General features: G+C 62.0%; 41 protein-coding genes and 2 pseudogenes (1 of these 43 cut by a window edge). 17 read left to right on the top strand and 26 right to left on the bottom strand.

Annotated elements, in window-relative coordinates:
• Nucleotides 1-259 (top strand): ATP-binding protein (locus BMX43_RS16530; protein ID WP_175482059.1); only part of this gene is annotated, 259 nt, incomplete at its 5' end.
• A gap of 219 nt (nucleotides 260-478) precedes the next feature.
• Here BMX43_RS16530 and BMX43_RS16525 read toward each other — a convergent pair.
• The gene (locus BMX43_RS16525) at nucleotides 479-1,510 is read right to left on the bottom strand and encodes an IS110 family RNA-guided transposase (RefSeq protein WP_091303260.1); all 1,032 of its coding nucleotides are present in this window, start codon (nucleotides 1,508-1,510) and stop codon (nucleotides 479-481) included.
• A gap of 1,671 nt (nucleotides 1,511-3,181) precedes the next feature.
• Between BMX43_RS16525 and BMX43_RS20415 the strand changes: the two genes are divergently transcribed.
• Nucleotides 3,182-6,598, top strand: coding sequence for a calcium-binding protein (locus BMX43_RS20415; RefSeq protein WP_091303258.1), 3,417 nt, complete (start codon nucleotides 3,182-3,184; stop codon nucleotides 6,596-6,598).
• A 544-nt stretch (nucleotides 6,599-7,142) separates the two neighbouring features.
• On the opposite strand, the gene BMX43_RS16510 is transcribed toward BMX43_RS20415, so the two are convergent.
• Together BMX43_RS16510 and BMX43_RS16505 are read right to left on the bottom strand one after the other, a co-directional pair.
• A complete protein-coding gene (locus BMX43_RS16510) occupies nucleotides 7,143-8,183 on the bottom strand; it encodes an IS110 family RNA-guided transposase (protein ID WP_091303257.1) in 1,041 nt (346 codons plus the stop codon).
• A gap of 238 nt (nucleotides 8,184-8,421) precedes the next feature.
• Complete coding sequence (locus BMX43_RS16505; RefSeq protein ID WP_091303272.1) at nucleotides 8,422-9,444, bottom strand: IS110 family RNA-guided transposase; 1,023 nt, start codon at nucleotides 9,442-9,444, stop codon at nucleotides 8,422-8,424.
• A 114-nt stretch (nucleotides 9,445-9,558) separates the two neighbouring features.
• Between BMX43_RS16505 and BMX43_RS16500 the strand changes: the two genes are divergently transcribed.
• Both BMX43_RS16500 and BMX43_RS20240 read left to right on the top strand, forming a co-directional pair.
• Nucleotides 9,559-9,876: a transposase gene (locus BMX43_RS16500; protein WP_091303256.1), complete on the top strand. Its 318-nt coding sequence runs from the start codon at nucleotides 9,559-9,561 to the stop codon at nucleotides 9,874-9,876.
• Nucleotides 9,873-10,514: a DDE-type integrase/transposase/recombinase gene (locus tag BMX43_RS20240; RefSeq protein ID WP_245749511.1), complete on the top strand. Its 642-nt coding sequence runs from the start codon at nucleotides 9,873-9,875 to the stop codon at nucleotides 10,512-10,514. The genes BMX43_RS16500 and BMX43_RS20240 overlap by 4 nt, the downstream gene beginning before the upstream one ends.
• Before the next feature lie 78 nt (nucleotides 10,515-10,592).
• Here BMX43_RS20240 and BMX43_RS16490 read toward each other — a convergent pair.
• Nucleotides 10,593-11,819: pseudogene (locus BMX43_RS16490) on the bottom strand (IS110 family RNA-guided transposase).
• 184 nt (nucleotides 11,820-12,003) lie between these two features.
• Here BMX43_RS16490 and BMX43_RS16485 point away from each other — a divergent pair.
• Nucleotides 12,004-12,234, top strand: a complete 231-nt coding sequence (locus tag BMX43_RS16485) for an integrase core domain-containing protein (RefSeq protein WP_217643974.1) — start codon at nucleotides 12,004-12,006, stop codon at nucleotides 12,232-12,234.
• 180 nt (nucleotides 12,235-12,414) lie between these two features.
• Here the strand turns inward: BMX43_RS16485 and BMX43_RS16480 are convergent, their stop codons facing one another.
• On the bottom strand, nucleotides 12,415-14,508 hold the full coding sequence (locus BMX43_RS16480; protein ID WP_091303255.1) for a UPF0149 family protein: 2,094 nt from the start codon (nucleotides 14,506-14,508) through the stop codon (nucleotides 12,415-12,417).
• 322 nt (nucleotides 14,509-14,830) lie between these two features.
• On the opposite strand from BMX43_RS16480, the gene BMX43_RS16475 reads away from it, so the two are divergent.
• Nucleotides 14,831-15,214 carry a thermonuclease family protein gene (locus tag BMX43_RS16475; protein WP_091303254.1) on the top strand — a complete coding sequence of 128 codons (384 nt, stop codon included), beginning with the start codon at nucleotides 14,831-14,833 and terminating at the stop codon, nucleotides 15,212-15,214.
• Between the two features lie 36 nt (nucleotides 15,215-15,250).
• Here BMX43_RS16475 and BMX43_RS16470 read toward each other — a convergent pair whose 3' ends face one another.
• Nucleotides 15,251-16,894, bottom strand: a complete 1,644-nt coding sequence (locus BMX43_RS16470) for a relaxase/mobilization nuclease domain-containing protein (protein WP_175482149.1) — start codon at nucleotides 16,892-16,894, stop codon at nucleotides 15,251-15,253.
• 169 nt (nucleotides 16,895-17,063) lie between these two features.
• On the bottom strand, nucleotides 17,064-17,348 hold the full coding sequence (mobC, locus tag BMX43_RS19880; protein WP_091303252.1) for a plasmid mobilization relaxosome protein MobC: 285 nt from the start codon (nucleotides 17,346-17,348) through the stop codon (nucleotides 17,064-17,066).
• Nucleotides 17,349-18,158: 810 nt separating this feature from the next.
• Here mobC and BMX43_RS16460 point away from each other — a divergent pair.
• Genes BMX43_RS16460 through BMX43_RS16450 form a run of 3 tightly spaced genes read left to right on the top strand, consistent with a single transcriptional unit; the run spans nucleotide 18,159 to nucleotide 19,812 of the window.
• On the top strand, nucleotides 18,159-18,884 hold the full coding sequence (locus tag BMX43_RS16460; protein ID WP_091303251.1) for a nucleotide-binding protein: 726 nt from the start codon (nucleotides 18,159-18,161) through the stop codon (nucleotides 18,882-18,884).
• Complete coding sequence (locus BMX43_RS16455; protein ID WP_139201601.1) at nucleotides 18,884-19,594, top strand: hypothetical protein; 711 nt, start codon at nucleotides 18,884-18,886, stop codon at nucleotides 19,592-19,594. Before BMX43_RS16460 ends, BMX43_RS16455 begins: the two co-directional genes overlap by 1 nt.
• Nucleotides 19,591-19,812 (top strand): hypothetical protein, encoded by a 222-nt coding sequence (locus tag BMX43_RS16450; protein ID WP_091303249.1) that lies wholly within the window; start codon nucleotides 19,591-19,593, stop codon nucleotides 19,810-19,812. The genes BMX43_RS16455 and BMX43_RS16450 overlap by 4 nt, the downstream gene beginning before the upstream one ends.
• A gap of 119 nt (nucleotides 19,813-19,931) precedes the next feature.
• On the opposite strand, the pseudogene BMX43_RS20020 reads toward BMX43_RS16450, so the two are convergent.
• From BMX43_RS20020 to BMX43_RS16395, 11 genes and pseudogenes are all read right to left on the bottom strand, one after another.
• Nucleotides 19,932-20,096: pseudogene (locus tag BMX43_RS20020) on the bottom strand (single-stranded DNA-binding protein); the annotation flags it as partial.
• 292 nt (nucleotides 20,097-20,388) lie between these two features.
• Nucleotides 20,389-20,910: a DUF2478 domain-containing protein gene (locus tag BMX43_RS16440; protein WP_091303248.1), complete on the bottom strand. Its 522-nt coding sequence runs from the start codon at nucleotides 20,908-20,910 to the stop codon at nucleotides 20,389-20,391.
• Between the two features lie 11 nt (nucleotides 20,911-20,921).
• A complete protein-coding gene (locus BMX43_RS16435) occupies nucleotides 20,922-22,199 on the bottom strand; it encodes a molybdopterin molybdotransferase MoeA (RefSeq protein WP_091303247.1) in 1,278 nt (425 codons plus the stop codon).
• Nucleotides 22,196-22,813: a carbonic anhydrase gene (locus BMX43_RS16430; protein WP_091303271.1), complete on the bottom strand. Its 618-nt coding sequence runs from the start codon at nucleotides 22,811-22,813 to the stop codon at nucleotides 22,196-22,198. The genes BMX43_RS16435 and BMX43_RS16430 overlap by 4 nt, the downstream gene beginning before the upstream one ends.
• The gene (locus tag BMX43_RS16425) at nucleotides 22,803-23,372 is read right to left on the bottom strand and encodes a hemerythrin domain-containing protein (protein WP_091303246.1); all 570 of its coding nucleotides are present in this window, start codon (nucleotides 23,370-23,372) and stop codon (nucleotides 22,803-22,805) included. Before BMX43_RS16425 ends, BMX43_RS16430 begins: the two co-directional genes overlap by 11 nt.
• A 20-nt stretch (nucleotides 23,373-23,392) precedes the next feature.
• Entirely contained in the window at nucleotides 23,393-24,187 is a 795-nt protein-coding gene (locus BMX43_RS16420) for a peptidylprolyl isomerase (protein WP_091303245.1), read from the bottom strand.
• Nucleotides 24,188-24,192: 5 nt separating this feature from the next.
• Nucleotides 24,193-24,978 (bottom strand): respiratory nitrate reductase subunit gamma, encoded by a 786-nt coding sequence (narI, locus tag BMX43_RS16415; protein ID WP_091303244.1) that lies wholly within the window; start codon nucleotides 24,976-24,978, stop codon nucleotides 24,193-24,195.
• Between the two features lies 1 nt (nucleotide 24,979).
• Nucleotides 24,980-25,699 carry a nitrate reductase molybdenum cofactor assembly chaperone gene (gene narJ / locus BMX43_RS16410; RefSeq protein WP_091303243.1) on the bottom strand — a complete coding sequence of 240 codons (720 nt, stop codon included), beginning with the start codon at nucleotides 25,697-25,699 and terminating at the stop codon, nucleotides 24,980-24,982.
• Nucleotides 25,700-25,701: 2 nt separating this feature from the next.
• On the bottom strand, nucleotides 25,702-27,228 hold the full coding sequence (gene narH / locus BMX43_RS16405) for a nitrate reductase subunit beta (RefSeq protein ID WP_091303242.1): 1,527 nt from the start codon (nucleotides 27,226-27,228) through the stop codon (nucleotides 25,702-25,704).
• Entirely contained in the window at nucleotides 27,225-30,971 is a 3,747-nt protein-coding gene (locus tag BMX43_RS16400) for a nitrate reductase subunit alpha (RefSeq protein ID WP_091303241.1), read from the bottom strand. The genes narH and BMX43_RS16400 overlap by 4 nt, the downstream gene beginning before the upstream one ends.
• Before the next feature lie 15 nt (nucleotides 30,972-30,986).
• Nucleotides 30,987-33,710 carry a nitrate/nitrite transporter gene (locus BMX43_RS16395; RefSeq protein WP_091303240.1) on the bottom strand — a complete coding sequence of 908 codons (2,724 nt, stop codon included), beginning with the start codon at nucleotides 33,708-33,710 and terminating at the stop codon, nucleotides 30,987-30,989.
• Nucleotides 33,711-33,963: 253 nt separating this feature from the next.
• Here BMX43_RS16395 and BMX43_RS16390 point away from each other — a divergent pair, with 253 nt between their 5' ends.
• Complete coding sequence (locus BMX43_RS16390; RefSeq protein ID WP_091303239.1) at nucleotides 33,964-34,662, top strand: cyclic nucleotide-binding domain-containing protein; 699 nt, start codon at nucleotides 33,964-33,966, stop codon at nucleotides 34,660-34,662.
• Nucleotides 34,663-34,665: 3 nt separating this feature from the next.
• On the opposite strand, the gene BMX43_RS16385 is transcribed toward BMX43_RS16390, so the two are convergent.
• The 4 genes from BMX43_RS16385 to BMX43_RS16370 are packed head-to-tail and all read right to left on the bottom strand — an operon-like array spanning nucleotide 34,666 to nucleotide 37,658.
• Nucleotides 34,666-35,331: an NnrU family protein gene (locus BMX43_RS16385; protein WP_217643973.1), complete on the bottom strand. Its 666-nt coding sequence runs from the start codon at nucleotides 35,329-35,331 to the stop codon at nucleotides 34,666-34,668.
• A 5-nt stretch (nucleotides 35,332-35,336) separates the two neighbouring features.
• Nucleotides 35,337-36,542, bottom strand: a complete 1,206-nt coding sequence (locus BMX43_RS16380; RefSeq protein WP_091303238.1) for an NnrS family protein — start codon at nucleotides 36,540-36,542, stop codon at nucleotides 35,337-35,339.
• Nucleotides 36,539-37,225, bottom strand: coding sequence for a 5-formyltetrahydrofolate cyclo-ligase (locus tag BMX43_RS16375; protein WP_091303237.1), 687 nt, complete (start codon nucleotides 37,223-37,225; stop codon nucleotides 36,539-36,541). The genes BMX43_RS16380 and BMX43_RS16375 overlap by 4 nt, the downstream gene beginning before the upstream one ends.
• Entirely contained in the window at nucleotides 37,218-37,658 is a 441-nt protein-coding gene (locus BMX43_RS16370; RefSeq protein WP_281243151.1) for a hemerythrin domain-containing protein, read from the bottom strand. The genes BMX43_RS16375 and BMX43_RS16370 overlap by 8 nt, the downstream gene beginning before the upstream one ends.
• A gap of 120 nt (nucleotides 37,659-37,778) precedes the next feature.
• On the opposite strand from BMX43_RS16370, the gene BMX43_RS16365 reads away from it, so the two are divergent.
• From BMX43_RS16365 to BMX43_RS16335, 7 genes are read left to right on the top strand one after another with little or no spacing between them, the layout of a single operon-like run.
• Nucleotides 37,779-38,219 carry an RrF2 family transcriptional regulator gene (locus tag BMX43_RS16365; protein WP_091303235.1) on the top strand — a complete coding sequence of 147 codons (441 nt, stop codon included), beginning with the start codon at nucleotides 37,779-37,781 and terminating at the stop codon, nucleotides 38,217-38,219.
• Nucleotides 38,216-38,491 (top strand): DUF6522 family protein, encoded by a 276-nt coding sequence (locus tag BMX43_RS16360; protein ID WP_091303234.1) that lies wholly within the window; start codon nucleotides 38,216-38,218, stop codon nucleotides 38,489-38,491. Before BMX43_RS16365 ends, BMX43_RS16360 begins: the two co-directional genes overlap by 4 nt.
• Nucleotides 38,492-38,545: 54 nt before the next feature.
• Nucleotides 38,546-39,142, top strand: a complete 597-nt coding sequence (locus tag BMX43_RS16355) for a TetR/AcrR family transcriptional regulator (RefSeq protein ID WP_091303233.1) — start codon at nucleotides 38,546-38,548, stop codon at nucleotides 39,140-39,142.
• A gap of 3 nt (nucleotides 39,143-39,145) precedes the next feature.
• The gene (locus tag BMX43_RS16350; RefSeq protein WP_091303232.1) at nucleotides 39,146-40,291 is read left to right on the top strand and encodes an efflux RND transporter periplasmic adaptor subunit; all 1,146 of its coding nucleotides are present in this window, start codon (nucleotides 39,146-39,148) and stop codon (nucleotides 40,289-40,291) included.
• Nucleotides 40,288-41,421 (top strand): ABC transporter permease, encoded by a 1,134-nt coding sequence (locus tag BMX43_RS16345; RefSeq protein WP_091303231.1) that lies wholly within the window; start codon nucleotides 40,288-40,290, stop codon nucleotides 41,419-41,421. The genes BMX43_RS16350 and BMX43_RS16345 overlap by 4 nt, the downstream gene beginning before the upstream one ends.
• A 3-nt stretch (nucleotides 41,422-41,424) precedes the next feature.
• Complete coding sequence (locus BMX43_RS16340) at nucleotides 41,425-42,117, top strand: ABC transporter ATP-binding protein (RefSeq protein ID WP_091303230.1); 693 nt, start codon at nucleotides 41,425-41,427, stop codon at nucleotides 42,115-42,117.
• 15 nt (nucleotides 42,118-42,132) lie between these two features.
• Nucleotides 42,133-42,516: a hypothetical protein gene (locus BMX43_RS16335; protein ID WP_091303229.1), complete on the top strand. Its 384-nt coding sequence runs from the start codon at nucleotides 42,133-42,135 to the stop codon at nucleotides 42,514-42,516.
• Between the two features lie 123 nt (nucleotides 42,517-42,639).
• Here the strand turns inward: BMX43_RS16335 and BMX43_RS16330 are convergent, their stop codons facing one another.
• The 4 genes from BMX43_RS16330 to BMX43_RS16315 all read right to left on the bottom strand — a co-directional run.
• Nucleotides 42,640-42,918, bottom strand: a complete 279-nt coding sequence (locus tag BMX43_RS16330; protein WP_091303228.1) for an SH3 domain-containing protein — start codon at nucleotides 42,916-42,918, stop codon at nucleotides 42,640-42,642.
• Nucleotides 42,919-43,154: 236 nt separating this feature from the next.
• Nucleotides 43,155-43,430: a type II toxin-antitoxin system RelE/ParE family toxin gene (locus BMX43_RS16325; RefSeq protein WP_091303227.1), complete on the bottom strand. Its 276-nt coding sequence runs from the start codon at nucleotides 43,428-43,430 to the stop codon at nucleotides 43,155-43,157.
• Nucleotides 43,423-43,716 (bottom strand): type II toxin-antitoxin system RelB family antitoxin, encoded by a 294-nt coding sequence (gene relB, locus BMX43_RS16320; protein WP_091303226.1) that lies wholly within the window; start codon nucleotides 43,714-43,716, stop codon nucleotides 43,423-43,425. Before relB ends, BMX43_RS16325 begins: the two co-directional genes overlap by 8 nt.
• A 407-nt stretch (nucleotides 43,717-44,123) precedes the next feature.
• Nucleotides 44,124-44,582 carry the 3' portion of an AbrB family transcriptional regulator gene (locus tag BMX43_RS16315; protein WP_091303225.1) on the bottom strand. 555 nt of this gene lie beyond the right edge of the window, so the window shows 459 of its 1,014 coding nt (coding positions 556-1,014); its start codon lies off the right edge, out of view — the gene reads right to left on this strand; it ends in the stop codon at nucleotides 44,124-44,126.

Raw genomic sequence — 44,582 nt, 5'->3', positions numbered from 1 at the left:
CAGCGCCTCGGGCGGGGCGTTGCTGTTCCACCTCTTGAGCAAGCTCTACGAACGCACAAGCGTCATCATCACTACAAACCTCAGCTTCAGCGAATGGGCAACCGTATTCGGCGACGCCAAGATGACCACCGCCCTGCTTGATCGTCTTACCCACCGCTGCCACATCCTTGAGACCGGAAACGACAGCTTCCGCTTCAAGGCAAGCTCAGCAGTAGCCAAAACGAAAAGGGAGGCCACGCATGCCTTGACCCCAGCATAACCCGCAGAACATAACCTTCAGGCGGGTCAATTCTCGATGAAAACCCCGGGTCACTTCTGGGTGGAAATCAACAGGTTCAATGCAATTCCGATGTGCCCATCTCATTGGCGTGCTTCGCGGAGCGGGCAACAGTCCGGACCACGGCATCATCGGAACCGCGTCCCTGGGAGGACCTCGAAGGCCTGCCGTCAGGCGGGCGTCAGCTTGGGGCCCTGCGTCTCAGGCCACCTTCGGTGCGGGACCATCGGAACGGAAGTCCGTGCCCTCGACCCACATGCGATGTAGGATGACACCCATGCGGCGCGCAAGCGCGACCATCGCACGCTTCGATCCTCGGCGGCGGGCAACCTGAGCGGCCCATGTCCTGAGCCAGGTCGAACGGCCACGGTGCATCATAACTGTGGCGGCTTGGCACAGAGCGCGTCGAAGGTTGACGTCGCCGGCCTTGGTGATGCCACCCGAGACATCACGCTCGCCCGACTGGTTTCGCGAGGGCGTCAGTCCAACCCAAGGCCCGACCTTCTTCGACGACGTGAAGCGGCCAGGGTCATCCACCGCGGATCGATAGGTCAGTGCGACCACCGCACCGACCCCGGGCATGGACATCATGCGGCGGCAGGCCGGATCCTCCTGGGCAAGCTGGCGGACACGGCGCTCCAGCCCGGCCAGCTCCTGTCGGAGCGATAGTCGCGCCCGTAGCATCGGTTCGGTTGCCGCTTCCAGCATCGGATTGCCCGCGGCCAATTCGCGAATGCGCTGTTCAAACCTGCCGCGCGATATGGAGCCGACCTTCAGGCCAAAGTTCCGCAAGAGCCCGCGAAGAGACATTTCCAGTGCGATGAAGCCCTGTTGCACTGCCTTGCGCGCGTTCAGAACAGCGCGAACCTCTTGTGCTGACACAGATTTACAGTGAACCGGTCGGAACCATCCCAGATGAAGCAGGCGCGCGATCCCTTCGGCATCCCTGCGATCGGTCTTGATCGGCATGGCCTTCAGCGCCCCCTTCACCTGCCGGGTTTCCATCAGCACGACGTCAAGTCCAGCCTGGGTCAGCCCGCGGTGCAGCCATTGCGACAGGGGACCGGCTTCCAGGCCGATGGCGGCGATGGTGCCGTCGAGGTCCCCCATCCAGCGCGTCAGCGCTTCCGGCTCGCTGGCCGCCTGCGCCTCCCTCTCGATCTTCCCATGCTCGCTGACCACGCAGATCGCGGTCTTCTCCAACGACACGTCCAGTCCGACAAACAGTCTCATCCTGCAGTCCTCCTTTTGGATCCAACACGGGACCCGCTACGACAGATGCCCCGCAACCTTCCTCTCCACATCGCTCTCGCTACAACCGTCATGTTCTGGCTATGAGCCGAGAACAAAGCCCTGACCCGGGAAACAGGAGAAACTACGGCAGAAGAAAGTGTCGGTCTTACACAGTGGTGGACTCGCGTTGACGCGTTTATACAATTAATGTTATCACCCTGTGGGTGAGCCTAAATTTTGGGAGGGGGTGGGAGGGTGGTAGGCGCCATTAAAATTACATAGTCGAGTGTTTCGGTCAGTGTGATATTTTTCCATTTTCTGCAAGAAAAGCCCGGCGGAGTCATGTATGAAAAAGAGAACGTCTTATGTCAGCTTTGTGATTCTTATGATTTTAATCTCCATCATTTATGCCTGTATTTATCTTTATGGGGCAGGCGCAATAGCTGAAACTTCGGCGAAAACTATATTCACGATATCTGCAATATCTGTCGTCATAATTTCTATACCGTCTTGGGTGGCTATTATTCATAATTCTGTTGTGTCAAGGATGGCGGGAAATGATTACTATCGGAATATTTTTTTAGCTCGGATTGAGCGGCGTGATATCGACACAATGATCTTGTGGCCGGAAACTGTAGATAAGATATTGAATGGAGGTGGGAGAATATGATTCGGAGCAGTTGGGAGAATGGGAATACGGTATCTGTTTACAGTATTTCAGAAATTGGTGTTTATGGTCAGTGGGCAACTGTGGGGGGGTCGACCGGGATAACAACGGAGGGAGCACTTACTGTTGCTGGGATGGTGTCGGTGTCGTCTGGTGTGGCGGCATATGCTGCATATGGCGCAAAAGTGACAATCTCAGGCGTTGAATCAACGTATAATTCTGGTGGCGGAGTCGCCACTCCCACTGGTATTCCAACCCCAATAACAGGTGCCGTATATGCGAACATAGATGGAACGATAACCGCTCAGGCTGGTTTAGGTATTACCGATGTGGCCGAGGCCGGGTTGTATGTGGGTTTTTCCAAGCAGGATATAAATGTTACGGTGCATTTCCCTATTGGAACAGTGTCATCTGCTAGAATGATTGGACAAAATGGTTTGGTCCCGGCCGGGATGGAGATGAATGCATTGGATGTCATCTCTGAAGTGAGTATGTTGACTAAATCAACGATTGGATTGTCACCATATTATCAGACGGATAATTCAGCCTCTGAAAGCGAAGGAGATGGTGCGACTTCTCTGGGGTATAGTATTGAGGATCCTGAAGATCTGTCTGGGTGGTCCAGAGATCCAAGCGACTATCCTACAGGATCGACTGTCGGTGGCTCCGACGGAACCGGACCTGTCGATCTCGATGGCGATGGCACTATTGACGGGTTCGATTGGGGAGGTGGAACTATACAGCCAATAATAATGGATCTCGGAGGGGATGGCATAGAGGTCTCATCTGGCCTCAAGGCATCATTTAACTTTGACGATGATGAGTACCGAGAAGCTGGGGCATGGGTTGGGGACAAGGACGGCTTTCTTGTCATTGATCGTCAGGATAATGGTGATGCCACCGCGAATACGGATGGCACTTTCGGTAACAATCAGATTACCCGTGCAGACGAACTGGTTCTCTCGCTTCTGACCGATAATGCGAGTGATACTGACCTTCAGGCGGTGCGCGATTCCTGGCTGAATAACAACGATACCACGGTTGCCTTCACGGGCAGCGATGGCATCACGCGGCAGATTCAGGTTCTCGACAGCAGGGACGCGGGCTGGGCACATCTGCGGATCTGGCGCGATCTCGATCAGGATGGCGAGGTCGATGGCGGGCTGGTTTCTTCCAAGAATGATACGACCGGCCAAGCGAGCGGCGAGCTGTTCACCCTCGATGCCCTCGGGATTACCCAGATCAATCTGGGCTATGACAATGGGGCCGCCTTCTCTGACAAGGAAGATGACATCACCGTCGGGCTTGCAACGCTGCATGGCCTGGGCAGCTATGTGCGCGAAACAGATGGTGGCGGCTTCGAGACGATTTCAGGCGGCGTGGGCGACATGTCGCTGGGTCATGCGGAATTTGGCTGGAAGCTCGTGGAGCTCCCGGATGGCAGCGGTCACGAATACCAGTTCGAGACTGGCGAGCGCTGGCGCTATGCGAAGCTCGCGGAACCTGGCTCTGCGGCCTTCAACTTGACGGCGGGGGCCTATGACGCCGCGCAGGGCGATGCACGGAACAATGACCTGAATGCGACGGGCAGCGCGCGCGCCGTGCAGATCGCGGGCGGTGCCGGGGCGGATACGCTGCGGGGCGGCGGCTCCGATGATCTCCTGTCGGGGGAGGCCGACGCGGACAGCCTGATGGGCAATGAGGGTAATGACCTTCTGGTGATCGACAGTAACGATCTGGTCTCCGGCTTCGTGGATGGCGGACAGGGCATGGATACGCTGATGGTCGGGGATGATCTGGCGGTCAGCCTGATCCTGGCCGATCATGCGGCGGAGGCGGGCATTGGCGGCGCCGGGGCGGATATGATCTCCGGCGCGGGCCAATATGGCGATGTGCGGATCTCCGGCAAGGGCGGCACGGACACGCTGACGGACGGGTTTGGCGATGATCTGCTCTCCGGCGATGACGGCAATGACACTCTTACGGCGGCGGCGGGCGATGATGCGCTGTTCGGTGGTGCGGGGCTGGATTCGCTGGCTTCCGGCGTGGGTGATGACCAACTCTATGGCGGTGACGCAGCGGACAAGCTGGTGGGCAGCACCGGCGATGACTATCTCTCCGGCGGCGCGGACAAAGACACACTCTTGGGCGGGGAGGACGATGACCGGCTGTTTGGCGGCGGCGGCGCTGACATCCTCGCTGGCGAGGCGGGGGACGACACGCTGGATGGTGGCGCGGGCAATGACACGCTGACTTTCTGGCGCGGCGATGCCGAACTCTGGGGGCAGGCCGGGGAGGATACGTTCAAACTGGCTTACAGTGCGACGCCGCGCTGGGGCTGGGCGGTGCTGTTTGGCGGCAAGGGCACGGATACGCTGGAGCTGGATGGCAGTTCGACCGACTGGAATTACCAGCTGGCCAAGACCCATGTCGGCGGCAATCAGTGGCAGCTGTATCGCCAGATCTCGTCTTCGGAGAAACTGGTCATCGACCTCATCGATATCGAGAAGATCACCTTCCTCGGTGCGGACGGCATCACCTCCGGGGATGACACCACGATTGTTCTGGGGGCTTTTGAGGATGACGATACGTCCGAGGATTACCAGAGACGGGAATGGGGGAATTACATCGGCGATGATGTCGCGGCGGGGCAAAAGGTCGATCCCGGCTATACTGGCGGCTTTTACAGCAATGGCATCCTGAACGGCTGGATGGGCAATGACAGCCTCACCGGCTGGTCGAATGTGGAGACCCTGGATGCGATCTCTGGCGGCTCCGGCACGGATACCCTGTCCGGGGCGAGTGGCGCCGACAGCCTGATGGGGGACACGGGCGCAGACCTGCTGCTGGGCGGCGAGGGCAGCGATACGGTCACTGGCGGATCGGGCGCAGACCAGGTTTCGGGCGGGGATGCCAATGACAGCCTCGTTTCTGGCTCCGGCAGTGACATGCTCTGGGGCGACGATGGCAATGATTCTGCCTATGGCGGCTCCGGCAATGATGTGCTGCTAGGGGGCATCGGTACCGACAGGCTTTATGGCGGCAGCGGTTCCGACCAGGTGTCCGGCGGGGCGCAATCCGACACGCTCTATGGAGATACCGGCTATGACCGGCTCTATGGCGACGAGGGCGCCGATCAGCTCTATGGCGGGGCGGGTTCGGATTATCTCTATGGCGGCGCGGACAATGACACGCTGGTCGGGGATAATCTTCTGACGGGCGAGGACACGCTGGGCTCGGGCTTCAATTACCTGTCCGGGGGCGAGGGCAATGACAGCCTGCTAGGCGGGGTGATGGATGACCAGCTGTCCGGCGATGCCGGGAATGACACGCTGATCGGCGGCACCGGGCGCGATGTCCTGATGGGCGGCGCCAGTGCCGACAGTCTGGATGGCGGCACCGGGATCACCGATGCCGTCAGCTACGAGTCCTCCCTGGGCGATGTGACGGTCGATCTCGCCACGCAGACGGCCTCGGGCGGGGATGCCTCCGGGGCGACGAACAATGACACGCTGGCGGGGTTCGAGCAAGCGATCGGCGGGGCGGGCGATGACAGCCTGTCCGGGTCGGGCGGCGACAACATGCTGGGCGGCGGCCTGGGCGCGGACCGGCTGGATGGCCGGTCCGGGGATGACGATCTCTTCGGCGGCGACGGGGCCGATTCCGTATCGGGGGGCGCGGGCGTGGACCGGCTCTATGGCGGGGCGGGCAACGACCTGCTCTATGGCGGCGACGGGGCCGATACGCTGGATGGCGGGGAGGGGATCGATGCGATCACCTTCGCCAGTGCCACTGCCGGCCTGGTCATCGATCTGCGTGCCAGTGCCAATCAGGGGGCCGAGCTGATCGATGACCTCTATCTCAACATCGAGACGGTCACCGGGACCGGCTATAACGATACGATCCTGGGCGGCTTTGAAGCCAATGCGCTGACCGGCGGCAGCGGCAATGACTCGCTGCAAGGCGGTCTTGGGAATGACAGCCTCTATGGCGGTGATGGCAGCGACAGCTTGCAGGGCGGTGAAGACGCTGACCTGCTCTATGGCGGCGGCGGCGCCGATGTTCTGACCGGCAGCAGCGGGCGCGATCTGCTCTATGGCGGCAGTGATACGGCAGCGGACCGTTTCGTCTTCGCCGCGACCAGCGAGAGCGCAGACGGTTCCGCGACGCGGGACGTGCTCTATGACTTCCTGTCCGGGGTGGACGAGCTCGACCTGAGCGGCATCGATGCCAACAGCGCGGTGATTGGCAACCAGGCCTTCCTGTGGAATGGCAGCACGGCCCGGGCCAATGCGCTCTGGTATGTGGTCTCGGGTGCAGATGTCATCCTGAAGGCAGATGTGGACGGCAATACGCTGGCGGATGTCGAGATCGAGCTGAAGGGCATGGCGGCGCTGGTCGCGGGGGATGTCCTGCTCTGACCGCCAGACAGCGGCCGCTGCGGAAGGGGCGCCTGCGGGCGCCCCTTTTTCCCTTTGCGGCACGCCCCGGCGGAATTCAGCCAGATTCAGGCTGTTTGAGGCGTTTTGAGGCAGATCAGGGTAAAATCCGGGGAGCGTCCGCCCCGCAGTTTGCGGCGGAGAATTTGCATGAAATGCTACAAATTCATGCGTAGTCCTGTATCGACCCATGTGTGGATGCCCATGTGAGGTCAAGGTGGCTTTGGCGGTCAGGAATGAGTGATCGGTGCGGTCATGTGTCAGGCCTGTCGTGCGGCGCTTTGACATGGCCGCTGGCCGGTTCTCTGATTGCGGCTCTGTCAAGCGGAAAGCAACTGGTCCGTCGGGGGTCATGGTTCTCTTCGAGGTCACATGGTTTGCGCCTCAGCATGGCATCCGGTGGTGGTCGTCTCCAATGTATGGATCGGGTTGTGCAGAATGCTCCGCATCCCATCGGCCCGCGCGAGATCGACCAGCCTCCGCCCCTTCGGGACTTCGCTTCCCGCCGCCGGGGCGGGAATTCAGGTCAGGCTATGGCCTCCTTTTTCCACTTGAACTCGGTTTCGGTCCTCCACAATGTCAGCATAAGCACCGCGAGTTTACGAGCTGTAGCAACTGCCGCCTTGGCAAAGCCTCGTCGCCCGGCAAGTCGGACCGCCCAGCTTTTCAAGGCTGAGAACTTCTTCACCCGACCGATCAAGGTCGTTGCCGCCTCGAACAGCAGGCTCCGCATGGTTCCATCGCCGCATCTCGAGATCCGGCCGGACCAATCCATTTCACCGGATTGATACCTTCGAGGCGTGAGGCCCAGAAAGGCCCCGACGTTCTCAGCTCGCCGAAACCGCGCAGGATCATCGACCAGCGCAACAAAATTCAGCGCCACGACGGGGCCAACGCCAGGAACGGTCATCAACCGACGGGCGACAGGATGCGTCTTTGCTTTCTCCTTCACGGCACGCTCGAGATCTGCAGCTGCCTGACACAGCGTGGAATGGGCGGCAATGAACCCATCCGCAATGCTGCGCAGCACTGCGTTGCGCTCCCCTGCAGCGGCGAGTTGGTCTCGGAAGCCCTGACGCTGCCCACCTTTCCCGATACCTGTCAAACGGACGCCGAAGGTCTTGAGAATTCCCCGTACATGGCCCTCGAGATCCTTGCGCAGGCTGATCAAATGCGCCCGCGCGCTGATCAGGCAGCGTAGCCGGTCTGAATCCTCGCTTCGAACGTGAACAGGTGTGAACCAGCCTGTGCGAGCCAATTGAGCGAGGCCTTCCGCGTCAGCGGCATCGGATTTGTTGGGGCGAGCCGACAGGCTTTTGTGCGCCTTGCGAGCATCGATGCAGATGGTGGGGAGCCCCAGCCGGTCCAAGCCTCGCTGCAGCCAGATCGACAACTGCCCGCTTTCATGCACGATCAGCCTCGGTGATAGCGATTTTGCTCGAAACCAGCCCGCCACGCCCTCGGGGTCGGCGGGGGATACGCCCCGGGCAACGGTCTTGCCGTCTGCATCAACGACGCAGATCGAAATCTCTTTCAGTGAAACGTCCAACCCTGCGTAGTAGATCATGGTCGTTCTCCTCACGGCTGTTTCTGAGTGAGGCCATCTTACAGGACCTCGTCCGCCACCGGAGAGCAACCGCCGCAATCACACCATGTATGGTGATACGCGGATTGGCTGCTCATCAGTGAACCGGGCTCAGCGCCCTTGGGTCGATACGGCTTGGTCCAATCCCGATCTATCGATCGCCTTCCCTTACGCTTTCGGCACTCCTCTCACTCCCGGCGTTTCCCTACGACCTGGCCTGTCAGGCCGTCGCAGGAACCCTGTAATCTTCCTCCTTCTTCAGCATGGCCCAAAGACCGCGAGCCCTCTTGTTGGCCAAAGCTATCGCAACGAGCATCTTAGGCTTCTTGGCCAACATGCTTGCCAGCCATGATCCAGGTCGGGGCGTCTTTCGAACAGCCCAACGGACGACGGCCATCGCGCCGATGATGAGCAATCGCCGGATATCCTGCTGTCCCATCTTGGAAACCCTTCCGAGGCGTGTTTTTCCGCCCGTCGAATGCTGGCGCGGGACGAGACCGACCCACGCTGCGAAGTCTCGACCGCTCCGGAAGGTTTCCGGCGGCGGGGCGAAGACGTCGATGGCAACGGCTGTCATGGGGCCGATGCCTGGCATCGTCTGGAGACGCCGGGTCACGACACTGCATCTGGCTCGTGACTTCAGTTGGCGCTCAAGCTCGGCGATGGCGTCGGACAATGCCCTGATCTGGGTCAGGAATACGCTTGCCAAATGTCGGATGGCAGGGGGCAGGTGGTGACCTGCGCTGCTCAAACCGTCTGCCAAGGGCTCGACTCTGGTAGCACCTGTTGGCGCCACCAGACCGTATTCGGCGAGATGACCTCGCAGGGCATTCAGCAATTGCGTCCTCTGGCCGACCATCAACGCGCGGCTGCGGAAGAGGGAGCCCTGTGCCTGATCTTCTACCGTGTTAACCGCTACGAACCGCATGGTGGGTCTCGATGCAGCCTCAGAGATCGCTTCCGCGTCATTGGCGTCGTACTTCTGACGTTTCACGAAAGGCTTCACGTAAATTGGCGGAATCAATCTCACCTCATGCCCCAAAGCCTGGATCTCGCGCCCCCAATGATGGCCGGTCGCACAGGCCTCCATCGCCACCAGGCATGGCGGCAACCCGGATAAAAACGTGAGCAACTGGCCGCGTGACAGTTTCTTTCGAAACACTACGGAACCATCCGCCGCCGCGCCATGCAGCTGGAAGGCCTGCTTGGCGATATCGATCCCGACAATTGCGACGTCTTTCATGGCGCTCCCCCTCGGTGACTGGTGATCATTCCCCAGCATGACACATCAGATGCCGCCGGAGGGCATCCACACCATCAGTGAAAATCTGCTCATGCTACAAAGGAGCAGGTAGCGATGAGTGTGACGATGGACGACAGCATCAAACGGTGGACGGCGAAGCGTAAGGCGGCGCTGGTGGTCGAGATCATCCAGGGCAAGACGACGGTGGCGGAGGCCTCTCGAGCCTTTGACATGTCGCCGTCCAAGATCGAGGGCTGGGTCGATGATGCCAAGCGGGGCATGGAGAATGCGTTGCGGGCGAACCCGCTGGAGATCCGCGAGCAATACGAGAAGCAGCTGAAGGACCTGCAGGAGGCTTACGGCGAGGCCATGCTGGAACTGCGTGCCCGAAAAAAGCTGGCGGCCCTCATGGAGCGGGAGGATGGCAATTGATCAGGACGCTCCATGAGGGCCTGTCGGCGGATGGGGTCACGGTGCCGCTGACCAAGCTCTGCGCCTGGTTCGGCGTGCCGCGGCGGACCGTCTACTACAAGCCGACCAAGGCCGCGCCAAAGGTCGATCCCCGGTTTGCCGAGCCGATCAAAGCCATGATCGAGAAGGAACCTTCCTTCGGCTATCGCACGGTGGCCTGGCTGCTGGGCTTCAACAAGAACACGGTCCAGAGGATCTTCCAGATCAAGGGCTGGCAGGTTCGCAAGCGCCCGATCGGCATGCGCCCCCGGATCGAGGCGGTGCCATCTGTGGCCGCCGCACCTAACGAGCGCTGGTCGACGGACCTCTGCAGGATCTGGGCTGGCCGTGACGGCTGGACCACGCTGGCCTTAGTGATCGACTGCCATACTCGCGAGCTGCTGGGCTGGCATCTGTCGCGATCCGGCAAGGCCACCACCGCCGCCAGCGCCCTGGAGCATGCGCTGATCAACCGGTTCGGCACCTTGGGCAAAGTGACGCGCGAGTTCCTGCTGAGGTCCGACAATGGCGTTCGCCATCGGGCTCGGACCGATGGCGCCTCGATGGCTCACACTTCACCAGTCGGAAATACACCGCGCTGGTGCGCAGCTACGGCCTGAAGCAGGAGTTCATCACGCCGCACTGCCCGCAGCAGACGGATGTAATTGAACAGCCCCGTTCTGCGGCATTTGCCAATTTTATGTTTCAGTACCTGGTGACGCCGGAGGCTGAGCTCGCCTCCGCGTTCGTTGCCAGTGTTGCATGAGCCGCCGATAGACCTGTTCCGCCTGCTTGGCCATGCCGCGATCCGCTTGCCTCAGTTCGGGACGGTTGTAGCCATAGGCGCTACCGCGTTGGCCACGCTGGGCTTGCTCTCCGGCCACAAGCTCCATCTTGCGCATTTTGCGTGCAAGAAGTGTCGGGCGACCCCAAGCATAGTCCACCCCCTTCGACAGCATGTGCCAGATCAACACAGCCAGCTTGCGGGCAACCGCGACGGCGCCGACATGTGCCCCGCGGCGTGCCTTGATGCGCTCGTAGAAGGCGCGCAGTGGCCCAGGGCTTCTCACCGTCTGCCAGGCCGCCTCGACCAGCAGGTGGCGTGCGTCGCTCCGGCCGCGCTTGGTGATCCGTCCATGATAGGCCGGGCCATCGCCGGATTGCCGCACGCTGGCATGCAGTCCGAGATAAGCGGATAGCTGATCCGCAGATGGAAACCGGTCGATCCTGCCGATCGCAGCCATGACCCCGACTGCCACCACCATATCGACGCCAGGGATTGTCATAAGCCGCCTGACAGCCGTATCCGGCATGGCTGCACGTGCAATGTCCTCTTCAACCACCCGCTGCGCTGCCGTCTGCCGGTCATATTCTTCGATGTGTCGGATGATCGCCGCCCGCTCATCCGGCGGCACGTCTTGGGCCAGAACCCAAGCACGTCCCCTGCCGCCGAAGATATCCTGATGCGGACAGCGGGGGATGAGATGTGCGTGAAGGATCGACTGCACGATGGCCTTCAAGCGCACCCGACTCTTCACCAGCTGGTTGCGCCGTGTAACCTGACGGCGCCGTGCCTAGGTCGCAGCATCGGGGATCCAGACTTCAGGTAGGAACCCCGCAGCATAGAGCTGAGCAAGCACACGAGCATCAATCTTGTCAGTCTTGGTCTTTGCCCGTGCGATGAGGTGAACCTGCAAGGGATTGGCCACAACAACCCGCGCCACCTGTGGCGTAAGTATCTCGACGACGGCTGCCGCATTGCCTGTGGCTTCGACAACCACATGATCGGTCGGCAGGAGGGTCACGGCGAAAGCCGACAGCTTCTCCCTTGTCATATCGACGCGGCCAAGTCGTCGCGCGGTCCCGTCTTCCAAAACCACCGCCTCAGCAAAGACGCGATGGATATCCAGTCCAATGATGCGCATAGAGGCCTCCTTCCGTTGGCAAGAAGGGAGCAGGCGGGCACGCGGCATTTACAGATCCGTGCTCTCGGCACATCCGGGCGAGCCGCAGGGGCGACCATATAACGGAACGGGCTCTCGGCCCACTGCTGTAGCTCGGTCTGCCCGCACTCACGTGCTCCCGATGCCCCAGGTCCCGGATGCCATCATGATAGCAGTTCCCGCCGCCGAAGGCATCGCTGTGATCATGCCGGATAACGGAATGGTCGAGCGGGTGATCCGGACGCTGAAAGAGCAGTGCATCCATCGCCAACGCTTCGACAGTATCCAGCACGCGACCCGCGCCATCGGTGACTGGATCAGCTTCTACAACAACCACCGCCCGCATCAGGCGCTGGACATGAAAACCCCCGCTGAGGCATTCGCATTAGCGGCTTAACCTGTGCAGATTCCGCTGGCTCGATACAGTGCATCGTTCACCATGGGGCCAGCGAACAGCGGCAATCGTAGGTTTCTGCGGCTGCAATGCCGCGACCTCGCAGTCGGCAAACCGTCCATCGCGATGGTACTGCACGTCGTCGACACATACCGCCCTTTTCGACGCCCACTAATACCCACCTCAGCCGACATTGCGCTCTTGGCGGTAGCCAACCAGAGCTGCAAACTCTGCCAGTTCCGCAGTTGTCAATTCACCAGTCACAATCTCCAGAAGCCGCCGGTCCTCCTTGGTCATGCCTTTCTTCGGCCACGCCGCCCGGAATTTGCTTACTGCCTCCGAAAACCCGCCCGCCCAATGTGCCTGCCCCTTCTTCGAGCGGGAGGATATCGCGGCAACGAGTCCGTCAGGGACAGAGGCGACATCCGAGACGGTCTGGGCGCGCATCGTGAGAAGGTCCACGAAGCGCTGGAACCGGGACGGGTCGATCCGCGGCAGGACGGCATCGAGGATTGGGGGCAGCCACTGGTTTGGCATGAGCACCTGCGGCGCGATGACGATGCCGGTCAGATAGCCGTCAAGCCAGTCGACCGTGAGATCGGTGCCGCGCAGCAGTGCTGCAACTTCACCTTTCTTTTCGGGCGTGGGGGCCTCCTGGGCCAGTTCTTCAAACGCCAGGCCCGGGTCGAAGTCGGGATCGTCGCGGACCCAAGCTTCGATGGTTTGTTCATGCACATCAAGCATGACCGGAATCTTCTTCAGGTCACGACCATCTAGCAAAGCCATGGCGCAGGCGGCAAAGCCAGCTGCATCCGGATGAAGGGCTGTCTCCAGCACATCGGCTGAGCGGGCCAGAACGCGTGCCCACCAATCGCGTCGGGTCTCCAGCCATTTCCAAAGTGCCGTCTCGGCAGATTTCGCGCTGCGGGCCTTGTCGAGAACGGCATGGGCAGCATCGCTGTCTTCGAACCAGCTTTCGATAGTCTCGTGGCGATCCCACCATTCCTCGCTGGCGGCAATCAGCGCACCGTGTTGCTGAGGCGGAAGCTCCTTCACGGCCGGCGTCGAAACGAGATCAGCGATGAGGTCCGATGTCGCTTTCACCTCAGGCCGCAACCCGGCAATGCCGCAAAGCCGGACGACCTCAATCAGCCCCGGAACCGGCGGCTGCCCTTGAGCCAGACCATCCGCCAGCGCGATGGAAAGGGCACGGCGCACATAATCTGCTGTTACCGTCAGAGCGCCGACTTCGTCGGACATGCGCTCGACGAGCGATTTCTGGTCACGCGCAGTTCGACAAGTGATGGTGTAAGCGTCCTTCACGCCTTGCCCCTGTTTCAGGAGCAGCATCGCCATTTTGCGCTGCGATCCGGATTGCAACGCAATGCCGATGCTCTGAGCCCCACCCCCATCCGGCAAAGAAGCGCTTATGTTGTGGAGCTTCCAAGGCGTCTGATCTGCTGAGGGCGCGAGGCTCTTTCGCATCGCCTCTTTGAAAATGGTGTCCACCTGCGCCCGCGCCGCATCTTCGGGCATCCAACTGCGCAGGAAGACCAGTGACGCCAGAATGCGTCCCGGCAGTTCGCCACTTGCAAGGCGATCGGCAAGGCCCTTTGCTGCTGCGTGACGAATGCGCGGCGCCGGATCGAGCAACCAGTAACAGGCCATATCAGCATGGATGGAATCGCTTCGGCCCACCGAATAGGCCACGACATGATCGCGCATTTCAGGGGGCATGGCCGGGAAGCTCTCGGTCAGCGCGTGATGCACGGCAAGCGGCTCGCCATCTGCCTGCCGGATGAGTTCGGCAAAGAGTCCTTCCAGCAGAGCGTCACCCTCGGCAGGATTGGACGCACTCCGACCGGTTGCAGGTACAACCTGTTCGAGCTGCTGAGCGAGAGCAGCCGAGGCTGGCAAGCCATTTCGGGTCCAAAGCTGTGCAAAGAGCAAACTGTGGGCCGATGTCATGCGGCCCTGTCCGCGCGCCAGCCCAAGCGCGGCTTCGATCGCATCGATAAGGGTCTGGCCACGGGCTTTGCCGTTTTCCCGGGCGATGCGAGCGGCATCGAGCCCAGCTCCAAGAAGATCGAGCAAACCCTCGTCGCCTGGCGTTGGCTCTCTGATCGCGCAAATTCGTGCAACGATCTGACCACCCAACGCCGGGCGATGCAGCAGATCTGAACCCAGATGTTCGAGAACCGCGCGGCGTGCCCCGAAACCGTCATTGCCTGCAGCTTTCAGAGCGGCCAAGGCCTCATCGATCCGACTCTTCGCCATTGGTCACCGTCCCAGGCTGCGCGATTTCTACAGCCAACCTAGCAATGCCTTTCTGACTTGTCAGGAAGGCACGGCGTGATTGCAGTCTGAAAGAGGTGAAGCAACTTGGCCAGATACAGCCCGCCGCCTTATTCCCCCTCATGCAACCAGAATGGTGCCATGAGCGGCCGCTCTCGTCATGGCGTCGATGGCCAAGTTCTTGTCAGCGTGATTTTAATTTGGAACCCAACGTGCGGTCGTTGGACGAACAGGGCGATAATGGCCAGATGGTCAAGTATTTCTACAACTTCAGACTTCGTCGCCAGTATCTCATTGATATTTCGTGGCAGTGGCCATCGGGATTGGTTTGCTTCTCCTTGAGGGCGGGATGGCTCGAGCCGAGGAAGCACCCATCTTGGAAGCACGGGTCAGCAAGGTCCTGGACGGCGACACCTTCACTCTGAGTGGCGAGTCGCGTCGGATACGTGTCTGGGGCCTCGATGCGCCGGAATGGAACCACCAAGGCGGCCCAACCGCCACGTCTGCCTTGCGCAGCTTGATATCCGGCAAACACCTGCGTTGCGCTGTCGTCGACATTGATCGATATGGACGCCTCGTTGCCCAGTGTTTGCTGCCGAGCGGCCGTGACATCGCGGCAGAGATGATCCGTTCCGGCGCTGCTGCCGAATACTGCCGATATTCCGGCGGCGACTACGGCACTTGCTGAAATCCTGAGCGCAGCCCGCGCGCGCATTTCACGCCATTACCGCTCCCAATCATGATCGTTTCGAACAGGAGACGGAGCAAGCAGCCACTCAGCGTGCTGCGCCTCCTGAAGCGTCAATCCGAACGCCACATGTGACTTGGCTGCAGAAACAACTGCCCGCGCGATCCACGTCCGCTGGTCAGCATCCGCGACATCTCCTGCCAGCGCCTCAGTCCGCCCAGCGGCAAGCTCAGCCACAACCCCTTCGCCATACCGCTGGCGCAGTTCGTCGGCGAACCTCTCCGCATGGGCATCACCTCGAAACTCGACCTTACCATCCGCCTGCATGATGCGCCCCATTGACCCAAGCGCCTGCAGCAACCGGCCATTTTTCGGCACCAGTTCATGATCGCGGGCATGCTCGATCAGTTTGGCCGCCGCGTCGTAGAAGCCATCAAGATCATCGACAGCCTTCCGGCTTTGAGCCGGGTTCCGAAGGTCGAGACGCCGTCGCCCGGACAGGGCCAGCAAGTCACTGCGCACCCAGTCGCGTTCTTCCCAGGCATTGGCGGCCCCCATTTCCAGACGCTCGGCCATGCGATCACCGCTGAGACCCAAGGCCACTGCTTTGCTGATGATGTCCGTTTTCAGCCGGTCGGCGGCACCTGGCTGCAGAACAACGGCCCCCCTGCCCTGCGTCAGCCGGTCCCCCTCAACACCCGTCGCGTAAAGCTTGGTCTGCGGCAGCATCTGCAACAGCTGCGCACCGCGCGCATCGCCCAAGCCTCTGGCGATGTCGATGGCATAGCCATAAAGCTCATCCCGCATTTCCTTGCGCTCGGCGACCGGCATCTTCCGGATCTTGCCCTCCGCCTCAACCATCCAGCCGCTGAAATGCCGGTCCAGATCGGCCCGCTCCGCCGTCGCCACATCGCCCGGAAAGGACTGCAACACCCCGCCCCGCCGCAGGGCTTGTTCCGCCTTGGCGATCTTCTCACCGATCTCCGGCAGGCCCGTCAGCGCAGCAACATGGCTCAGACTGCGCATCGCATCCGCCGTGCGCGCCATCGTCGCCAAGGCATCCTCCAGAGCCTTGCCCTCGCGCGGCCGTTCCTCGGGTGACCGACCCTCGACCCGCGCCCGCTCGATCTCTGCCCGCGACGGCCCATAGGTCAGCAGGCCACGCTCAGCCCGCGAGGTGGCATCCAGAAACACGCCCTCTTCGGCCGCGATCGCCACCATGCGCGCCTTCATGACCTCCAGATTGTAGACATGCTCCTTGGCCATGAAGAACCAGCTGTCGTTCACCGTGCCCCGGTTGTTGATGACCATGTGAACATGCGGGTGCGCCTTGTCGGTGTGCAGGGCCGCGACATAAGACCAGACATCATCCAGATGCGCGCCCGACTGGAACATCTCGAAGGCCCAAGCCTCGGCGATCAGCTTTGCCTTCTCAGGCCGCACGTGGGACGGGAAGCTCATCAGCAGATGGGTGGTGTGCCCGTTCTGCGGCGACCCACGCCAATCCTCGACCCAATCGCCAACGATGTCGGTACGCTCGTCCTTGGTCAGGCCCTTGGCATGGGCATCCAGCACGACCCCGTTGCCGAAGATCGAGGCTGACTTCGAGAACAGGTAGTCCATCTGCGCCGCGAGCTCCTTGGCATTGGCCGTGCCGCCCCTGCCGATCTTCTTCAGCACCGCCGCATTCGACCCCATTGAGAACCGCCACAGCTGGCTGGCCCGGGTCGAGAAACTGAACCCGCGTCTGGGCGATGAACTGCCCGCCTTCACCCGGCCCCGCTGCGGCCGCAGGACGTTGATCTCCCCGAGGACAGCCTCTGCCAGCCCGATGGGACGCGACCCAAGCTTAACCATGGCGCGCACCCTCCTGCGCTTCAGCAAACTTGCGGAACAGCGCGACACCCTGACGCCGACGTTCGGCGATGATCTGGCTCAGCGCTTTCGCCACCATCGGCAATGAGCGGCGCAACTCATCAACGGATGCCCACTGCGCCTTGACCATCGGCGCCCTGCCCCGGTTCGCAGCCAGGGCGATCTGGTTCACATTGGTGCCGATCTTGCCCAACTCGTAGCGGATTTCCTCCAGCTTGGCGCTGTCCTCCCGGCTGAACTCGAGGAAGCCAGAGGCCATCCGCACCACCGATCGCACCCCATCGGAACGGGATTTCGCACCAAGCTGGGTGCAAAGCGCATCGAAGGCATGAAGTTCCTCAGCAGGCAGACGGCAACTCACGACCTGGCCTTTGCCCGCCGACCGAGGCCGGCCGCGCCCAGCCCCTTGCTGCACTGCAGAATCAGCAACTTCATTGCCAACACCCGCCAAAACCTTGGACCGCGATTTAAGTCTTGTTTCGCGAGGATCTGATTTTACCTCCAACTTCTGCCACCGATTATTTGTAGACACATCGCATTTCCTGCCACCCTTCCTATCCCTTCCGTCACCCCTTCTTCAAGCACAATCTAAGAGAGATTTATGCCCTTGCAGATTGTGATGGCCTTGGGTAACTCACCCGCCACTGAATGCGTTTCGCTGATCGCGCAACACACAAGGTGAGACAAGGACCGCACACCCCCAGCCACCTGGCCGGAGGCGTATTCTCCTTGTGAATACGGGCCTAAAGTCTTGTTTTGTTTACCGTGCGGAGCCTGCCACTCTGTGTTCAGGGTCCGGAGAAAGGAAGTGTGGGATGCGTCTTGTGGCATCAGGGATGTGTGTTCGGGGTTCCGCCTTGTGATACACGCATTGCGCGATCAGATAAAAGACATCCGCATCCATTAATCAGACAAAAGATTAAAGAGATACGCCTTGCGCAATAAAATTTGCGCGAGCCGGTTTCAGATATCCGCAGCGTGCAATCAGATCAAAGTGATGCGAGTTAAGATAAAAGATTTAAGCGATCCGCATTGTGAGAAATGTAATCGGTGAAGTGAGGAAGGTGATATGGGCTACGGAATACGCGTTGTATTGGTGTTGAACCGCAAGGGGGGATCGGGCAAGAGCACCCTCTGCCGCGCCCTGGCCTCTGCTGCTGCGGCCCGGGGAGAGACGGTCACGATCTTTGACACCGATGCCTCAAAATCCTGCCTCACGTGGATGCAGGCGGGAAAGGACGCAGGCAACTGGTCACCTTTGGTTGAAGTGATCCACACGCTGGATGCCCACCGGGTGGCAGAAGCCATCGGGCAGATCTATGAGCAACAAGATCAAGAGCATCTGATCCTGATCGACACCTTCGGCGGCGGATCAGAAGCGCAGGACGTTTTGGCAATCGCAGCGCACCGGATCATTTGCCCGATGATGCTGTCGCGGGGCGATCTGAGCGAGACGCTGGAAACTGCCAACTGGTACCTGAAGCTGCGCGGTCGGGTGGAAAAGCCAGACGAGCTTGCAGGGTTTTCTGTGTCGCTCAACCGGGTATCGGTGCGGGTATCAGAGACCGAGCGCGCGGTGGCCGAAGAGTTGTTCAGCTCCCTGCCCGCCCTTGAAGCCTACCTCGGAAACCGCGCCGCTTATGTTCGGATGGATCAGGAAGGGCTTCTCGGGGTGATTGCGGACAAGACGCCAAACCGGGCGCTTGCTGCGCATGTCCAGAGTGCCGTGAAGGAGGCAGGAGACCTTTTGGAAGAAATCGACCAGCTGATCCTCATCCCGGCGGAGATCGCATGATGGCGCAGCGCAAGGACATGATGCGGATCATTCGGCAGGACGCGGGGTTTTCGGCAAAGCTGGGGTTTGGCGGGAAAGCTGGCACGAGTGATGTGGCCGATTGGGCAAGCTCAGCGCCGCCGACTTCGGTTGAAGCCGTGGCAGAGCCGAAACCTTTGTCACCGGCGATTGAGGTAGCGGCTCCGCAAGGCGGCAACGCAGGCGAAGTTGGCGAACAGCGCATTGGCTTCAAAGAAAAGTCCCGGGACGAGGAAAAGGTCTTGGTCGCTGAAAACGGTTGGCATGCGAAGCCGACTGGTGTTGCCACGGGGTCAGCTGCGCGAGGGCATGTCGTCCATGTCGCGTTGTCGCTGACCACCCGGCAAGCTTTGCTGGCTGAAGAGTGGGCGACGGCTGCACGGTGCACCGTTCAGTTTCTGATCCGTCGCGTCGCTCAGGGTCTGCGCGATCAAGTCTTCGACGATTGGGAACGTGATGGGATGCCGGATGTCGAAGAATCCCGCGGCGCACGAGGCAAGCATCCCACAAGCGTGACCTTGACCTTGCGCCCGCAGTTCGCGGCGGACCTGGCAAAAATCCATGACCCGCTTGGCGTCCTTGGATTGGCGCGTGCCATTGGTCCAGCCTACCGCGCGCGGTTCCAGGATGCGTTCGACGCCGCTCTGGCCAAGGCGAAAATTCAGACAACAAACGAGGGAGACGAACAATGACCAGCACAGAAGCCCCTGCCCTCGAGCGCACCATCCCACCGTCTGAATTCGACGTCGGCACGCCCGTCGAATGGATGGTCGATCCGGATCGGCGCGAGACAATCCTCGGGGTGACCTATGAGTTCAGCCGAACCGGCGAGCGCAAGACCGTCTGGTACACGCCCAACAAGCGACGGGCGAAGGGGGCTCTGGTCGTGACCGATTTCGCGCCCGCGTAGCATCCGGGTGGAACGGATTGGCCGTTCCATGCTGATCTTCTTGCCTGAGGCAAAAGTCAGCTTCGAAGCGAAGCAATGAGGCCCGGCGGCTTGCGCCACCGGGCCTTGTCTGGCGAAGCTCAGCTTACGAACTGGTGCTCGCGGTTAACCAGTTCGGGGTCTTCGCCTTCACCAGCCTTCGGGCGGGAGAGGAAATCGGCCTTCTCGGCGATGATCTCGCAACCATAGCGGTCGACCCCGGCGGCATCGGTCCACTTGGCAACCGCATCACGATCGTGTTCAAGGCCGAAGCACAGCAAAACGCACTTTATGTCGCGTTGGTTGTGCGTGGGGGGCAGGACTCGATCACTGAAGGGGCGTCACGCAAAGGTTTCCGAGAAGCGCCATAATCAACCGCTTCTGATTTTGAGGTATCATGTGCAACGTTCCGAAGGGCCGACCACCTGCTACCGCCGACCTCGCGCAAAAGGCGGAAAGCAGACTGACGGCAATGCGGCATTGCAGGTGCCGAAATGCCGCGAAAGCGGTCACTCATGCAGCGCGAAGCGAGGCCAGTGCTTGGAAGAACGCAGCCATTCACGCCGCATGAACGCTGCCAGAGTCGAGACCTGCCACCCAATCTGCCAACGCATTGGTTTCACACGGCAGGCCTACGGCGAGACTTTGTGAGAACTGATGAAACGCAGGTAAGTTCAGTGCGTTGACACCAACAATCACAGGAATTCCGTAAGCGAGTGCGTCTGCAATCACCGTCCGGAAACCGCGACCTTCGGCTTCATGCTTGCCGAACTTGTTAACGATCAGTACGTCCGCGCCCTTTTCAAGACTGGCCGTTACCAGACCCACAGCTGTCTCGATCGCCGCCGGGTCAAGCCTGCAGCCGCGCGAGGCGCGGCCGAGGTCCTGGCTGATCCGCAGGACCGGTCCATCGGGCAAAACCCGAATATCCATGTCGCAGGGCCCCGTATCGCCACGCTCGGAGTTTATCTGGACCGTGCCACAGCAGCGAAGGCCGCGTGCTGCCAATACGTTCGCCAGCTTGAACAGGATCAGGTCGGTATCGCCCCGGCCCGCTGCCATTGTGTAAGCGAGGTTCATTCTGGGCCTCCTCAGGTCCGGCAGAAGGGTTGAAATTCGACGAGCGCGCCTGCGGGGAGGAAATCGCAGCCAGCAGGCAGAAAGATCAGACCGTCACTGTCAGGTAACGCGCAGACATGGGCGGAATGGGTTTCAGCATCAAACGTCACGACCTCGCGCCCGTGGCCATCAAAGCCCGTGCAGATCGCCGGGCGCAACTCGCAGCGTCCGGCCTTTCGTGAAATGTTCGCGCCCGTGACGACGTGGCGCCGGGCAGCCTGTCCGGCCTCGCCGGTCAATCTGGCAACCAACGCCGTTCCGAAAAGCTGCCAGGTCACGAAGGCAGACAATGGATTGCCCGGCAGGCCCAGCCAGGTTGAGCCCCGGACGCAGCCGAAGGACACCGGCTTACCTGGTTTGAGAGCAACGCCGCTGAAATGGATGTCACCGCCCAGGGCAAGCAGCGCCGGTTTGACGTGGTCCTCTTCGCCGACCGATATGCCGCCGGTGGTGATGACAAGGTCGGCACAGGCAGTCATCTCTGCCAACTGCAAAAACAACCCGTCACGGCTGTCTAGACCCTGTTCGACGGCGACAAGATCAAGATGGGGTTGCGTGAGGGCGGCGGACAACATGGGGGTATTTATGTCCCAGATCTGAGCGTCGGCACGCCCCGCACTGGCCGCGCGGATTTCATCCCCAGTCACCAAAAGCGCCACGCGCAATCGCCTGCGCGCAGGGATTGATCCCGCCCCGGCAGCAGCACAGGCGGCAATCGCGCGCGCGTCAAGACGCCGACCCTGATCCAGAACCGTGACGCCTGCTCCCATCTCGCTGCCCGCGTGGCGGATGTTGAGGCCGGGCTTCGGTCGCTGGTCGATGCGGATGGTGCTGCCGGTCAGTTTGACATCTTCCTGCATCACAACGGCATCCGCACCTTCAGGGACCTTCGCCCCGGTAAAAATGCGCGCGGCCTGCAGGCCGAAAAGCGGCACGGCCGAGGTCTGCCCCGCGGGAACCCGCGTGACAACATCAAGTGTCCACGGTCCGTCGCCCGACAGCGCCGCAGAGGCTAAGGCAAAGCCATCCATGGCGGCGTTGTCGAAAGGCGGGGACATGAAGCGAGACGTGACCGGTCCTGCCAGAATGCGCCCAAGCGCCCGGTCAAGCGGAATATCCTCCGCTCCATCGACGACGGCTGTGCGATCTGCGATCAGGGCCAGCGCCGCATCGATGGTGATCAACTTCTTTGCGACATCATGCCCTTCGCAGCCACAGCCGGACCGCGTTACTGGCTGCAGGATCGTCATTGCGCCCACTCCTCATTGAAATGCCCGGGGCCGATGCTGCAATCAAGGTCGCGCAAGAGGCCGTCCTTCAGCCCATAGATCAGCCCATGCACCCGACAGTTCGCACCGCGTGCCCAGGCCCGTTGCAGGATCGGCGTCTCGCCCACGCGGCGGACACCCTCGACCACGTTGAATTCCGCCAGACGGTCACGCCGCCCTTCCATATCTGGCTCGCGCCCCAGATCGACGGCATAGGCCCGCGCAAGCCGCCGGATCGGCTCCAGCCAGTGGTAGGTAAGTCCCTGCGGCAGACCTTCCGTTGCGGCTTTGACGCCGCCACAGCCGTAATGACCGCAGACGATAATCTCACGCACGGCTAGCACCTCGACCGCGAATTCCAGCGCCGACAGAAGGTTCATGTCCGACGAATGGACGATGTTGGCCACGTTTCGATGGACAAACACCTCGCCCGGATCAAGGCCCGCGACCACGTTGGCAGGAACCCGGCTGTCCGAGCAGCCGATCCAGAAGAATTCAGGCGCCTGCTGGGCTGCGAGGCGGGTAAAATAGCCCGGCTCCTGCGCCTGTCGCTTGGCCGACCAGTCCCGGTTGCGCTGCAGAACATCATTCAGCATTTAGGGGCTCCGCAAGGTGGGTCAGCCCCCGCCGCGCCCGCATATGTGCGGACAGCCTTGCCAGATCGGCTCGGGTCAGCCGGGCGCGGGCGATGGGCAACAGGATTGCGTTTTCGGCGACAAGATGACGGCGCACATGCCCCGCGAAGCTGGTCAGCATCGCACGTCCCTCGGCCGAAAGATCGGCCCCGGTATCGAGGCCCCCTGCCAGCGTGGCGCGCACATCGGGCATCAGGCGCAGGGCCGCATTCTGGTCGATCCTTATCCGGTTGATCGCATTTTCGATGCAGTCCTCGGCCGGGCAACGCTTGGCAAGAAGCGGGAACAGATCCTCGGCCTCATCGCGCAGATGCACGTTCAACTCTTCGTTCAGGAAGCGCAGCACGGTCAGCGCAGAAGGTCGGTCAAGGTGCGCGGCCAGCGCAATTGCGTCGATCACCGCGCAAATCTGGCGCTCGCGCAGATGATCTTCGCTGATGAAGTCGAGAGGCCGACCAAGAAGGCCGGGATGCGTCGGGGCGTCACCGCTACCGCGCCGCACTGGCTCTGCCGTCTTCATGATGCACCCTTTCGCGTGGCTCAGATCGGGGCAAGGCTTGCGCCCGTGATGGTCGCCGTCTTTGCCAGTGCTTCAATAAAATCCCGCGAAGCGCGTGCCCAACCGGCTTTCTCCAACGCCTGCGCGATCTTGGGGCGGACGGTGTCATAGGGCAGAACCTGCCCCTGCGCGGTGGCGTTCAGGCGGATGATGTGCCAGCCGTGCCGCGACATGACCGGGGCGGGTGTCATGCCGCCTTCGGACAGGCCGCGCAGCACCGCCTCGAACTCGGGCACGGTATCGCCGGGGCCAAGCTGGCCCAGATGCCCGCCCGCTGCCTTTGATCCGCAATCGCTTTCGCGGGCGGCGGTGGCAAAGCCTTTGGCGTCGCCCTTCAGACGCGCAAGGATCGCCTGCGCACGGGTCCCGGCCATGCTGGATTCACCCTCGTCGCGCGGATCGCAGGCGCACAGGATGTGCGAGACGTCCCACAACGGGGCCGAGCGATAGCGGCCGGGGTCGCGCGCCCATTTCGCGCGGATGGCTTCCTCAGTCACAGGCGCAATCGTCAGCGCCTCGTCCAGCAGGGCGCGGATCAAGGCTTCGTCCTCGGTCTCGACCCGGCCGGGGGCCAGTTCCTCGGGGTCTGGCACCAGCCCGCGCGCACGCGCCTCTTGCAGCAGCAGGGCCCGGATCGCCAACGCCTGCGCCGCCTTGCGCCAGGCGATGCCGGGCTTGTCCTTGGGTGCGGTGTGGTTTTGCGCCTCGGCGGCGATGACAGCCTGTGGGATGATCTCACCGTTCACGGTGACATCGGGGAAAAGGGCGATGTTCATGATGCTCAATCCGCCGGTGTTGTGACTTTGGGGCCGGGCTTGGCCTGCCGCGCGTCAAAGGCGCGGCGGCGTTCCTCCAGCGGGCGGCGGCGGCGCGACCGCACGATCTGATAGCCGGGCCGCGTGAGCAGATAGCGGAACGGGGCCGCGAAGCCGGACCAGATGTGCACCAGCCGGGTGAAGGGAAACAGCATGGTGATGATCAGGCCAAGGAAGATGTGCAGCTTGAACAGCCAGTGCACGTCAACCACCGTGACCCAGGCGTTCACGTTCCAGGTGACCACGCTTTGCGACCATTCCATGAAACGGATCATCTCCGCCCCATCCATGTGCTGAAGCGACTGGGTGATGGTCAGAAGGCCGATGGCTAGCTGCAACCAGATCAGGATCATGATCAGGACATCAAGGGTGGTTGAGGTGGCCCGGATACGCGGATCGGTCAACCGCCGGTGAATCAGCATCGTGCCACCGATCAATGCGGCAAGCCCAGCCGGGCCACCGATCAGCACAGCCATCCACTGCTTCAGCCCATAGGGAACCCCTAACGCATCCAGCACCCAGACCGGCGTGAACAGCCCCACAAGGTGGCCGAAGAACACCGTCAGGATACCGGCGTGGAACAGGATTGACCCCCAGATCAGCTGCTTGCGGCGCAGAAGCTGACTGGACGAGCTTTTCCAGGTGAAGGGGTCGCGTTCATAGCGCGCGATGGACCCAACAAGGAACACCGTCAGAGCGACATAGGGCATGACCCCGAAGATGGTGAAGTTGATGTCGAAACCTTCGAACATGTCATGCGCTCCTGTTCATTGCGGCGGGGGCCGGTTTCAGGGAGGGTGCGGGTGTGTCCATCAGTGCCAGCATGTCGCGGACCTGTGGGCATCCCGCGTTCGGGTCGGGGCCGAAGGTGACTTCGGTCTCTTCCCAAACGGCGTCGAGTGCCTCGAGGTCGGTGGGATCATCGTCCGGTTGCGCCAGCATTCCGGCCAGCGCGTCGGCATCCACCTGCACGTTGGCCAGCTGGGACAAAGCGGCGAACGCGGCGTCATATCCGCTGCCACGCCGCACCAGACGGATGCCAAGCGCGTCGAAGATATGGGCCGCGTCCGCCAAGGTTTCCTGTACTTCTGGGAAGGGACGCGTCGACAGGAATTCCAAAAGCACCGGCAGGTGGTCGGGCAGTTCGGTGGTGGCGGGTTCGAACCCGCCACTACGATATGTCTCGATCAGGCTGACCATCGCGCCACCCCGATCACGGCTTTCGCCATGAACATGCTCGAACAGGTTCAGCGACAGCGTGCGCGAGCGGTCGAACAGCATCACATAGCTTTCCTGAACATCGAACAGGTCGCCTTGCCCGATGTCATGGGTAAGCCGTTGCAGCGCCAGACGGTTTGGCGTCGACAGCCGTAGGTCAGAGGCCAGAATAGCCCCGATTTCGGGCATCGCCTCTTGAAGTTCCGCCGTCGGATAGCTGAGTGTCAGCGACAACGCCTTTAGTGTGCGGTCCATCATCAGAATGACTCCAGCGGAAGGGCAAAGGATTTCTTCTTGCCACCAAACATGGTCGTCTTGCCGGTCTCGCCGCCGGAACACCCGTTGCCATCGGTGAACCCACAGCCGCCACGGATGTCGGCGCCTGCTTCGTTCTGTTCGCGGTGCGCGGTTGGGATAGCGAAGCGGTCCTCGTAATCCGCGATGGCCATGATCTTGTACATGTCCTCGATCATCCGGCCCGACATGCCGACGCGGGCGGCAATGCCTTCATCACGCACGCCGTCCACGGTCAGCGCCCGCATGTAGAGACGCATTGCCGACATCCGTTCCAGCGCGTGAACGATGGGTTCTTCATCCCCCGACGTCAGCATGTTGGCGAGGTACTTGACCGGGATGCGCAAGCTGCGCACGTCGGGCATCTGGTCGCTCATCGCGATTTGCCCCGCCTGGGCCGCGTTCTGGATCGGCGAAAGCGGCGGGATGTACCAGACCATAGGCAGGGTCCGGTATTCGGGATGGAGCGGGAAGGCGACCTTCCACTCCATCGCCATTTTCCAGATCGGGCTGATCTTGGCGCTTTCGATCCAGTCTTCCGGCACGCCATCGCGGCGGGCTGCGGCGATCACCTCGGGGTCGTTCGGGTCAAGGAACACGTCCAGCTGCGCGCCGTAAAGGTCGGTCTCACGCTCTGAACTAGCCGCCGCCTCGATCTTGTCGGCGTCATAAAGGATGACGCCCAGATAGCGGATGCGCCCGACACAGGTTTCCGAACAGACCGTCGGCTGGCCCGATTCAATGCGCGGATAGCAAAAGGTGCATTTCTCGGATTTGCCGGTATCCCAGTTGTAATAGACCTTCTTGTAGGGACAGCCCGAGATGCACATCCGCCAGCCCCGGCATTTTTCCTGGTCGATCAGGACGATGCCGTCTTCCTCACGCTTGTAGATCGCGCCCGAGGGGCAAGAGGCGGAACAGGTCGGGTTCAGGCAATGCTCGCACAGGCGGGGCAGATACATCATGAAGGTATTCTCATACTCTCCATAGATCTGCTTCTGGATGTTTTCGAAGTTGTAGTCCTTGGACCGCTTCGAGAATTCGCCGCCGAGGATTTCCTCCCAGTTCGGGCCCTTTTCGATCTTCTCCATCCGTTCGCCGGTGATCTTGGACCGGGGGCGCGCGGTGGGAAAGGCGTTCATGTCGGGCGCGGATTTCAGGTGGTCGTAGTCGAAATCGAACGGCTCATAGTAGTCGTCGATTTCCGGCATGTCAGGGTTGGCGAAGATATTCGCCAGAATCCGCCACTTGCTTCCCTGTTTCGGGTGCAGCTTGCCGGAACGGGAGCGCACCCAGCCGCCGTTCCAGCGCTTCTGGTTTTCCCAGTCGGTCGGATAGCCGGTGCCAGGCTTGGTTTCGACGTTGTTGAACCAGGCGTATTCAACGCCTTCACGGCTGGTCCAGACATTCTTGCAGGTGACCGAGCAGGTGTGACACCCGATGCATTTGTCGAGGTTCAGAACCTTGCCGATTTGCGCGCGCACTCTCATTCTGCGGCCTCCACGTTGCGGGTTGCAGGTATATCCAGCCAGTCGATCTTCTTCATCTTGCGAACGACGACGAACTCGTCGCGGTTGCTGCCCACGGTGCCGTAGTAGTTGAAGCCGTAGGACAGTTGCGCATAACCGCCGATCATGTGCGTGGGTTTCAGCGTGGTGCGGGTGACCGAGTTGTGGATGCCGCCGCGGTTGCCGGTCTTTTCCGATCCGGGCGTGTTCACGATCTTTTCCTGCGCGTGATACATGAACAGCGTGCCCTGCTTGATCCGCTGAGACACCACCACCCGCGCGGTCAGCGCGCCGTTGATGTTGTAGGCCTCGACCCAGTCGTTATCGACCAGCCCGGCCTTCTGCGCATCCACCTCGGACATCCAGACCACCGGCCCGCCCCGGTTCAGCGTCAGCATCAGCAGGTTGTCGGTATAGGTGCTGTGGATGCCCCATTTCTGGTGGGGGGTGATGAAGTTCAGCACGACATGCGGATTGCCCTCGGCGGCGTCGTTGTTGACAGCCTTGGTGATGGTCTTCAGGTCCACTGGCGGGCGATAGCTGACGAAGCCTTCGCCAAAGGCCCGCATCCACAGGTGATCCTGATAAAGCTGCTGGCGGCCAGTCAGAGTGCGCCACGGGATCAGCTCATGCACATTGGTATAGCCGGCATTGTAGCAAACCTCCTCGCTTTCGATGCCCGACCATGTGGGCGACGAGATGATCTTGCGCGGTTGCGCCGCGATGTCGCGGAAGCGGATCTTGGTATGGTGCGCGCCTTCGGCCAGATGGGCATGATGGCGGCCTGTCGGTTTTTCCAGCTCTTCCCATGCCTTGACGGCCACTTCGCCGTTGGTTTCGGGCGCCAGCATCAGGATCATTTCCGCCGCGTCGATGGCGGTTTCCAGCTTGGCCATCCCCTGAGACACGCCCGCGTCCAACACCACGCCATTCAGGTCGCGCAGGTGCTTCACCTCGACCTTGGTATCCCAGGTGATGCCCTTGCCGCCATTGCCCAAGCGTTCAAGCAATGGCCCCACCGAGGTGAACTTCTTGTAAAGGTTGGGGTAATCCCGCTCCACCGCGATATAGTTAGGCGCGGTCTTGCCGGGGATCAGATCACATTCGCCCTTCTTCCAGTCGCGCACATGCGCCTGCGCCAGTTCACCGGGGGTATCGTGCAGCAACGGAAGCTGGACGATATCTGTCTCCACCCCCAGCACCTCGGGCGCCACTTCCGAGAATTTGCGGGCAATCGCCTTGAAGATCTCCCAGTCGGATTTGCTTTCATAAGCCGGGTCCACCGCCGCCTGCAGCGGATGGATGAACGGGTGCATGTCGGACGTGTTCAGATCGTCCTTTTCATACCAGCTGGCGGTCGGCAGCACGATGTCGGAATAGACCGCCGTGGTGGACATGCGGAAGTCGATGCAGACCAGCAGGTCAAGCTTGCCCTGCGGCGCCTTGTCGTGCCAGACGGCCTCTTTCGGCATCACGCCGCCTTCCTCGCCCAGATCCTTGCCCAGCACGCCATGATCGGTGCCCAACAGGTGCTTGAGGAAATATTCATGGCCCTTGCCACTGGACCCCAGCAGGTTCGACCGCCAGACGAACAGGTTGCGCGGCCAGTTTTCCGGCGCATCCGGATCTTCGCAGGACATCTGCAGACCGCCGGATTTGAGCTGTTCAGCCACATAGGCCGGAATTGCCTTGCCCGCCGCCTTGGCCGCCTTCGCCACCTCCAGCGGGTTGGTTTTCAACTGCGGCGCAGACGGCAGCCAGCCCATGCGTTCGGCGCGGATGTTGTAGTCGATCAGGGAAACATCCCAATCGCCTTCGGGGGCGGTTGGCGACAGGATCTCGCCCGCGCGCAGCGTCTCATACCGCCATTGGTCGGTATGGGCATACCAGGCGCTGGTCGAGTTCATGTGCCGGGGCGGGCGATTCCAGTCCAGCGCGAAGGCCAGCGGCTGCCAGCCGGTCTGCGGGCGCAGTTTTTCCTGCCCCACATAATGCGACCAGCCGCCGCCCTCTTGCCCGATGCACCCGCACATCACCAGCATGTTGATGATGCCGCGATAGGCCATGTCCATGTGATACCAGTGGTTCAGACCGGCCCCGAGGATGACCATCGACTTGCCACGGGTCTTTTCGGCATTGCCCGCAAATTCCCGCGCCACGGCGATGATCTTTTCGCGCGCCACGCCGGTGATCTTTTCCGCCCAGGCGGGGGTATAGGGGCTGTCGTCGTCAAAGCTTCTGGACACCCAGGTGCCGCCAAGGCCACGGTCAAGGCCGTAATTCGCGCAGAACAGGTCGAACACCGTGGCGACCAGCGCCTCTTGGCCATCAGCCAGAAGGACGCGGCGCACGGGGATGTTGCGGGTCAGCACCTCGGGGTGATCGCATTTCACGAAATCCCCGGTCGCGGCACCGCCGAAATACGGGAAATCGACGCCAACGATCGCGTCGTGATCCCCGTCAAGGATCTGGCTCAGGCGCAGCTGGGTCTCGGCCCCGGTCGCCCGCTCTTCGAGATTCCACTTGCCCTCTTCGCCCCAGCGAAAGCCGATAGATCCGTTGGGGGCGACGATCTGGCCCGAAGCCCTGTCATAAGCAACGGTCTTCCAGTCGGGGCTGTTGGTCTCGCCCAGCTTGCCGTCAAAATCATCGGCCCGCAGCATCCGACCCGGCACCAGATGCCCGTCCTTGTCCTCCAGCCGCACCAGCATCGGCATGTCGGTGTATTTGCGGGCGTAATCCTCGAAATACGCGGCCTGCCGGTCCAGATGGAACTCGCGCAGGATGACGTGGCCCATCGCCATCGCCAGTGCCGCATCCGTCCCGGCCTGCGGGTTCAGCCAGATGTCGCCAAACTTTGCCGCTTCCGAATAGTCCGGGCTGACCACGGCGGATTTTGTGCCGCGATACCGGACCTCTGTGTAGAAATGCGCGTCGGGCGTGCGGGTCTGCGGCACGTTCGACCCCCACAGCATCAGAAAGCCCGCATTGTACCAATCGGCCGATTCCGGCACGTCGGTCTGTTCGCCCCAGGTCTGGGGGGATGCGGGCGGCAGGTCGCAGTACCAATCGTAGAACGACATGCAGGTGCCACCGAGAAGCGACAGATAGCGCGAACCGGCGGCATAGCTGACCATCGACATGGCCGGAATCGGTGAGAAGCCGAACACCCGGTCGGGGCCATAGGTCTTGGCGGTGTAGGCGTTGGCCGCCGCGATGATTTCGGTCGCCTCATCCCAGGTGGCGCGCACGAAACCGCCCTTGCCGCGCGTCTTGGTATAGCTCGCGCGCAGCACCGGATCGTTCTGGATCGCGGCCCAGGCGGCGACCGGCGTCATCGTGGGGCGCATCTTGCGCCAGGCCCGCATCAGAGCGCCACGGATCAGCGGGTTCTTCACCCGGTTGGCAGAGTAAAGATACCAGCTGTAGGACGCGCCCCGCGCACAGCCGCGCGGTTCGTGGTTGGGCAGGCCCGCCCGGGTGCGGGGATAATCGGTCTGCTGCGTCTCCCAGGTCACGATGCCGGATTTGACGTAGATTTTCCACGAACAGGACCCGGTGCAGTTCACCCCGTGGGTCGAGCGGACGATCTTGTCGTGCCGCCAGCGGTTTCTGTAGACGTCTTCCCAATCCCGGTTTTCGCGTGTGGTCTGGCCCCAGCCGTCCGAGAATTGCTCAAGCTCTTTGCTTTGGAAGAAGTTCAATCTGTCGAGAAGGTGGCTCATCGTGGCGTCCTTTCGTTATTCTGCGGGATGGGCGGCGGCAGGGGTCACACGGCCGCGCTCGATGTCATGGAGAAGCCCGCCGGGGCGCGTGTAGACGACCCAGGTGATGGCAAGGCACAGCACGTAAAAGATCAGGAACAGCCACAGCGCGCCGATGGGGCTGCCGGTCATGGCGATCGACGATCCGTAGGCCTTGGGGATGAAGAACCCGCCGTAAGCCCCGATGGCGCTGGTGAAGGCGACGATCCCGCCCGATTCCATGGCGATCTGGCGGGCGCAGTCGGCACCGGTCAGTTGTGGCATCAGGCGCGGCACTTCACGGCCCATGATGACCGGGATCATCTGGAAGGTGGAGGCGTTGCCCACCCCGGTGAAGAAGAACAGCGCCATGAAGCCCGCGAAGAACCCGGCAAAAGACCCGGCCTGCAGCGACAGGATCACGGCCAGAACACTGACGATCATACCCACGAACACCCAGAAGGTGACGCGCCCGCCGCCGAAGCGGTCAGATACCCAGCCCGTGCCTGCACGCGACAGCGCACCAACCAGCGGACCGAGGAAGACGTATTGCAGGGCGTTGATATCGGGGAAGGCGATCCGGCTGAGTAGCGGAAAGCCAGCCGAATAGCCGATGAAGCTGCCGAAAGTGCCGATATACAGGGCGCACATCAGCCAGTTGTGAGTGCGCCCGAAGATCACCGACTGCTGGGCAAAGCTGGCCTTGGCATCGGCGATGTCGTTCATACCCAGCCATGCGACGACGGTCGAGATCAGGATGAACGGCACCCAGATGAACCCGGCATTCTGCATCCACAAGCTGGCACCGGTTTCAGCCACAGTTTGCGGCGCACCACCCACGGTGCCGAACACGCCCACGGTGATGACCAGCGGCACGAGGAACTGCATGACACTGACGCCAAGGTTCCCCAGCCCCGCGTTCAGGGCCAGCGCATTTCCCTTTTCGGCCTTGGGAAAGAAGTAGCCGATATTCGCCATGCTGGAGGCGAAGTTGGCCCCGCCCAAGCCGCAAAGCAGCGCCAGCACCAAGAAGATGAAGTAGGGGGTTTCGGGGTTCTGCACGGCATAGCCGATGCCGATGGCAGGCAGCATCAGCGAGGCCGTGGACAGCGTCGTCCAAAGCCGCCCGCCAAAGATCGGCACCATGAAGCCATAGAAGATGCGCAGCGTGGCGCCCGACAGGGCGGGCAGGGCTGCTAGCCAGAACAGTTGCTCCGGGGTGAAGGCAAAGCCGATCAGCGGCAGCTTGGCCACGACCATCGACCAGACCATCCAGACCGAGAAAGCCAGAAGCAGCGCCGGGATCGAGATCCACAGGTTGCGGCGCGCGACGGCACGGCCCTTGTCGGTCCAGAACTGCGGCTCTTCCGGACGCCAGTCTTCCAGCACGCGCGGCATGGTCGTGCGCTCGGGATGGTGGATGGACTGCATTTCAGGCAGTTGCGGCAGGCGGTCCAGAACCTCGCCATGGGCGGCGCGTTCCATTGCCCGGACCGACAGGTGCATCCACATCAGCGCAATGCCGACCAGCACGAACAGGAGCGCGAAACACGAGGTGTAGATGCCCGTCAGATCCAGCAGGGCACCGAAGGCGATGGGCAGGGCAAAGCCGCCAAGACCGCCGATCATGCCGACCAAGCCGCCGACCGCGCCGACATTGTTGGGGTAATAGACCGGGATGTGCTTGAACACCGCCGCCTTTCCGAGGCTCATGAAAAAGCCGAGTGCGAAGAGCGTGACGATGAACGGCCAAAGGCCCATGCTGGTCGAAAAGGAGATCAGGCCCTCCTTGCCCTGGATAACGTAGTCCGTCGGCGGATAGGACAGCATGAACAGGAACAGCATGGAAAAGCCGAAGGTCCAGTACATGACCGACCGCGCGCCGAACTTGTCCGACAGGTGCCCGCCATAGGCGCGAAACAACGAGGCAGAGAGACTGAACGAGGCCGCAGCCATGCCCGCCGTGCGGACATCAACGGCATAGACGTCGATCAGGTAGTGCGGCAGCCACAGCGCCAGCGCCACGAAGGCGCCAAAGACGAAGAAGTAGTAAAGTGAGAAGCGCCAGACCTGCAGATTCTTCAGTGGCGCGAACTGCTGGGCAAAGCCGGGGGCTTTGGCCCCCGTCCGGCGCCGTTCGACCAGCGCCGGGTCATCCTTGGCAAAGACGAAGAAGATCACCCCCATCAGGGCTAGTGCCGCCGCCCAGACGTTGGCCACGCCCTGCCAACCATAGGCCACCATCACGAAGGGCGCCACGAACTTGGTCACCGCAGCGCCGATGTTGCCTGCCCCGAAGATGCCCAGAGCCGTGCCCTGATGGCCCGCGTCGTACCAGCGGCTGACATAGGCCACGCCGATGATGAAAGACCCGCCGGCAAGGCCGACACCTAGCGCTGCGACCAGATACATGATGTAGGTGTCCGCGAAGGTCAGGGCCCATGTGGCCAAAGCCGCAAGGATCATCTGCGCTGAAAACACCAGCCGTCCGCCGTATTTCTCGGTCCAGACGCCGAGGAAGATGCGGGTCAGTGACCCTGTCAGGATCGGCGTGGCGACCAGCAGGCCGAACTGGGTGTCGTTCAGGCCCAGCTCGCCCTTGATGGCGACGCCGATGATGGAAAAAATCGTCCAGACCGCGAAACAGGCAGTAAAGGCGATGGTACTCAGGCCCAGAGCGCGGTTCTGATCGGCGCGCGAGGCGGTGGCGTGGGACTGCATGGCAGGGGCCTCCGGCAGGAATGGTGTGATCACCCCGAGGCGGGGATTGGCACCAGACCTGCGGCCAAGGCGGCCCAATGAGTTTGATCTAGATCACATATCACAAAATGTGCTGCGAAATAAATGAGTTATCGGAAATTGTCATCTGCGCGCGCAGGCTTGGTCAAGAGCAATTCTGCGCCGATCCATTCACCGCTTGACAAATATCAAGCGTCGAATGGATGCTGGCGTCGACCGACAAGGGAGTGCAGCCATGCCAGAACAGCATTACCCCGAAGTTAGGGCACTTGGCCTGTTTTCAGGAATGACGGATGAGAATTTCTTTGCCCTGATGCGGGGAGCTTACGTGCAGAACTTCCCCCCGCAGATCGAATTGATCAGCGAGGGCGAGCCGAGTGATTTCCTGCACGTCGTCTTATCGGGATCGGTCGATCTGTTTTCGCAATGGAACGGGCGCGACACCAGCCTTGCCACTGTACGGCCGATTGCGACGTTTATCCTTGCTGCCACGATCAAGAACGCCCCCTATCTGATGTCGGCGCGAACACTGGAGAAAAGCCGAATTGTCCTGATCCCCAGTCAGGATGTGCGTGCCATCTTCGACGTGGACGGCAACTTTGCACGTGCGATCGTGACAGAGCTTGCGCAGTGCTATCGCTCGGTCATCAAGTCGCAAAAGGACCTCAAGCTGCGAACCTCGCTTGAACGGTTGGCGAACTATCTTTTGCGGCAGCAGAAGCGCGCTGGTGGCAATGCGGCCTTTGATCTGGACTTCGAAAAGCGCAGACTTGCTTCCGTACTTGGGATGACGCCCGAAAACCTGAGCCGCGCGTTCAAGGGGTTGCTGCCTTATGGTGTGGCAGTCGAGGGCACACGGATCACTATAAATGATCAGACGGACCTGGAACGATTTGCCAAGCCCAATCCGCTGATTGACGATTTTTCGACCTGACGCTCAGGGCAACGGGCTGACGCCGATCAGAGCCGGATGCAGCCAGATCAGCGTGGCATAAAAGATAATGCCCGCGACCAGACGCAAGGCATCGTCGCCGGTCAGGGATGGCGGCCAAAGTGGGGTGCGGGCGACGTCGCTGCGCAGCTTTTGCCATGTGTCTCCCATCTCGCGCTGCTGCCTGTGGTCAACAAGGCGCGTGCCAAGGATTGCAAAGATGGCAAAGGTGCAAAACAGGATCAGATGCGCCAGATCCCCATTCGGCACGGCATGGGCGGTTGCCCACAGCGCCAGAGCCAGAAGCAGGGGGTGGCGGTGCAAACGAACGATACCAGGGCGGGCGGGGTCGAAATTGGCATTCCGCGCGCCGCCAAAGGAGAACGGATTGGGCCGCGCGATGGCCAGCGCCAGGATCAGGCAAACCGGCAACATGGCCACCAGCGGCACATAGAGCTGCCAAGGCGCCCAGTTCCACAGCGGCACAAAAGGCGCCCGGCCCGCTACAACGATTAGCCATGCCAACGCGGCCAGAGACAGGGCGGAATAGGCCAGGGTAAAGCCCCGCGGCCCAAGTGCTGCCTGCAACATCGGTCGCAAGGGGGGCCGCACCGGCAGGGAATGGGTTATGAAGAACCCGGCATACCCTGCGGCAAATTCCAGCCAGCCCACGATCCCTACATCCGTTTGGCGGCGGGCAGCAGCAGCAGCAGGGGGCCGTAGATCACGGCGAAACCGCCGAAGGCTGCGATCCACCCTGCCCCCGCGGCCATGTGCAGCAGATGCGCCTGATCCGGCCAGATGCCCGCCGCCAGCCTGGCCAGCACTGCCACGACAAGAGCGGCATAGAGGACCACCGTCCCCGGCCCGGCGGTCAACGCCTGCCCGGTATGGCCCAGCGTGGCCCGCGTCATCACCGCCAGCGTCATCAGACCCGCCGCCCCGCCCATCCACAGGTGCTGCGCGGCTGCCATCCCAAGCGACCCAGGCATCAGGATTTCGGCTGCAATCGCCACGGCCCCCAGCGGAAGGAAGACATAGCCTAGATGCAGGACGGCGACCAAGGGTTCGGCAAGGGTCCGGTCGCCCGCCCAACGGGCCAGCCGGACAAGGTGCAGCCCGCCCGCCAGTAGCAACAGGATTGCAGTTGCGGGGTGGTCTGGCAAGGCAATCCAAGCCAGCAGTCCCAGCAAGAGAACCATGAGCGCCGCCTTGTCGAACCGTTGCATCGGTGGCACCGGCAGACGCCCGGGGGGGCGCTTTGCCAGCCAGTTGCGTGTGAAGGACGGCACGATCCGCCCCCCGATCACTGCGATCATCATGACCACCGCTCCAAGGCCGATGCGCAGGCCGTAGCCCCCCGCCGCATAGTCGCCTCGCGCTGCTTCCCAATGAAAGACGGCGTTGCCCACGATCAGCACGCCCAGCATCGCCAGCACGATCAGGTTGCGCCAGTTTTTGCCCGCCACGATTTCGCGCCCGATCACGGCGGCAAGGGCCAGGGACAAGGCCAGGTCAGCCAGGGCCACGCCAAGCGGCGGCAGATACAGCGACACCGCCACCGCCGCCCGTCCGATCAGCCAAAGGGCAAACAGCCCGCCCAGCGGCCAACCGACAATCGGCAGCCGTCCGGTCCAGTTCGGCACTGCGGTCAGCAGGAATCCCGCGATGACGGCCCCCAGATAGCCGAACAGGAATTCATGCGCATGCCATGACACGGGGTCAAAGGCGGTGGGCAAGGTCAGATCGCCCGACAGCATCGGCACCCAAAGCACCATTGCCAAGGCGGCCCAGACCCCAGCCCCAAAGAAAAAGGGCCGAAAGCCATAAGTCAGGATCGCGGGCCCTGCCCAAGCGCGCATCTGTTCGGTGGATGTGGTCATGGGCCCTCGCGGTGGAACTGAACCCCGGCCTCGGTCAGGATGACGTCCAGCGCGATGTCGTGGGGTTGGGGAAAGATCGTGGCAAGGCGCGCGGATTGCAGGCCAATGCCGATGGTGAACGGGCGCGGCGACAGCGCAGCAAGTGTCCTGTCAAAGTAGCCCCCGCCATAGCCCAGCCGAAAGCCCACCCTATCCCATCCGACAAGCGGGGCAAGGGCGATATCGGGCGTCAGTGGTTCGGCATCGGGCGGCGGCACGGGGATGTTCCAGTCGCCCCGCACCATGGCCATGCCGGGCATCCAGCGGCGAAAGACCAGCGGGGCGGCCTTCACCGCGACCACCGGCAGCGCCAGGGTCACGCCCCTGCCGTGCAAATCCGCCATGAGGTCGCGCAGATCTGGTTCACCTTTGATCGGCCAGTAGGCAGACAGGGTCAGGCCCGCCGCCCCGGAAAACTGCTGGGCCAGCAAGTGACGCAAATGCGCGGATAGAGCGACACCTACCGCTTGCCGGTCTGCCACGCTCAGCGCGTCCCGTGCCACACGCAGGCGGACGCGTTCCGCGCGGCGCCAGCGCGCAACATCCCGTGCCTGTTCGGGGTCCACCGCCAGCGGGTCGAACCCATTGGGAGCGATTTCGCCGGCCAGACAGGGGGACGAGGCGAGCAGACGTCCCTCAGGCATCGGCCCGCCCAGCGGGTTCAAACTGTGGAAATAGCACATCGTTTTCCAGCCGCATATGCTCGGTCAGGTCGGCGGTGAACTCTGCCAGACCCCGGTACAGCGCGGTCCAGGTGCCACAGGCCCCATCTGGCAACGACAGGTTCCCGGTCAAGCGGCGAATTTCGGCCACCTCGCAGTCATGCCCTGCATGATCGGCGCGCATCACTGCGATCGGGTTTTCGATCCCGGGCATGCCGCCTCGACGGATGGCCGGAAACAGGATCAGTTCTTCCTTCTTCATATGCACCTCCATCTCGCCGATCATCTGACGCAACAGGATGGACAGGCCCTCGGGAACACCGTCATCGCCGAAATGCACATCTTCGACCCGCTCGGCCATGGCGGCGAGCACCGGCAATTGTTCCCGGTGGCGGGCGTGATAACGCGTCTCGATGTAGTGGGTCAGGGCGGTGGGGTCTTGATTGCACCCATGTCCATCTGAGTCTCCGTCTTGCAGTCTGGCTTAGACCTGTTAATAGGTATTATAAATACCCATTCAAGGATTGCGACTGACATGCGCCTCACCTCCTTCACCGACTTTGGCTTGCGGATGCTGATGCGGATGGCGGGCGATCCATCCCGCGCATTCACAAGCGCCGAACTGGCCGGGAACCTTGGCCTGTCGCGCAACCATCTGGCCAAGATCATCCAGCATCTGGCGCGCGCCGGTCTGATCGAGACGCGGCGCGGCGGTGGCGGTGGGGCCATGCTGGCCCGCCCTGCGGCCGAGATCCGGCTGGGCCAGATCATCCGGCTTCTGGAGGAAGGCCGGCCGCTGGTGGAGTGTTTCGGGTCAGGGGGCGGCACTTGTTCCATCGATGCCCGCTGCCGCCTGAAAACCCGCCTGCGGTCAGCAGAGGCGGCCTTCCTTGACGATCTGGACCGCTCAACCCTGGCCGATATCGCCTTGACGCCACTGGAAAAGACACCGGGCACTCTGGTGGTCCCGCAATGACACAGGTGGAACGCGATGGCTCGGACTTTGTCGTTTCCGCCCCCCTGCTGGTCCAGGCTTTCAAAGTGACCGAAGACGGGATACGGCAGGCCATACGGGACTGTAGCCTGACCTCGATCTGCGAGGCTGGCGTGGACGCCGACGCCAGGCGCTGGCGCCTGACCTTTCGCCATGCAGGCCGCGCCTGCCGGTTCACGGTGGATGAAGCGGGCACGATCCTGTCAACGTCGCGCTTTCCAGTCCGAGCCCGGTCGTCCGCCACGCCGGATTGACTTAGCCTGACGATTAAGTTAGTAGTCAGTTACTCACTTACTTGGAGACCGCCCGTGCGCAAGACGTCCGATCTGCGGAAGGCTGAAATCGTCGCCACCATCCTGGGCCTCGCTGACCGGATAGGGCCGGATCGGGTGACCACCGGTGCGGTCGCTATCGAAGTTGGCGTGACGCAAGCCGCCATTTTCCGGCATTTTCCAACCAAGGCCGCGATGTGGAACGCGGTGGCCGATCATGTCGCCGAAACGCTGACCACGGCCTGGGATGCGGCGTTGGCGCAGGCCGACCTTCCGGTTGAACGCATCAAGGCGTTGATCGGCGCGCAACTGGGCCAGATCGCGGCAACGCCCGCGATGCCCATGCTCCTCTTCTCGCGCGAACTGAATGTCGAGAACGCGGATCTCCGGGCGGCGTTCCGGGGCCGGTTGGCCACGTTTCACGGCCACTTGGCGCGCGAGGTGGCAGAAGGGCAGCGGGCCGATGCCCTGCGCAGCGATGTGGCGGCGGCGGATGCGGCAGTGCTGCTAGCCTCGCTGGTTCAGGGGGTGGCTATCCGATGGTCGCTCGGCGCGCGCGATTTTGCCCTGCACGCAGAAGGGTTGCGCCTGCTGGATGTCCAGTTGCACCTGCTTTCAGCAAAGGGAGCCTGACTGATGCGCAAGACCTGGCTATTTGCGGTGGCGGCTGTCGTGGCTGCAGGTGCCGGGGCGGTATTCCTGACCGAGCGCCCGCTGACGGTGACGGTGGTTCCGACCGAAGCCGACGTGGCCCTACGCATCTATGGTCTTGGCACGGTCGAGGCGCGGGTGCTGGCGCGCCTGGGGTTCGAGGTGGGTGGGGCGCTTTTGTCGCTTTCAGCCGATGCCGGAGACCGCGTGTCGCAGGGCCAGGACTTGGCCGCATTGCATCAGGCCGAGCAGGAGGCTCGCGTCGCCCGTGCCCGCGCCGCCATGGCGGCGAATACCGCCAATCAGACCAAGGCTGAAGCGGCGGTTGTCCGCGCGCTGGCCATTCTGGCACAGCGCGAGGCCGCCAATCGCCGTCAGGTGGAACTGACGCTGCAGGGCAACGCGCCCGCCCAGCGGGCAGAGGAAGCGCAGCGCGATGAAGATGTCGCCCGCGCCGAGGTGGCTGTGGCAGAGGCCGAGCTGGCCGTCATCCGGGCGCAGGGGCAGGATGCTGTAGCTGCTCTGCAACTCGAACAGACTCTGTTTGATCACCACCGCCTGACCGCGCCCTTCGACGCGTTAGTCGTAACCCGCCTCGCCGAGGCCGGGGCCGTGGTCAGCGCAGGCAACCCGATTTTTATTCTGATCGACCCCGCTACGATCTGGATTCAGGCCTATATCGACGAAGAACGCGCGGGACAGCTGGCGCTTGGCCAGCCCGGCATTATTCGCCTTCGGTCACAGCCTGCCGGCGAATACAGCGGCACCATCGCGCGGATAGGACTCGAAAGCGACCGGGTGAACGAGGAACGCCGCGTCTGGCTGACCTGCGCCGATTGTCCGACCCAGATGTTCCTCGGCGAACAGGCCGAGGTGCGTATCCTGACTGGTACGCGCGACAGCGCTTTGATGGTGCCCGAGATCGCAATCTCCGGCTTCGACGGCCATCGCGGAACTGTCTGGATCGTTCAAGATGGACGGTTGGCACGAACTCAGCTGACCTTTGACGCGCGGGATGATCGCGGTCGGGTCGAGGTGACGGGCGGCCTGCCAGACGGCGCGCAGATCGTCGCTGCTCCGCCACAGGGCGCGGACGAGGGGCGGTTGGCACGCATCGAGGCCGCGCCATGAACCTGGCCATCAAGGACATTCGCCACGGCCTTTTCCGGTTTGTGCTGACCTGCTTTGGGCTTGGCCTTCTGATGACCGTCGTGTTGGCGATGATCGGCATCTACAACGGCCTTGTCGCCGATGCTCTGGCCGTGGTGAAGGCCCCCGCCGCCGATATCTGGGTGGTAGAGGCGGGCACGCAGGGTCCCTTTGCCGAAGCGTCAAGCATCCCCGCCGATACCCGCGACGCCGTGGCGCGCATGCCCGGCGTAGCTGAGGCCGGTGCCATCACCTACCAGACGATCGAGGCCGCGCATGCGGGCCAGACGCTGCGCCTTTACGTTATCGGCTTTGAACCTGGCCGCCCCGGCGGGCCGCAACGCATCGCCGAGGGGCGTGGCTTGGGCACGAGCCATTTCGAACTGCTGGCCGATCGCAAGACCGGGCTCGTGCTGGGTGACACCATCCGTCTTGGCCGTAACCGGTTCAGTGTAGCGGGGTTGGTCGAAGACGCGATGAATTCAGTTGGCGATCCGGCCGTCTACGTGACCTTGGCCGACGCGCTGACACTGCAGACCGCGCTTGACCCCGCGGCCGCTCGCGTGCAGGTCGCCCGCGGGGATCAGGGCATCCGTCCCGCAACCGTGGCAGCCGTCATTGCGCGGCTTGAACCCGGCGCGGATGTGGCGCTGCTCACGGCGACGGTGCGGCAATGGAAACACCTCGCCGCCCTCAGCCAGACCGAACAGGAAGACCTCTTGCTCGCCTCGGTCGTGGATCGGGCGCGGCGGCAGATCGGCTTGTTCCTGGGCATCCTGTTGTCGGTAAGTGCCGTAGTCATTGCGCTGATCATCTACACGATGACGATGGAGAAGCTGAAACAGATCGCCACGCTCAAACTGATCGGTGCGCCGGACCGCACCATCGTGGCGCTGATCGTGCAACAGGCGATGCTCCTTGGGGCCTCGGGTCTTGGGATCGGGCTGGCACTGATCCTCTTGGTCAAGGACAACTTCCCCCGTCGCGTCGTGCTGGAGCCCTTCAACGCACTCGTGCTGACCGGCATCATTCTGGTGGTCTGCCTTGTCGCATCGGGACTTGGCGTTCGCGCGGCGCTGAAGGTCGATCCCGCTACTGCACTCGGGGGCTGACACATGACCTTGGGCGATATTCTGGTCAATGTGCAGGGCGTTGCCAAACACTATGGCGAGGGTGAGACCCGTGTCGATGCCCTGCGCTCCATCGATCTGCGCGTGCACGCGGGAGAGGTCATCGCCTTGCTGGGCCCATCGGGGTCCGGGAAGACGACGCTGCTCAACGTCATCGGGTGCATTCTTGCCCCGACCGCCGGCCGGGTCGAACTCGACGGAGACGCAGTGTTTGACGGCATATGGCTGCGCAGTGATCTACGGCGGCTCCGGCTCGACAAGATCGGCTTCATTTTTCAGGCGCATAACCTTCTGCCCTTCCTGACGGCCGAGGAAAATGTCTCGGTCGTGTTGGATCTTGCCGGTTGGTCCGCAGCGAAGGGCCGCGCTCGTGCGCGCGAACTTCTGGACTATCTGGAGGTCGGACATCGCGCAAAGGTTAAACCCGCCCTGCTGTCAGGGGGCGAGGCGCAACGCGTGGCTATCGCGCGAGCCCTAGCCAACAGGCCCCGCATCATTCTGGCCGATGAACCCACTGCCGCGCTCGACAGTGGTCGGGCGCAACTGGTGATGGATCTCTTGCGCAAACTCGCAACAGAACAAGAGGCCTGCATCATTGCGGTAACCCATGACGAAAAGATCTTCGACCGCTTCGACCGCCTGATCCACCTGCGCGATGGTCGCCTTGCGGACGCCTGAACAAAGGAGAAGGCCATGCCCACCCGCACCCGTTCCCTGAATGTCGTAGCCATCCTCGCAATCGCTTTCGGTCTCTTGACCCTGGTCTCGGGCGGGCGCGCGCTCTTCGGCGGCGCCGACATGGGCGCTGTCGTCCCATTTGTTCTGTGGTTCAACTTCCTGGCAGGGTTTGCCTATGTCGCTGCCGGTCTGGGCCTTTGGTATCAGACCGGCTGGGCAACGGGCCTTGCGATTATCATCGCCCTCGCCACTGCCGCTGTCTTCGCGGCGTTTCTGTGGCGGATTTCGACCGAAGCAGCTTTTGAAACCCGCACCATGGGAGCCATGGTGTTGCGCTTGGCCATCTGGATGATGATCGCAATAGTGGCAAAAGCCAACGGAAGAGTCCGCCAAATATGACTTTGACTGGCGGCTTCTAAGTACTTGCCTTACTGCCTTGGTCCAGAGCCACCGGCCACTTTGGGCCGCCAGCGGCGGGGCTCGGCGCCGAGTTCAGCCGTCGGCCTGAGCAGAATATCGCTGTCAGCGATGCGCTAGATAGTCCGCCGAAACGTACCCCGAGACACTGGGCTTGTCGGTGAGGAAGACCTTGCACCAGACCTTACCGTTATTCGTCACGCAGTTCTGACGGGTGAGGCGCGTTCCGTCTGGCAGGCCGATTATGATTTTGTGGTTGAGGCCCGGGCCTTCGCGAAGCTTCAGGAGATCATCTGACCCGGCACCTTTGACGACTGCACCAGAACCGACCGTGCATCCGGTAGCGATCATGAGGGCGAGGAGCGCAGCAAAATGAGGTCGCATTATCTGTCCTGAATCGTCTCGCCATCAATACAACACCATCACGCTAAATGACAGCGGGCAGAAAACGGACGCGGATAAGCGTTGCATCAGACCAACCATTGACGGCCGGTTCCATCCGGTGGGGCGACGATCCTGATCAGGATTTCGCCGTGGCACCAGTCGAGGGCAGCTTCGGAGAATGAGGCCGCGTAGCATGAGATGAGCCCGACGGACAGCTTAGGGCCGCCTTGGTTCCTTCAAGGCCACATCTGCGCCGCGTGCAAAACGCGGAGGATTGTCACGGCTTCGGCGTCCTCACGGTAGACGACAATGTAGTTCGGTCGAACCACAAGCTCCCGTGTCCCCTGCACGCGGCCAACTCGGCACCGCTTGGGATGGGCAGGAAGCAGGGCAACCTTGCTTTCGATCTCGTCCATCAGAGCGAGCGCTGCTTCAGGATTGTCATCGGAGATGTAGTCAACGATTGCCATCAGGTCAGAAGCTGCGGCAGCCTTCCACAGGAGTTCAGACACGATGCTTTCCGGCGATGAGTGCTCGAGCTTCACTCATGACCTGGTCATGCGGAGTCGCGGGCGTTGGGTCAGCCAGCGCTTCCTGCACCTTGGCCCGAAACCAAGAGTCGTAGGCGTCCGGATTTGCCGTCAACCCGGCCGGCATCCCACCTTCTGCTGCCACACGCGTGAGAAGTATTCGAACCGCATCCGAAAGGGTGAGGCCCACCCCCGCAAGGGCGTCAGCGGCTTTCGCCTTAAGCTGATCATCGACCCGAATGTGGATCATCGAAGACTGTGTGGGCATGGCCTGCTCCGCGGTGTTGAGATGGCAGTATGTATCTCAAATGATACTCAGTCAACGAGGAGGATAGGCGCTACGCTTTCGCAGATCGGCCGTCCAACAGACCCGTACGCTGCGCCCCTTTTGAATGACCGTTTTCGGGATCGCCGTCGCGCAGCATAGGTGGAGGTCGACCGGCGGCTATGGAAAGCGGCCTGATGGCAGTGCAGCGTGGCACTCGCAGCGCCCCCAGGATAGCGGACGCTAATGCAGACCGCAGCGGCCAACCAAGTTGAAACCACCTGACGGGCGGGAAGCGGCCTATGTCGGTGCGGCGCAGTAACCGGCGTAGACCGAGATAGCGGCCCCTTGCACAAGCAGAGATCGGGCGCTCCGAATGTCATCGTCACCCAATACAATTCTTAGGAAAGCTAACGTTTTATGCCAGACAGACGCGCCGCAACCGGTGCGCCGAGAATAACCACCACCATTCGCGTCAGGTGATGCAGGATCACGAAGCCAAGGTCGGCACCGGCCACCAGCGCAAGCACGGTCATCTCTGCCTGCCCACCCGGCGCAAAGGCCAGAAACCCCTCGACCGGATTGGCGAGCCCCGTCAGGGTGACAAGCTCGGTAAAGGCGGCAGCCAGAACCGCGAGAATGGCGACAAAGGCGAGGCCAGACAGGACAAAACCCCGCAGTTCGCGCAGGGTGACACCCACGTACTGGACCCCGATGCTGATGCCGATGAAGAGTTGCGCCGCCAGAATGGCCTCGGCGGGTGGGCGGGCATGGATCAGCCCCGAAAGCGTCAGCGCGGAAGTCACGATCATCGGCCCAAGGATGGAGGCACCGAACAGACCAAACCGCTCGGCACCCTTCCAGCCGAT

The organism is Gemmobacter aquatilis, from assembly GCF_900110025.1.
Lineage (GTDB): Bacteria > Pseudomonadota > Alphaproteobacteria > Rhodobacterales > Rhodobacteraceae > Gemmobacter > Gemmobacter aquatilis.
The sequence above is the reverse complement of the archived record's forward strand: the minus strand, read 5'-3'. Positions and strand labels throughout refer to the sequence as shown.

Bases quoted from the DNA above. Each gene is read 5' to 3' on its own strand.
- BMX43_RS16525 (WP_091303260.1), bottom strand. From the start codon at position 1,510: ATGAGACTGTTTGTCGGACTGGACGTGTCGTTGGAGAAGACCGCGATC.
- BMX43_RS16510 (WP_091303257.1), bottom strand. From the start codon at position 8,183: ATGATCTACTACGCAGGGTTGGACGTTTCACTGAAAGAGATTTCGATC.
- BMX43_RS16505 (WP_091303272.1), bottom strand. From the start codon at position 9,444: ATGAAAGACGTCGCAATTGTCGGGATCGATATCGCCAAGCAGGCCTTC.
- BMX43_RS16500 (WP_091303256.1), top strand. From the start codon at position 9,559: ATGAGTGTGACGATGGACGACAGCATCAAACGGTGGACGGCGAAGCGT.
- BMX43_RS16485 (WP_217643974.1), top strand. From the start codon at position 12,004: ATGATAGCAGTTCCCGCCGCCGAAGGCATCGCTGTGATCATGCCGGAT.
- BMX43_RS16480 (WP_091303255.1), bottom strand. From the start codon at position 14,508: ATGGCGAAGAGTCGGATCGATGAGGCCTTGGCCGCTCTGAAAGCTGCA.
- mobC (WP_091303252.1), bottom strand. From the start codon at position 17,348: ATGGCCTCTGGCTTCCTCGAGTTCAGCCGGGAGGACAGCGCCAAGCTG.
- BMX43_RS16460 (WP_091303251.1), top strand. From the start codon at position 18,159: ATGGGCTACGGAATACGCGTTGTATTGGTGTTGAACCGCAAGGGGGGA.
- BMX43_RS16455 (WP_139201601.1), top strand. From the start codon at position 18,884: ATGGCGCAGCGCAAGGACATGATGCGGATCATTCGGCAGGACGCGGGG.
- BMX43_RS16450 (WP_091303249.1), top strand. From the start codon at position 19,591: ATGACCAGCACAGAAGCCCCTGCCCTCGAGCGCACCATCCCACCGTCT.
- BMX43_RS16440 (WP_091303248.1), bottom strand. From the start codon at position 20,910: ATGAACCTCGCTTACACAATGGCAGCGGGCCGGGGCGATACCGACCTG.
- BMX43_RS16435 (WP_091303247.1), bottom strand. From the start codon at position 22,199: ATGACGATCCTGCAGCCAGTAACGCGGTCCGGCTGTGGCTGCGAAGGG.
- BMX43_RS16430 (WP_091303271.1), bottom strand. From the start codon at position 22,813: ATGCTGAATGATGTTCTGCAGCGCAACCGGGACTGGTCGGCCAAGCGA.
- BMX43_RS16425 (WP_091303246.1), bottom strand. From the start codon at position 23,372: ATGAAGACGGCAGAGCCAGTGCGGCGCGGTAGCGGTGACGCCCCGACG.
- BMX43_RS16420 (WP_091303245.1), bottom strand. From the start codon at position 24,187: ATGAACATCGCCCTTTTCCCCGATGTCACCGTGAACGGTGAGATCATC.
- narI (WP_091303244.1), bottom strand. From the start codon at position 24,978: ATGTTCGAAGGTTTCGACATCAACTTCACCATCTTCGGGGTCATGCCC.
- narJ (WP_091303243.1), bottom strand. From the start codon at position 25,699: ATGGACCGCACACTAAAGGCGTTGTCGCTGACACTCAGCTATCCGACG.
- narH (WP_091303242.1), bottom strand. From the start codon at position 27,228: ATGAGAGTGCGCGCGCAAATCGGCAAGGTTCTGAACCTCGACAAATGC.
- BMX43_RS16400 (WP_091303241.1), bottom strand. From the start codon at position 30,971: ATGAGCCACCTTCTCGACAGATTGAACTTCTTCCAAAGCAAAGAGCTT.
- BMX43_RS16395 (WP_091303240.1), bottom strand. From the start codon at position 33,710: ATGCAGTCCCACGCCACCGCCTCGCGCGCCGATCAGAACCGCGCTCTG.
- BMX43_RS16390 (WP_091303239.1), top strand. From the start codon at position 33,964: ATGCCAGAACAGCATTACCCCGAAGTTAGGGCACTTGGCCTGTTTTCA.
- BMX43_RS16380 (WP_091303238.1), bottom strand. From the start codon at position 36,542: ATGACCACATCCACCGAACAGATGCGCGCTTGGGCAGGGCCCGCGATC.
- BMX43_RS16375 (WP_091303237.1), bottom strand. From the start codon at position 37,225: ATGCCTGAGGGACGTCTGCTCGCCTCGTCCCCCTGTCTGGCCGGCGAA.
- BMX43_RS16365 (WP_091303235.1), top strand. From the start codon at position 37,779: ATGCGCCTCACCTCCTTCACCGACTTTGGCTTGCGGATGCTGATGCGG.
- BMX43_RS16360 (WP_091303234.1), top strand. From the start codon at position 38,216: ATGACACAGGTGGAACGCGATGGCTCGGACTTTGTCGTTTCCGCCCCC.
- BMX43_RS16350 (WP_091303232.1), top strand. From the start codon at position 39,146: ATGCGCAAGACCTGGCTATTTGCGGTGGCGGCTGTCGTGGCTGCAGGT.
- BMX43_RS16345 (WP_091303231.1), top strand. From the start codon at position 40,288: ATGAACCTGGCCATCAAGGACATTCGCCACGGCCTTTTCCGGTTTGTG.
- BMX43_RS16340 (WP_091303230.1), top strand. From the start codon at position 41,425: ATGACCTTGGGCGATATTCTGGTCAATGTGCAGGGCGTTGCCAAACAC.
- BMX43_RS16335 (WP_091303229.1), top strand. From the start codon at position 42,133: ATGCCCACCCGCACCCGTTCCCTGAATGTCGTAGCCATCCTCGCAATC.
- BMX43_RS16330 (WP_091303228.1), bottom strand. From the start codon at position 42,918: ATGCGACCTCATTTTGCTGCGCTCCTCGCCCTCATGATCGCTACCGGA.
- relB (WP_091303226.1), bottom strand. From the start codon at position 43,716: ATGCCCACACAGTCTTCGATGATCCACATTCGGGTCGATGATCAGCTT.